A 57,331-nucleotide genomic window follows, 5' to 3' on the forward strand; every position below is an offset into this window, starting at 1 on the left:
CGAGGCCGGCCCACGATGCCGCACTCTCCCGAAGAGAAAAAGAAGGTTCTGGCCCGCGTGCGCCGCATCCGCGGCCAGTGCGATGCGCTGGACCGCGCGCTGGAAGCCGGCGCCGACTGCGGGCCGGTGCTGCAGCAGATCGCCGCCATCCGTGGCGCGGTCAACGGCCTGATGTCCGAAGTGATGGAAGCGCACCTGCGCGAGGAGTTCGGCCAGCCCGCCGCCTCCGATGAACAACGCGCCGAACGCGTGCGCGACATGAGCGCGTTGATCCGCTCGTACCTGAAATGAACGACGGCGCGACACAGCGCCGCGCATCCTGTTTTCCGCAAGCCCTTTTGGAGAGTGCCATCATGAAATCCCGTGCCGCCGTCGCCTTTGGTCCCGGCCAGCCGCTGCAGATCGTCGAGATCGACGTCGCCCCGCCGAAGGCGGGCGAAGTGCTGGTCAAGATCACCCACACCGGTGTCTGCCACACCGATGCGTTCACCCTGTCCGGCGATGATCCGGAAGGCCTGTTCCCGGTGGTGCTGGGCCATGAAGGCGCCGGCATCGTGGTGGAGGTGGGCGAGGGCGTGACCAGCGTCAAGCCGGGTGACCACGTCATTCCGCTGTACACCGCCGAATGTGGTGAATGCCTGTTCTGCAAGAGCGGCAAGACCAATCTGTGCGTGGCGGTGCGTGCCACCCAGGGCAAGGGCGTGATGCCCGATGGCACCAGCCGCTTCAGCTACAACGGCGAGCCGATCTACCACTACATGGGCTGCTCGACCTTCAGCGAATACACCGTCGTTGCCGAGGTGTCGCTGGCGAAGATCAACCCGGAAGCGAACCCGGAGCATGTCTGCCTGCTCGGCTGCGGCGTGACCACCGGCATCGGTGCGGTGCACAACACCGCCAAGGTGCAGGAAGGCGACAGCGTGGCCGTGTTCGGCCTGGGCGGCATCGGCCTTGCGGTCATCCAGGGTGCGCGCCAGGCCAAGGCCGGGCGCATCATCGCGGTGGACACCAACCCGTCCAAGTTCGAGCTGGCCCGCGAATTCGGCGCCACCGACTGCATCAACCCGAAGGACTTCGACAAGCCGATCCAGCAGGTGATCGTGGAGATGACCACCTGGGGCGTGGACCACAGCTTCGAGTGCATCGGCAACGTCAACGTGATGCGTGCGGCGCTGGAATGCGCCCACCGTGGCTGGGGCCAGAGCGTGGTGATCGGCGTGGCCGGTGCCGGTCAGGAAATCTCCACCCGCCCGTTCCAGCTGGTCACCGGCCGCAAGTGGATGGGCACCGCGTTTGGTGGCGTGAAGGGCCGCAGCCAGCTGCCGGGCATGGTCGAAGACGCGATGAAGGGCGATATCGAGCTGGCCCCGTTCGTCACCCACACCATGGACCTGGACAAAATCAACGAAGCCTTCGACCTGATGCATGAAGGCAAGTCGATCCGTTCGGTCGTCCACTACTGAGCCGCGCCGGGCGGCAGGCGCTTGCCTGCCGTCCCTCGGGAGGAAACCTCATGGAACGTATCGAACACCGCGCCTGTGCCGGCGGTTGGCAGGATGTCTACCGCCATCATTCGACCACGCTGGGCTGCGACATGCAGTTCGCCGTGTACCTGCCGCCGCAGGCCGAAACCCGGAAGCTGCCGGTGCTGTACTGGCTGAGCGGACTCACCTGCACCGAGCAGAACTTCATCACCAAGGCCGGCGCGCAGCGCTATGCGGCCGAGCACGGCGTGATCATCGTCGCCCCGGACACCAGCCCACGCGGCGATGACGTGGCCGATGCCGAGGGCTATGACCTGGGCAAGGGCGCGGGTTTCTATCTCAACGCCACACAGCAGCCGTGGGCCAAGCACTACCGCATGCACGACTACGTCGCTCACGAGCTGCCGGCGTTGATCGAGGCGGGTTTCCCGGCAACCGACGCACGGGGCATCAGTGGCCATTCGATGGGCGGCCATGGCGCGCTGGTGATTGCGCTGCGCAACCCGGGCCACTACCGCAGCGTGTCGGCGTTCTCGCCGATCGTGGCACCCAGCCACGTGCCGTGGGGGCAGAAGGCATTCGCCGCCTACCTCGGCGGCAACCCGGCCGACTGGGCGCAGTGGGATGCCTGCGAACTTGTGGCCCACGCCGGCGAGCGCTTGCCGCTGCTGGTTGACCAGGGCGAGGGGGATGAGTTCCTGCACAGCCAGCTGCAGCCGCAGCGCCTGCAGCAGGCCTGCGATGCTGCCGGTCATCCGCTGAGCCTGCGCCTGCAGCCCGGCTACGACCACAGCTATTACTTCATCGCCAGCTTCATCGGCGAGCACATCGCGCACCACGCCCGGGCGCTGCACGTCTGACCCTGACGGTAGTGCCGGCCGCTGGCCGGCATTGCCTTGAGAACAGTCGAGCAAGCTCGACGCTACGGCGGCCAGCCGCCACGCATGGCGTGGCGCTTACACGTCGTCTTCTTCTTCCGCCGCTTCACGGCCCTGCTGGCGGATCAAGGCTTGTTCGCGCGCATCGTTGATGGCGTGGCGCACGCTGTCCAGGTCGACGGTGGATTCATCGTGCACGAAGGTGCCGGTGAGCTCACTGTCCGGCAGCAGGCTGCCCGCCTCGAACAGCGCCCACATTTCCTCGCCATACCAGCTGTCCAGCAGTTCGGGCGCGAAACGGCCCAGGTAGGCGGTGAGGTTGTTGACATCCCGCAACAGCATGCTGCGCGCGGCGTTGTTGCCGCCCGCACTGACCACCTGAGGGAAATCGATCACCACCGGGCCATCGGGACCGACCAGCACGTTGTACGGCGAGAGATCGCCATGGATCAGGCCGCAGCACAGCATGCGCACCACCTGGCGGACCAGGGTCTGGTGGAACTGGCGGGCCTGCTCGGGCTCCAGCTCCACCTCGCCCAGGCGCGCGGCGGAGAAACCGTCGGCATCGGTGACCAGCTCCATCACCAGCACGCCGTGGTAGTAACCGTACGGCTCGGGCACGCGCACGCCGGCATCGCGCAGCTGGTACAGCGCGTCCACCTCGGTGTTCTTCCAGGCCGTTTCCTGCTGCTTGCGGCCGTATTTGCTGGCCTTGCCCACCGCACGCGCCTCGCGGCTGCCGCGCACCTTGCGACCTTCCTGGTACTGCACGCGCTGCTGGAAGCTGCGCTGGGCCATGTCCTTGTAGACCTTCGCGCAGCGCACCTCGTTGCCGCTGCGTACCACGTACACGGCCGCTTCCTTGCCGCTCTTGAGCGGGCGTAGAACTTCATCGATCACGCCGTCGTCGATCAGGGCGCGCAGTCCTTCCGGGGTTTTCACGGGATCTCTGGGGCGGCCGGCGCGGACGCGCTGGCCAGAATGGGGAGGAATCTGCGCATTTTACAGGTCGCGGCTGCCCAGCGGCTTCCCGGCTGGCCCGCGAGCGTCGCTGGGCAACCGTCCCACGAGACGGCTGCCACCGTCGCGGATTTTCCAAAGTGGATCACGCCACCGTGGCGGCGCGGCGCGCTATCGTGCAGCCATACGGCCTTGCCGATGGGGGGATGCATGCCGGTTGCGCTGGCGCTGCTGTTCGTGGTCTGCCACGGTCTGGCCGTGGCGTTCTGGCCGGGCCCGGCCGGCGGTAGCTCGTTCGTGTTTCTCACCGCCGCGCCGCTACTGGCCGCGGCCGCCTGCCTGTGGCGTGGCCAGCGGGACCACGCCGCGCTGGGCTGGCGCGCCACGGCACTGGCACTGCTGCTCTGGGCCGGCGGCATGGCCTTCAACATGATCGATGCGCTGGGCGCCGACCGCGCCAACATCACCCCGCGCGCCAGCCTGCTGTTGTATGTGCTGTACGGCGTGCCGCTGGTGTTCATCCTGGCCCGCGCCCGTCGCGAACGCCGGATGATCAGCCTGATCGACGGCGTGATGGCGGCCCTGCTGGGCGTGTTGTTCTTCGTGCATACCCAGTCCTTCGCCGACCGCATCGATATCGACGACCAGGCGATGGCGCACATGCAGCGCATGTTCGACATCCAGAACCTGTGCATCGCCGGTTTCGCGGTGGTGCGCTGGGTCGCCGGCGATGCGCCTGAACGGCGCAGCTTCTACCGCGCGCTGGCGCTGTTTGCGCTGTCCTATTTGCTGGTTGCGTTCTACATCAATCACTACACCGCCGAGCAGTCGTTCGGCGCCTACAACGATCTGCTGATCGACCTGCCGTTCCTGCTGATGGCGCTGATGGCCCTGCGCCAGGCACCTGCACCGGGCTTCGTGCTGCATCCCCGCCTGCTGCGATTGGTGCAGGCCGGTGGACCGATCATCCTGCCCTTGTTGCTGCTGGTGGTCGGTACCCTGGTGGTGGACCACGCGCGGGCGTTGGCGCTGACCGGGTTCGTGGTGGCAACGCTGGGCTTCAGCCTGCGCAGCACGTTGCTGCAGCTCGACCTGCTGGAGCGGCAGGCAGGCCTGGATCAGCTGGCACGACAGGATGGCCTGACCGGCGTAGCCAATCGCCGCCAGTTCGATACGCTGCTGCTGGCCGAATGGAACCGGGCGCGTCGCAGCGGCAGCGAACTGGCATTGCTGCTGGTGGACATCGACCATTTCAAGGCATTCAACGACGAGCACGGTCATCCTGCCGGCGACCGCTGCCTGCAGGCGGTGGCCGCGGTGCTGCAGGCCACCGCCGGGCGCGCGGCCGACAGCGTGGCGCGCTATGGCGGTGAGGAATTCGCGGTGATCGTGCCCGGCAGCCCACTGTCGGGTGTGCTGGCGCTGGCCGAGCGCCTGCGCGAGGCGGTGGAAGCGCTGCCGCTGCCGGAAGGCCGGGTCAGCATCAGCGTGGGCGTGGGTTACCTGCATCCGCCGGCGCTGGCCACCGCCGAACAGTTGCTGGCCGATGCCGATGCCGGCCTGTACGCGGCCAAGCGTGCGGGCCGCAACCAGGTGATCCTGCACGCACACGTGCTGGACGACGACGGGGGCGCGCACGACACGCTGGACTGTTGAGCATGGCTGCGCGACTGCCACGGCAGGAAAGTGCGTGGTTGATCGGCGCTGGCGCGACCGCCCGGTCGGATCCAGCAGGCGCAGGCGTTGCCGGCCAGCGGCCGGCACTACCCTGGCAGGCAGCCCGCGTCAGGCCGCCGCAGGCCAGTACCTCGCCAAGGTGGCGATACCTACGGATCACGTGTTTCCACCAGCACCGGGCAAGGCGCATGGTCGATCGTCCATTGCCCCACCGAGGGCTCGAACAGGCGCTGCAGGCGTGACAGATGGCGGTGGCCGATGACGATCAGGTCGCATTGCAGGCGACGCGCCTGCGCGCTGATCACTTCGCCAGGATCGCCGGAAGGCAGCTGTGCGATGGCGTCCACGCCGCGCTCGCGCAGCTCGGCCAAGGCGTCGGCCAGTACCGCTTCGGCATGCGCCTGCTGCCGGGCGGCGGCGGGATACTCACGGCGGTCGGCATCGGTGGCACCAGCGGCCAGTGCGAATTCGGGGTCAAGCACGCACAGCAGGTGCAGGCGGCTGCGGGGGCCGGCCATGGTGGCGGCCAGGTCCAGCACGCGGTCGTGCTGGGGGCCGCCATCAAGCGCGACCAGCAGGGTGTTGAACATGGAAAGCTCCTTTGCAGGGCGCTGATGGTCGCTGATGTCGTCGCGCGCACCCATGCCGTGCGCCGCAGTCAATGCGTGCGCACAACGCAATTCTGGATGATCTGGATTGCAGTAGAGTCATCCCATTTGCGGGAGACTGCCATGCCCTTGCCGGACCTGAACCTGTTGCTGGCACTGGATGTGCTGATCGACGAATGCAGCGTGGCGGCCGCTGCGCGACGGATGAATCTCAGTGCGCCGGCGATGAGCCGTACCCTGGGCCGGGTACGGGTAGCCCTGGGTGATCCGGTGCTGGTGCGCGCCGGCCGTGGGCTCGCCCCCACGCCACGCGCGCTGGAACTGCGTGAGCAGGTGCGCGATGTGATCGAGCAGGCACACCGCGTGTTCAATGCGGGCCGCGAGGTCGACATGGCCACGCTGGAACGAACGTTCAGCGTGCGCGCCAACGATGTGTTCATCGGCAGCTATGGCGGCCGCCTGCGTGATGTCTTCCGCCAGCAGGCACCGCGCTGCATGCTGCGCTTCGTGCCCGAAGGCGATACCGATGACGATGCGATGGTGCAGGGGCGGATCGACCTGTACATCAGCACGGCCGGCAAGCACAGCCCGGAAACCAAGGTGCAGCACCTGTTCACCACCTCGCTGCTGGGCGCGGCACGCGAGGATCATCCGTTGTTCGACGGCGACATCAGTGTCGAGCGCTTCGCCGCGTGCGACCACATCGCCGTGTCCCGGCGCGGGCTTGCGCATGGCCCGATCGACGAAGAGCTGGCAGCGCTTGGCCTGCAACGGCGGGTGGCGGTGGTCATCCCTACCTTCCATGGCGCGATCTTTGCTGCCGCCGATTCGGACCTGGTGCTGCCGCAGATGCCAAGCGTGATGCTGGACCGCATCACCCGCATGGGCCTGCCGCTGCGAATGTTCCCGCTGCCGGTGCCGGTGCGGACCGTAGCGCTGGTGCAGGCCTGGCACCCACGCATGGACAACGACCCGGCCCACCAGTGGCTGCGGCGGGCGATCAAGGGCATGTGCGATTCGGTCGAGGCGGCCCACCACTGATTGCCCGCGGGCGTGCGTTGTACGCACGCCTGCGATGCCGGGCACGCCATTTTTCGCAGGCAACGGCCTTTCTAGACTGCGCTCCCGAAAGTTTCACTGAGCGCAATCCAATGTCTCCATATATGCCGTGTACTGCACGGATCGGCAGCCGGCAGTGAGCACGCCGGCCGCCATGCCCGCGGCGCCGGCAGCGCCCCGGCCCGTCGCTGCCCCCGGCTTCGACCGGCGCATCCTGGTTGGGCTGTGCGGTGTGCTGCTGGCAGTGCTGGTGTCGGGTTTCAACGAGAACGTCACCAAGGTCGCGCTGGCCGACATCCGCGGTGCGATGGGTTTCAGCGTCGATGACGGCAGCTGGATCGTGGCGCTGTACAGCGCCATGTCGGTCAGCGCGATGGCATTCGCACCGTGGTGCGCAGCCACCTTCTCGCTGCGCCGCTTTGCGCTGGCTATGATCGGCGGCTTCATGGTGCTGGGCGTGCTGTGCCCGCTCGCCCCCAACCTGCAGACCTTTCTGCTGCTGCGCGCATTGCAGGGACTGTGTGGGGGCGCGCTGCCGCCGCTGCTGATGAGCGTGGCGCTGCGCTTCCTGCCGCCGGGCATCAAGCTGTACGGCCTGGCCGCCTACGCACTGACCGCCACCTTCGGGCCGAGCATGGGCACTCCGCTGGCCGCATTCTGGGTGGAGCAGGTGGGCTGGCACTGGGCGTTCTGGCAGATCGTGCCGTATTGCCTGGCGGCGATGGCGATGGTCGGCTGGGGCCTGCCACAGGATCCCCTGCGGCTGGAGCGCTTCGCACAGTTCGACGGCGTCGGCCTGATGCTCGGCCTGCCGGCGCTGGTGCTGCTGGTACTGGGTTTGGTGCAGGGCCCGCGCCTGAACTGGTTCGACTCGTCGTTGATCACGCTGATGCTGGGTGGCGGTGCGGGTCTGCTGGTGTTGTTCTTCATCAACGAGTGGTTCCATCCACTGCCGTTCTTCAAGCTGCAGCTGCTGGCCAACCGCAACCTCAGCTACTCGCTGATTACCCTCGGTGGCGTGCTGTTCGTGCTGCTGGCGGTGATCTCCATTCCTTCCGGCTTCCTCGCCAGCGTGCAGGGCTATCGCCCGCAACAGACCGCGCCGATGCTGCTGTGGGTGGCGGTGCCGCAGGTCATCGCGCTGCCGTTGGTCGCCGCACTGCTGAACATCCGTGTGATCGATTGCCGTTGGGTGCAGGCCACCGGCCTGGCCCTGCTGGCGCTGGCCTGCTGGCTGGGCGCGCATCTGGACGTCAGCTGGATACGCGACAACTTCCTGTGGGTACAGCTGCTGCAGGTGTTTGCGCAGCCGATGGCGGTGCTGCCGTTGCTGATGCTGGCCACCGGTGGCCTGGCGCCACAGGACGGCCCCTTCGCATCGGCGTGGTTCAACACGGTCAAGGGCTTTGCTGCGGTGCTGGCCAGCGGCGTGCTGGAAGCGGTCGCGCAGGGACGCCGCCATTTCCACTCCACCGTGCTGGTCGAGCGGCTTGGCGAACAGCCGTGGCTGGCCGAAGGGCCGCAGCTTGGCGCGCGCCTGCATGCGCAGGTGCAGGCGTTGACCTCGGCCGATCTCTACCTGCTGGTCGCGTTGGTCGCGCTGGCCTTCATTCCCCTCATTGCCTGGATGCCCACCCGCATCCATCCGCCACGTGCCGTGGCCTGATCCCTTCGCAGGAACTCCCCCATGACAATCAATCGAACGTATCTCAACGCGGGCCTCGGCCTGGGCGTACTGCTTCTGGCCGGTGCTGCCTGGCTGCTGCTGCGCGACGGCCGCCACCAGACCACCAACAACGCCTATGTGGTTGCTGATTACACCGTAGTCGCACCGAAGATCGCCGGCTTCGTCAGCGCGGTGAACGTGGAAGACAACCAGGCGGTGAAGGCCGGTGACGTGCTGGCCCGTATCGATGACCGCGACTACCAGGTCGCGTTGCAGGCCGCCCGCGCCGACCTGGCCAATGCGCGCGCGCAGCTGGCCAACGCGCAGGCGGCGCTGGCACAGCAGGGCTCGCTGATCGAACAGGCCAGGGCGAGTGTGGATGTCAGCCGCGCCGAACTGACCCTGGCCAGCGCCGACCAGCAGCGTTACCGCGAGCTGGCCCGCGACGGTGCCGGTACCGTGCAGAACGCACAGCAGGCGCAGTCGAAGCAGGCCGTTGCCAGTGCACATCTGCAACAGGGACAGGCCGCGTTGTCGACCGCACGCCAGCGCACCGACATCCTCGCTGCCGGGGTGCAGGCCGCACAGGCGGCCGTGCAGCGTGCCGAAGCCGCACAGGCGCGCGCCGAACTGGATCTTTCGCACACCGAGCTGCGTGCACCGATCGATGGCGTGGTGGGACGCCGCGCAGTGCGCGTCGGCGCCTACCTGACCCCGGGCACGCCGGTGGCCGCAGTCGTGCCGCTGCAGCGCGCCTTCGTTGTCGCCAACTTCCAGGAGACGCAGATGACCCGCATGCAGCCAGGGCAACAGGTTGAGCTGACGGTGGACGTGTTCCCCGGCACACCGTTGCGCGGCCATATCGACAGCATCGCCCCGGCCACTGGCGTGACGTTCGCCGCGGTGGCGCCGGAAAACGCGACCGGCAACTTCACCAAGGTGGTGCAGCGCATTCCGGTGAAGATCGTGCTGGAGCCGGAGCAGGCATTGCTGGGCCAACTGCGTGCCGGCATGTCGGTGGAAGCCAGCGTGGATCTGCAACGTCCGCAGCGGGTGCAGAGCGCGCAGCGCGAGCGGCACCGCACGGGCGGGGAAGGCGCATGATCCGCGTATTCCCGCGTGTACTGGCTGCAGCGGCACTGTGCACGGCGTTGACCGCCTGCACGCTGGGACCGGACTTCGTGCGCCCGCAGGCCGACCTGCCCACGCAGTGGCAGGGCGAAGCGGTGGCTTCAGCTGCGCTGGATGACGACGCCAGCTGGTGGTCCGGTTTCGATGATCCGCTGCTGGGGCAACTGGCGACGCAGGTACTGCAGGCCAATCTCGACCTGCAGCTGGCCGCCAACCGGGTGCAGCAGAGCCGCGCCGCGCGTGGCGTCACCGCGGCCGACCGGCTGCCCAGCGTCGGCGCCACTGCCAGTGGCGTACGCGCGCGCAACAGCGAGGTAGGCCTGAACGATCCGTCCGGTAATGGCGGTCGCGATGACTATGGGCTGTTCCAGGCCGGCATCGGCATGAGCTGGGAACTGGATCTGTGGGGACGCGTACGCCGTCAGGTGGAAGCGGCCGACGCACGCGTGCAGATGGCTGAGGAAGATGCACACGCGGTGCGCATCGCGCTGCTGGCCGAGACCGCGCGTGATTACCTGCAGTTGCGCGCGACGCGCCAGCTGCTGGCCATCACCGAGGAAAACCTCAGCATCGCCCACGACATCAAGCGGCTGACCGAAGCGCGCCAGCGCCAAGGCGTGGCCAGCACGTTGCAGGTCTCCAGTGCGGCGGCGCAGGTCGCTTCGCTGCAGGCCCGCATCGCGCCGCTGCGGCACCGCGAATCGCAGCTGCGCAATGCACTCGCATTCCTGCTGGCACAGCCGCCGCAGGCGCTGGATGCGCAGCTGCAGAGCGCGCGCCGCGATTGGGCCGCGTTGCCGACCGTAGCGGTGGGCGTGCCCAGTGAACTGGCCGAGCGTCGCCCGGATGTCCGCCGTGCCGAGGCTGCACTGCATGCTGCCACGGCGGGAATTGGCGTGGCCAAGGCCAGCTTCCTGCCGCGCATCACCTTGAATGGCGATGCCGGTTTCCAGGCCAGGCAGCTGGATGATCTGGATGGCTGGAACGCGCATCGCTTCAGTATCGGCCCGTCGATCAGCCTGCCGATCTTCCAGGGCGGACGCCTGAAGGCCAACCTGGCGCTGAGCAGGCTTCAGCAGCAACAGGCGGCGCTGCAGTTCCGCCGTACCGTGCTGCAGGCCTGGCATGAAGTGGACGATGCCATCGACGGCTATGCCGCCGAACAGCAGCGTGCCGCGCAGCTGCACGTGGCGGTGGATGAGAGCGAGACGGCGCTGGGTGCGGCGCGTCGGCAGTACCAGGCCGGCGTGGTCGACATGCTGGATGTGTTGAGCACCCAGCGCATCGCGCTGGACAACCAGGCCGCGCTGGCCAACAGCCAGGCGACCGCCGCGATTGCACGCGTAGAGCTGTATCGCGCACTGGGCGGCGGTTGGTAAGGCGCAGGATGGGTAGTGCCGGCCGCTGGCCTGCAGATGCCGTATGCATGAGTTGCCGGCCAGCGACCGGCACTATCCTGGCAGGCAGCCCGCGTCAGGCCGCCGGCTTTTCGCGTTTGCGGAACAGCAGATAAGGCCAGATACCGATCAACACCGCTGCGATGACCGTGCCGTAGACCAGCGCGAACACTGACTTGCCCGGCTCGGTCCAGACCATGCCCAGCAGAAGCAGGCCGAACACGATGGTCGGCCCGCCCAGCAGGATCATGGCGAAGGTCTTTATCCGTCCACTGGTGGGCGCATTGGCGAGCTTGCCGACCATGTCGGTACCACCGAAATGCACCTGCAGTGCATCGTTGGTGGAACGGGCGGGCTGCGGTTTTGCGGGTTCCGGCGGCGCTACCGGTTGCTGCAGGTCCATGTCCTGAGTCGCCGACGGCAGCAGGTCCGATAGGTTGGTCTGCTCGATGAGCGCTTTCAGCTTGGGGTCCATGTGCAATCCGTGCAGTCGCCTTTGGCGGCGGCACGATACCAGTACACCCAGATGCCGGGTAGTGCCGGCCGCTGGCCGGCAGCTCGGCAAGGTGAAGCCGGTAGTGGCCAACCTTGGTTGGCACGTTCCAAAAGGCTGCCAACCAAGGTTGGCATTTACCGGACCGGTCGGTATTACCCATCACGGCCGGTCGGCAATCTCGCCGAAGAACCAGTATTCCTGTTCCAGCCCCTCGTGATCATCGGCAGGAGGGATGCATACCTGCACGCCGCGCTCTTCGATGCCGTTGGGCAGGGCGAGCCCCCATTCGGCAGCAAGGCTGCGCGAGGTGATGGCGGTGACCTGTCCATCTGCCGTGGTGGCGACATGTCCCTGGAAATAGTCTTCGTCCAGGTAAAGGCATACCTCGCTGGAGAACATGCCAGGCTGGGCGATGCAGCAGGTTATCCGCACGCCTGCTTGCGAGGCCGGGCGCGACTGGATCAGGTTTGCGCAGGCATTGATCAGGGCCTCCTGCGCGCAGGCGCGCTGCAAAGCCGGCGTCGATGCAGGACCTTCGATCAGGCCTGCGCGAGTGGGAATTTTGTAATTCCAATAACGGGTGTTGGTCTGCAGCTCTTCCGGAGTCGGAGATTCATCGACGAATCTCCGGGCCCAGCGCTGCAGGTAGCGGAGTCGCCGTGGAGCATCGCGCAGCTTCTTCTGGCCGCGAGTGCCTGGCCGGGTGATTGGGTCTGTGTTTCTCATCGCGCCAGTGTGGCAGTCACATGAGCGATGTGCTGGGAAGTGCCAACCAAGGTTGGCGCCTACCAAAGCACGGTCATCATTACCGGGCTATTTGCGACAATTCGGAGGCGCAGAGCCGGTAAATGCCAACCTTGGTTGGCTGCCTTCAGGAAAGCGCCAACCAAGGTTGGCGCCTACCAGAGCCGGAACTCAACGCACGTCGCGCAGTTCCCAGTGGTGCCCGGCCAGCAGGCGCAGGCGCTGCTTGAACACGTCACTGTCGATGCGGGTGGTGGCCACCAGGTTGATGCGCAGGTCCTTCTGCTCACCGGTCACGGTGGCCTCCGGATCGGTCGCGCCCCACTGCGGCTCCACCGCATCCGGGTCCGGCTGCTTGTCGCGCCAGCGCTCGAACAGGCTGCCATTGCGCAGCGCGTTCTGCAGTTCTTCGGCGAAGCCGGCAGCGCCCTGCGAATGGAAAGACAGGTCGGGGTCGTTGCCGCGGGCCTTGGACGGTTCGGGCAGGCTGATGTGGTACTGCGCAGGCATGTTGATCTCCTTGAGGTGCGGCTAGGCTGGCATAGGCGCGGTGGAATCGATGTGCAGATTCCAGAGCGCGGTTGGCCTTCATTCAAATCGATGCGGCCCATCGGCAAAACCCACGGTGACCGCGCCCTTGCCGACGTTGACCATGCCGGTCAGGCTCATCACCGATTCGTACACGGTCACGCCATGGTCGGCGCAGACCTCCTTCATCTGCGCATAGCCGGGCAGGGCACGCAGCTCGTCCAGTTCGCCGCCGTAGCTGACGCACACGGTCGGCGTCATCAGGCCGGCGCGTACGCGCTGGCCGACCACGCCGAACAGCTTCAGCACGGCATTGTCGAAACCCTTGATCTTCGCCACCGGCCCGGTCTGCCCGCGATAGCCATGCAACACCGGCTTGATGTCCAGCGCACTGCCCAGTGCGGCGCTGAGCAGGCCGACGCTGCGGTCGCCCTTGTGCCGGGCGCGGGCACGCATGTAGTACAGGTCGCGGGTGACCATGTAGCCGTGCACGTTGCCGGCCAGTTCTTCCAGGCGCTCGCGGATCTGCTGCACGCTGGCATCACTGGCGCGCAGGCGCACCGCTTCCACCGCCGTCACCGCCTGGGCGGCGAAAAGGTTCTGGGTATCCAGCACGCGCAGCGCGAACGGCGAGTTGAAGCCGGCCGCCTGCCGCACCGGCTTGTAGTCGTTGAGGATGGCGAAGCTGGCCTGCAGTGCATTGTCGTGGATCGGGCTGCGGGTCTTGGTGATGGTCATGCAGAACACATGGTCGTAGTCGATCACCAAGCGTTGCAGGAACAGGTCTCGGATCTGGTTGACGCTGAAGGGGATGGTCTCCGCTTCGGCGCCGTGCTCGGCGACGTGCGCGTGCAGGAAGCTGAGCGTTGCCTGCTCGTCGCGGTGGTCGGCGAGCACCGCTTCGCCGATCCGCACGGTGATCGGCAGCAGCACGATGTTGTGCTCGGCAATGAAGTCCTGCGGCAGGTCGCAGGCCGAGTCGACGACGATTCCGATGCGCATCCGCGGCTCCCCCTCCAGGGCGGTTGTAGGTTCGGAAATGTGAAAACTATCTCAAAACGCGGGCGGGCGCGCGAGGGAAACGCGCCGCTCCCTGTTCAGCGACTGCGCTGCACCGCCACCGGCAGGGCCACCGCCTGCTGCCAGTCCGGCCGGTCCAGCAGGCTGGGGTCGTCCAGCACCGCCGCCATCAGCGGGTGGGTATCGTTGCCCCAGAACAGTTCGCCGTCGATGGCCAGGGTCGGCACGCCGAACACCCCGGCCTCGATCGCCGCCTCGGTGTTGCGTCGCAGCTGCTCCTTGATGGCCGGCTCGCCAATGGCCGCCTCTACGTCGCTGATACCCAGCCGGGCGGCGGGTTCGCGCAGGGCCTCGGCCGTGTCGCCGGCGTGGCCGTCGCGCCAGATCCAGTCGAACAGCACGTCCACTGCCGCAGTGCTGGCACCGGCGGCCAGGCACAGGCGCAGGGCCGCCAGCGGATGGAACGGGTGCCCGGGCGGGAAGCGCAGTGGCGTGCCCTCGGCCTGCGCAGTCCACAGCAGCTGGCGGTACATGAAGCGGCGCTTGGCCGGAATCTCCGCCGGGCCCAGGTTGCCCAGATGGTGCAGCACCGCACCCAAGGCGATGGGCACCGGTTGGATGCGCCCGAACTGCGGCAGCTGTTTCACCTTCTGCCAGTGCAGGTAGGAATAGGGCGAGACGAAGTCGAAATACCAGCGCAGGGTGGGCATCGATGGCTCCTGGTTACGGTCAGGGCTGCGCGTTGCGCTGCAGGTAGCGGTCGCGCAGTTCGGTCTGGCGCGAGCGCATCGGCATCGCGCGGCCGCCCAGCCAGACCTGTTCGGCATAGTGCGCCACATCCAGCGGATCGCCTTCCCACAGCACCAGGTCGGCACGCTTGCCCGGTTCGATGCTGCCGATCTGGTCGGCCACGCCCAGCACCTCGGCCGGCACCCGGGTCAACCCGGCCAGGCCGTCGGCCCAGGGCAGGCCATTGGCCACCGCGTTGCCGGCCAGCTGGCGCATCTTGCGTGCATTGTGCGAGGCGTCATCGCGCTGGGCGAAGGCCACCGGTACGCCCGCGCGCCGCAACCGCGCGGCGTTTTCCAGGGTGGCGCCGATCTGGTCGAAGGTCGTCGGCAGGTTGCCCAGCGCGTCCACGAATACCGGCACCCTGGCTGCTGCCAGTTCCGGCGCCAGTTGCCAGGCCTCGGCACCGCCCGCAATGGCGATCTTCACCTTCTCGCGGGCCGCCCAGCGCAGCAGCTGGCGGATGTCGGCCGCGCGGTCCACTTCCACCACGATGCGGCCCTGCCCGGACAGATAGCGGGCGAGCGTGCGGCGGCCGGCCGGGGTCAGCAGCGCATGCGGCGAGTCGGCGGCCACCTGGCCGCGTGCCTCGTCCACCATCTGCTGCAGCAGCATCCACTGCGCCGCGCGCGATTGACCGGTCAGTTCAGATGCTGCAGCACCCAGGCGCAGGAACAGCGCGCGCGGGCCGATCGGGTCGGCACTGCCATCGAAACGCACCACGCCGCCCTGGCCGGCGACGAAGCCACCGCCGGTGGCCGCGCCCAGCGCAGTGAAGCCGATGCCGTCCAGGCGCGCCACCGGAATCAGCACGGACGCCGGGTTATAGGCCAGTGTCACGTCGAACTCCGGGCGCAGCGGCTGCTCGCCGATCTTCAGTGCGCTGTCGACCGTGCTTGATTCACCGGATACTTCCTCGATGCCGATCTCGGTGATGCCACCGAACAGGGCAGGGGTCAGCATGCGGCCCTTGGCTTCGACCACCGGCACACCGGCCGGTGCGGACAGGCCCCGGCCCACCGTACGGATGATGCCGCCCTGCACCAGCACATCGGCGTCTTCCACGTTGCCACGTGCGCTGGCGGTAGCGACGGTCGCACCGCGCACCAGCAGGTCCTGCGCCGAGGCTGCGGTTGTCATCAACAACAGCGCAGCCAAGGTAGCGCCGGGCCATGCCCGGCGGCGCTTGTTCAACATGCCCATCAGCGCAACTCCTGTCCAAGCTGGAAATCCGACCGCGGCGTTGCCGATGGCGTGCTGCGGTCGTACACACGGCGGCCATCGACGAACACCTGCTCGGCCAGTGCATACGAACTGAAGGGATTGCCGTTCCAGATCACCACGTCGGCCATCTTTCCGGCCTCCAGCGTGCCGGTCTGCGCCTCGATGCCCAGCGCCTTGGCGGCGTTGGCGGTCATCCAGGTGATCGCGCGTTCCGGCGCGATCTCCGGCATGTGCGCGCGGCGCGCGGCGGCCATCACCTTGGCTGCCTCCTGGTTCAGGCGCTGGATGCCCTCGGGCGAGTCGGAGTGGACGATGGCGCAGCTGTTCTTCGGCCGGTCGACCAGCGCGATGTTCTCGGCGATGCCGTCGAAGGCTTCCATCTTGAAGCCCCACCAGTCGGCCCACAGTGCCCCGCACACGCCTTCGGCCGCCAGCCGGTCGGCCAGTTTGTAGGCCTCCACGCCGTGGTGGAAGGCGGCCACCTTGAAGCCGAATTCCTTGGACAGGTCGAGCATGGTGGCCATTTCATCGGCGCGATAGCAGTGGATGTGCACGCGGATATCGCCCTGGATCGCACCGGCGAGCGTATCCAGCTTGAGGTCGCGCTTGCCGCCGGCATCACCGGCGCTGTCGCCCTTGTCGCTGCCGAACCAGCCCTTGCGCTTGGCCGGCTTCGGCTTGTTCTTGGCGATGTAGTCGGCTGCGTCGATGAAGGCTGCGCGGTAACCGGCCACGTTGCCCATCCGCGTTGCAGGTGCCACGCCCTTGCCGCCACCGTAGACGCGCTTGGGGTTTTCGCCGCAGGCCATTTTCAGGCCCCACGGCGCGCCGGGGAACTTCATCGCCTGGTAGGTGGTGGCAGGCACGTTCTTCAGCGTTACGCCGCGGCCACCGACCAGGTTGGCCGAGCCGGGCAGCACCTGCATGCTGGTCACTCCGCCTGCCAGCGCCGCCTGGAAACCGGGGTCCTGCGGCCATACCGAGTGCTCGGCCCAGACGTTGGCGGTGACCGGCGCGGTCATCTCGTTGCCGTCGCTGTGCGCGCCGACACCGGGGCTGGGATAGACGCCCAGGTGCGAGTGCACGTCGATCAGGCCGGGCGTCACCCACTTGCCGTCGGCGTTGATGCGGGTGACGCTGGCATCGACCTGCAGCGCATCGCCGACGGCGACGATGCGGCCATCGCGCAGCAGCACATCGGCGTTGTCGAGGCGCTGGCCGGTGCCGGTCAGCACCGTTGCGTTCTGGATCAGCAGCGGCCCATCGGGGTGCGCCTGGTAGGTGCTCGGGTAGGGATCGGCCACGAAGCGCGAAGCGCCCACGGCCGGCGCCGTGCTCAGCGATACCAGCGCCAGACCCAACCCGGCGCGCAACAACGTCGATGTCATGCAGATCCCCTTGGCAGCGTGTTCAACCCACCGACGCTAGCCGGGACGGCGGCGGTTTGCCAAGTGACGTTGGGCAGGGGCGCAGTAGGGACTTTTCCGACATCAAGTATGTGAAAAATGTATTAAGTTCTCGTGACGCCCGCCGATAGCGTCATGCGGGTGAGCGCGCGCTGACTCGCCGCGCAGGTGTTCCCACACAGCTCCATGAGGGAGCAGCACCTGAAACAATCCATGGAATCAAGGACGTAATCCCCGATGACTGCTGCAACGTCGTATCGCTCCACCTCTCTCCGTCGTTCCTTCCTGCCTTCCCCGCTCGCATCGGCCATCGTAGGCTCGCTGCTGATGGCAGCCACCCTGCCGGCACTGGCGCAGGGCAACCTCGACGACCTGTCCCGCTACCAGTACCAGCGCAGCCTGCAGGCTGCATTCGCTGCGCCTTCGCAGTCGGCCTTCGCCGCGCCGGTTGCAGCGGTTGCAATGGTTGCACCGCCGGCCACCACCCCGGAAACGCCGGTGATGGGCAAGGCCGGCGATCGTGCCAGCTGGCGCACCAGCGAATTCAACCGTGACTGGGGCCTGCAGGCCGTCAATGCCGACGCCGCATACGCGCGTGGCTTGACCGGTGCCGGCATCCGCCTGGGCGTGTTCGACAGCGGCTCGGGCCTGGACCATGACGAGTTCGCCGGCAAGGATCACCGCAGCCTGCGCATCGCCGATCTGTTGCTCGACGGCAGCCGCTGCACCAACACCACGCTGATCGACGGGCCCGATGCCTGCTTCGCCAGCGACGGCGATGACGTGTCGATCGATTACGTTGTCTACGACGACAGCGTTCCGCAGGCGATCCGCGACATCATCGAGTCTGATCCGCGCTACCAGCAGGCGGGGATCGCCTTCCAGACCCATGGCACCCACGTGGCCGGCACCATCGCGGCCAACCGCGACGGCAACGGTACCCATGGCGTGGCCTTCGGCGCGGACCTGACCGCGGCCAAGCTGTTCTTCAACAGCGCCCAGATGTGGACGGACGTGGGCGGCGGCGACTACCGCGTCGTCACCGTGGGCGGCGTGGGCCCGGACGGCAGTGCGTTCGAGAGCATGTACGCGCAGATGAACGCCCAGGACGTGCGTGCGGTCAACCACAGCTGGGGGCTGACCAACGAGCCCACCGATCTGGCCACCCAGGACCAGCTGTATGCCGCCAACGCCGAGTATCTGGACATCTTCGCCGAGGGCTCGCGCAGCAAGGGCATGATCCAGGTGTGGGCCGCGGGCAACAACAACGCCAACGCAGCCACGCCGGAAGCCGCGCCGATCGCCGGAATCTACGCCACGCTGCCGCGCCTGTTTGCCGATATCGAGCAGAACTGGCTGAGCGTGGTCAACGTGCGCCAGGACAGTGCCGCCGGGTACATGCTCGACGTCAGTTCCAACCGTTGCGGCTACAGCGCCAACTGGTGCCTGGCCGCCCCGGGCACCGACATCCTGTCCACGGTCTACGGTGCCGATTCGGCGCTGGATGCACAGCTGCTCCAGGATTCACAGGGCAACGTCCTGCTCGACGTGCTCGAGCGCGTGCCGACCTACAGCTACGATCTGATGACCGGCACCTCCATGGCCGCACCCCACGTTACCGGTGCCCTGGGCCTGCTGTTCGAACGCTTCCCGTACCTGGACAACGCGCAGGTGCGCGACGTGCTGCTGACCACCGCCACCGACCTCGGTGCGGCCGGCGTGGACGACGTCTACGGTTGGGGCCTGATGAACCTGGCCAAGGCCATCGAGGGCTACGGTTCGCTGCGCGTGGATACCAACGTAGTGATGAACCAGAAGGCCGGCGGCCTGAAGGTCTGGGAAGGTGACGCCTGGGATGACTGGACCAACGATATCGGTGGCCCGGGTAAGCTGACCAAGAGTGGTGCCGGCTGGCTGCGCCTGAGCGGCGACAACAGCTTCAACGGTGCTGTGGTGCGCGAAGGCGTGCTGGAACTGGATGGCGTCAATACGCTGACCAGCGCAGTGGACGTGGCCGGTGGCACCTTCCTGTTGAACGGCACGCTGAAGAACACTGCATTGAACACCCATGGCGGCATCAGCCGGGTCAACGTCAGTGGCGTGCTAGACGGTTCCAACCTGGCCATCAATGGCGGCGTGCTGTCCTTCAACGGCGTGCAGACCGGCGGCACCACCTTCGTCGGCCAGAAGGGCACGCTGAAGGGTGTTGGCCAGCTGGGGGACACCACCGTGGCCGGCACCATCGCACCGGGCAATTCCATCGGCACGCTGACCATCAACGGCGACTACGTGCAGACAGAGACCGGCGTATACCAGGCCGAGGTGGCACCGGGCAGCCGCAGCGACCAGCTGCATGTCACCGGCACCGCCACGCTCGGCGGCACCCTGGTGGCGCTGCCGGCGCCGGGCATCTACTACCTGGGTGAGCAGTTCAACTTCATCCGTGCCGATGGCGGCGTGAACGGACAGTTCGCCATCACCGACTTCAGCACGTTCTCTCCGTTCATGCAGTTCAACCTGGCCTACGGCGCCACCGGCGCACGCATTGAAGTGACCCGCGGCAACTCGCTGGCCAGCTCGGCCAACACCGCAAACCAGCATGCCGTGGCTACCGTGGTCGATACGCTGGCGATCAACCAGGGGCTGCCCAAGCCGTTGACCACGCTGTTCCCGCAGCAGGTGGGCGCAGCGCTGGACAGCCTCAGCGGTGAACTGCATGCAGCCACGTCGATCGCGCTGGTCGAAGGCAGCCGCCATGTCCGCGATGCGGCGCTGTCGCGTCGTGCGGGTGCGACCTCTCCGGGCGGTGACGAAGCGGCCGCGACCGGTGTGTGGGTGCAGGCAATCGGTGGCAGTGGCACGCTGGATGGCAATGCCAACACTGCCCGCACCGAGGCCAACAGCAACGGCCTGCTGATGGGCGTGGACCGCCAGTTCGGTGGTTGGCAGGTGGGCCTGCTGGCCGGCACCGGCCGCACCGACGTCAAGCAGCAGGACGGCCGTCGGGCGAAGTCGAAGATCGACAACACCCACTTCGGTGCATACGCCAGCCACAACTGGGGCGGTTTTGGTCTGCGTGGCGGCCTGGCGTGGAGCGAGCACGACATCGACAGCACCCGCGAACTGGCATTCGCCGGCTACAGCGATACGCTCAGCGCGCGCTACGACGGGCGTACCCGCCAGGCCTTCATCGAAGCGGGTTACCGTTTCGGCGGCCGCGAGGCAGGCCTGGAGCCGTACCTGCAGGTGGCACGTGTTGAAGTGGACATGAAGTCGATCAACGAGCGCGGTGGCGCGGCGGCCCTGCAGGGTGACGTGGACGATAGCCGCACCACCCTGGCTACGGCCGGTGTGCGCTTTGACAAGGGTCTGAAGGCTTCGTTCCAGCAGGACAGCTGGCTGCACGTGCGCGGCGGGGTGGGGTATCGCCACGCTTCGGGCGACCGCAACCCGATGGCCAAGCTGGGCTTTGCCAGCGGCGGCGATACCTTCGCGGTCAGCGGTGCGCCGATCGCCGACAGCGCGGTGGTGGCCGAACTGGGCCTGTCGGCCTGGCTGACGGCCAACCAGCAGCTGGAACTGGGCTACACCGGCCAGTTCGGCGATGAAAGCCGTGACCATGGCGCCAATCTGCGTTGGTCCGTGCGTTTCTAAGCCTGCCGGTTGCCAAGGCAAACCCCGGGAGGGCGGCCGCAGGGCCGCCCTTCTTCGTTGCCGCAGCCGCATGTATGGCGGGGGCGGGCGGGGGCCTACAATATCGGCCCCACGCCGTACCGGAGCGCCCATGAAGAGCAAGCAGGACATCGTCGACAACTGGCTTCCGCGCTATACCGGCGTGCCTCTGGACCAGTTCGGCCAGCACATCCTGCTGACCAACTTCGGGGGCTACCTGCATACGTTCTCCGCGCTGACCGGGGCGCCGGTGATCGGCCTGGACCGGCCGATGGCCAGCGCCACCATCGACGGCATCACCATGATCAACTTCGGCATGGGCAGCCCCAATGCCGCGATCATCATGGATCTGCTGTCGGCGGTGATGCCCAAGGCCGTGCTGTTCCTGGGCAAGTGCGGCGGGCTGAAACGCAAGAACGAGCTGGGCGACCTGGTGCTGCCGATCGCGGCCATCCGCGGCGAGGGGACCTCGGGCGACTACCTGCCGCCGGAAGTGCCGGCCTTGCCGGCCTTCGCCCTGCAGCGTGCGGTTTCGACCATGATCCGCGACCTCGGCCATGATTACTGGACCGGCACCGTCTACACCACCAACCGCCGGGTCTGGGAGCACGACGAGGCCTTCAAGGAGCGGCTGCGGGCGATGCGCTGCATGGCCATCGACATGGAAACCGCGACGATCTTCGCTGCCGGCTTCGCCAATCACATTCCCAGCGGGGCCCTGCTGCTGGTTTCAGACCAGCCGATGATCCCGGACGGGGTGAAAACCGAGGCGTCCGACGCCAAGGTCAGCTCGCAGTTCGTGGAAAACCATATCCAGATCGGCATCGAGGCGCTTAAGCTTATCCGGCGCAACGGCAAGTCGGTCCGCCACCTGCGCTTCGACGAATGATGATGATGGCCTGGCGCGGCGCGCCGGCCCTGGGGAGTAGGTGATGGACGTTGCCGCGCAAGTGGTGGATTTCTGGAAGGACGCGGGCCCTGAAAAGTGGTTCACCCGCGATGATGCGTTCGACGCGCGGTTCCGTACGCTGTTCGCGGACGAACACCACGCTGCCGCATCGCGCGCGCGCGAGCACTGGCTGGGCAGCGCCGAGGGCGCGCTGGCGCTGATGCTGCTGCTGGACCAGTTCCCGCGCAACTGCTTCCGCGGCACAGCCCATTCCTATGCCACCGATGGCCTGGCACGGCACTACGCCACGCGCGCGATCGAGGAGGGGCTGGACCTGCAGCTGGTCCCCAAGCTGCGCGCCTTCATCTACCTGCCGTTCGAGCACTCCGAAGATCCGCTGGACCAGGACCGCTCGGTCGCGATGTTCGACGTGCTGGGTGACAAGGAATACCTGCAGTACGCCGAACTGCACCGCGACATCATCCGCCGCTTCGGCCGGTTCCCGCACCGCAATGCGGTGCTTGGCCGCATTCCGTCGCCGGAAGAACTGGATTACCTGGCCGAAGGCGGGTTTGCCGGGTAACCGGAACGTCAGCCCCCGCGCTTGGGGCACGGAAGGAGTAGATCCACGCCATGCGTGGATGGGCTCAACAGAAAACGCCGGCTTTCGCCGGCGTTTTTCCTGTGCATCAAGCGCAGCCGATCAGTACTTCGGCACGCCGTTGTCCACTTCGTCCGACCAGGCATCGATGCCGCCGGTGACGTTGAACACCTTGCTGAAGCCCAGCGCACGGAACTGCTCTGCTGCCTGCGCGCTGCGGCCACCGTGGTGGCACAGGAAGGCCAGGGCGGTGTCCTTGGGCAGGGCTTCCAGCTCGGCGCGGCCATTGCCATCGAAGCTCTTGAACGGCACGCCGACAGCGGCGATGGCGCGTTCTTCGGCCGGGCGCACGTCCACCAGCATCACGTTGCCGGCACGCACCAGATCGTCGGCATCACGCACGCTGATTTCCTGCACCGGCTTGGGCGCGTTCGGGTTGTCGATCGCCAGGCCCTTGCCACGGATGTCGTCGACCCAGTCGATGGTGATGCCATCGGCGCGGCGGGCGCTGGCCAGGTCGAACTGCACGCGCAGGCCGTTGGACTCGGCGGCGATCGCGCCTTCATCGTACGGGGCCAGCTGGAAGTTCGGCTGGAAGCGGGCATCGATGCCCAACTGCAGCGACGCACCCGGCGAATCGGCCAGCGCGCCCTTCAGCATTTCCACCGCAGCGGGGGTGACGGTGATGCGCGGCGGGGTGCGGTCCGGTGCAGCCAGGCCCAGCACGCTGCTCAGCTCACCGCTGGCGGCCATCTGCAGCACGATGTCGCTGCCGCCGACCAGTTCGCCGTCGATGTACAGCTGCGGGATGGTCGGCCAGTCGCCATAGGCCTTGATGCCTTCACGGATCTCCGCGTCAGCCAGCACGTTGACGTGGGCGAACTCCACGCCCAGGTCCTGCAGGGCACCCACGGCCTTGGCCGAGAAGCCGCACTGCGGCATCGACGGCTGGCCCTTCATGAACAGCACGACGCGGTTGTCGTTGAGGATGGTTTCGATGCGCGAACGCAGGGCGGGATCGAGGGACATGGCAGTCATGGGTCCGAAAAATTCGAATCATCAATTCTACCCCCCATGGCATCATGGGGCATGACCAACGCAGGAACATTGCATCGCATCCCGACCCGGCCCTGGCGCTGGGTGCCCTGGCTGGTGCTGTCGCAGCTGGCCGTGATCCTGGTCTGGGTGCTGGCGGGCTGGCACTGGGGCCTGGCCCTGATGGTGGCAAGCCACGCGTTGTTCATGGTGCCGGTGTTCCTGCCCAACAGCCGCTTCTACGCGCCGGTGCTGAGCCGGTTGCCCGAGGCTGGCAACAGCGTCTGGCTGACCATCGACGACGGCCCCAGTGAACAGACCCCGGCGGTGCTGGATCTGCTGGATCGGCACCAGGCGAAGGCGACCTTTTTCCTGGTCGGCGAGCGCGTATTGGCGCATCCGGCCTTGGTGGAGGAGATCCTGCGTCGCGGACACGACCTCGGCAACCACAGCCACAGCCATCCGCAGGCGCGCTTCTGGCGGCTGGGCCCGGGCACGATGGCGGCGGAAATCGAGGGCTGCCAGCAGGCACTGCAGGCGGTGAGTGGGCGACCGGTGCGCTGGTACCGCTCGGTGGTGGGCATGACCAACCCGTTCGTGGCGCCGGTACTGCGCAAGCTGGGCCTGGTGCGCGTGGGCTGGAGCGCCCGCGGTTATGACGGCGTCGGCTGCACCCCGGATGGCGTGCTGGCGCGTCTGCTCCCGGACCTGCGCCCGGGCGCGATCGTGCTGCTGCATGAAGGTGCCGCACATGGCCACAACCTGGCCATCATCGAACGGGTGCTGCAGGTGCTGGACGAGCGCGGCCTGAAGGCCGAACTGCCGGCCAGGTGACCGGTAGCGCCGGGCCATGCCCGGCGAGCGCGCAGCGCGGAAAGAGCGAAGCGACCCGCGTTTGCCCTTCGCTTTTCTCTTGTCTTCCGTGGTGGACGCGCCCGTAAACCGTCCGTGCCCGGGTGGGATGGGCTGCGCGGGGTATCCGCGCCATGGATGGCGCGGCTAAGCCCCCAAGGAGGGGTTCACGGCGTCCCCGCGCAGCCCATCCCGCCCGGGCAGCCCCCGTAGACCGCCGCCCACCACGAGGGGCTCAGCCGTTGGCCGCAGTTCCCGGCCGCTCGGCCACCAGCAACCAGCTGTTGAACGGCGTGCGCCCATGCAGCGGACGCAACGGAGCCACCTGCATGCCGGCAGCTGCCAGCGTGGCCTGCAGCCGCTGCGGATCCGGGTAGTGGCGAGGTCGCGTGCCCATCCAGCCGACCAGCCAGGCCAGGCGGTCAGCCACCCGCGTGGTGCGGTCGCGGCGGTCGCCGGTCGCCAGCGGCGTGCGCAGCAGCAGGCGGCCACCGGGCGCGACCCGCGCGCTCACCGCGCGCAGCAGCTCCAGTTGCGGCGCTTCGTCCAGGTACTGCAGCACATCCAGCAGCAGCACATGTCCACCATGCACCGGCAACGGCGCCTGCACATCCAGACAGTCGAACCGTACGTGGGCCAGGCCACTGCCGGCGCGCTGCGCACGGGCGATCTTGTCGCTGTCCACGTCGACCCCGAGATACCGCTGCTGGCGGCCGCGCTGGCGCAGCACATGCGCGAACAGGCCCAGCCCGCAGCCCAGGTCGAGCACCGGCTGGCCGTCGTCGGGAAGGTGCTGCAGTACGCCGTCATACAGCGGGTCGCTGCCCAGCTTGCCGCGCGTGTAGTAGTAATCGCGGCGGCTGCCCCAGGCCTGCATCGGCCGGAAGGACTCGGCGATCAGGCGCGCCTGCCCGGCATCCAGCGGCGAGCAGGGCAGGGGCGTGCCGTTCCGTGGCGTGCCGTCCATCGTCTCAGTCCGTCCTGCCCAGCAGGTGTGCGGCCACCGGCAGCGCACGCGCGCTCCACAGCGCGTACATCCGTGCGGACGGGTGCAGGCCATCCTCGGCGATCATCGCCGGGTCAGCGCCGGTGTCGCGGCTGATATCGGTGATGTCGACGAAGGCCACGCCCTGCTGGGTGCTGATCACCTCGGCGGCAGCGTTGAACTCGTCGGTTTCCAGTTCGATCTGGCCCAGGTCGCGACCGCTGCCTGCACCGTACGGCGTGGTGCCCCAGTCCGGGAAGGACAGCACCAGGACCCGGTCCGCACGGCCGCCGGCAAAACCAATCGCGCGCTGCAGCAGGGCCTGGAACTGCACCTGGTACTCGTCCAGCGGACGCCCGCGATACTGGTTGTTGACGCCGATCAGCAGGCTGACGAAGTCGAATGGCCCTTGCGGCGCCACTTCGTCGATGCCGGCGTCGAGCTCGTCGGTGGTCCAGCCGGTGGTGGCGATGGTCTGCGGGTCGCCCAGCGCGATGCCCTGCGCGCGCAGGGCGGCGGCGAGCTGATGCGGCCAGCGGCCGTCGACCGCGACCGCTTCACCGATGGTGTAGGAATCGCCCAGGGCCAGATACGACAAGCCCATCGATCAAGCCACCGACCGGCGGGGCTTCAGCGGCACCACCTTGGTGGCGTCTTCGGCACGGCGGGCGAGGGCGCGGTCGATACGGGCGAACACGTCGCGCATCACCGACGCCTCCGGCAGCAGGGTCACGCGGAAGTGATGGCGGTAAGGCACGTTGAAGCTCGAGCCCGGCACCACCAGCACGCCGTCGTTGTTCATCAGGTCGAGCGCGAAATTATGATCGTCGAAGCCCTTGGCAGCGGCACCGACCACGGCCGGGAACGCGTACAGCGCGCCGGCGGGGGCAACCAGCGACAGGTGTTCGCTGGCCTCGCAGGCTTCGATCACCGCACGACGGGTTTCATACAGGCGGCCACCCGGCGCGCACAGCTCCGAAATGGTGTCCGGACCGTTCACTGCGGCGTCGATGGCGTACTGGCCCGGCACGTTGGCGCACAGGCGCAGTGCGCCCAGCAGGTCCAGCGCGGCGCGGAAGTCGCCCAGCCGCGCGTCGTCGCCGCTGAGGTGTGCCCAGCCCACCCGCCAGCCGCAGGCGCGGTGCACCTTGCTCAGGCCGCCGAAGGTCAGGCAGGGATGGTCACCGGCCAGCGGTGCGACCGGCTGGAACACCGCGTCGTCGTACAGGATCTGGTCGTAGATCTCATCGACCAGCAGCAGCAGGTTGTGGCGGCGCGCGATCTCCACCACCTGCTCCAGCAGCTCGCGCGGGTAGCTGGCACCGCTGGGGTTGTTCGGGTTGATCAGCACGATGGCGCGGGTGCGCGAGGACACCAGCGTCTCGATCTCGCTCGGGTCCGGCTGGAAGCCGTTCTCGGCGGCGCAGCGGTAATACACCGGGCGGCCGTCGTTGAGGATGGTCGAGGCCGACCACAGCGGGTAGTCCGGCGAGGGCACCAGCACTTCGTCGCCCGGGTTGAGCAGCGCACGCAGCGACAGGTCGATCAGCTCGCTGACACCGTTGCCGACGAACACGCGGTCCGGATGGGCATCCGGTGCGCCACGGCGAGCGTAGGCAGCGGCGATGGCCTCGCGGGCGACTGGCAGGCCCTGCTGGTGGGTATACGGATCGGTGCGGCCCATGTCATCGGCGATCGCGCGCTGCAGGTGTTCCGGTGCACGGAAGCCGAAAGCGCCGGGATTGCCGATGTTGAGCTTGATCAGCTTGTGGCCCTGCGCTTCCAGCTCCCGGGCTCGCCGTGCCAGTTCTCCGCGGATTTCGTAGCGCACTTCGGAAAGGCGCTCGCGGATGACCAGGGGTTTGGGCGAGGGAGTGGACATGGGCGGTGGGCCGCAAAAGGCATGGGGCTTCCATGGTAGCGGAATTGCTGCAGCGCATGGCAAGGGCCGCAGGGCCCGCCAGCATTGGGCTGGGCGGCACCACACAGGTAGAATGGCGGCGATGACCCAGACCCCCGATTTCACCGCTCTGCAGACCATTGGCTGGCCCTGGCCGGGCCCGCCGCAGCAGGCCGACTGGCAGGCTGTGATGGCCGCACACCCGCAGGCCCACCCGGCGCGGGTGATCGAGCAGCATCGCACCCACTATGTGGTGGCTGATGGCCCGGAGGCATCGATCAAGGCCGAATCGCTGCCGGAGTGGCAGCGCCCACGCTTCCCCAGCCACGAACGGCCGGCGGTGGGCGACTGGGTGCTGCTGGATGGCATCCGCATCGTTGCCCTGTTGCCGCGACGTACCGCCATCAAGCGTGGCGCTGCCGGTGAGCATTACCACCAGCAGGTGATCGCCGCCAACATCGATACCGTCTTCATCGTCTGTGGCCTGGATGCGGACTTCAATCCGCGCCGTATTGAACGCTATCTGCTGCTGGTGGGCGGTGGCGGTGCCGAACCGGTGGTGGTGCTGACCAAGGCCGACCAGACCGAGTACAGCGAAGATGCGCTGGCGGTGCTGGAAGAACTGGAGATGCAGGGCATCGCCCTGCATGCGATCAATGGCCTGGATGCGGACAGTGTTGCAGTGCTGGAGCCGTGGCTGGGCCCCGGCCGCACGGTAGTGCTGGTGGGTTCTTCCGGTGCGGGCAAGTCGACGCTGACCAACACGCTGTTGGGCGAGCAGCGGATGAAGACCAATACAGTGCGCGCCAACGATTCGCGCGGCCGCCATACCACCACCCACCGCGCACTGATGCCACTGCCGATGGGTGCCTGCCTGATCGATACGCCGGGCATGCGCGAACTGAAGCCGACCGGCGAAGAAACGCTGGCCGAAGGCGGTTTCGCCGACATCGAAGCGCTGGCCGCGCAGTGCCGCTTCCGCGACTGCATGCACCAGCAGGAACCCGGCTGTGCCGTGCGTGCGGCGATCGATGCAGGCGAGATCGAAGAGAGCCGGCTGCTGAACTACTTCAAGTTGAAGGAAGAAGTGGCCGCCGCCGCCGCCAAGCTGGCCGTGCGCCAGGCCGAGACCGCGCAGGAACGCGGTGGCAGGAAGGGCAAGAGCCAGCAGTTCCGCCCGGCGGGCAAACCGCGCCGGCGCTAAGGCTGGAGAATGGTGGCTGCCAACCTTGGTTGGCACTGTCACGGCAGGGGCAGCCCAGTAGATCCACGCCATGCGTGGATGCTTCCCGCGCATGCATATCTGTGCCAACCAAGGTTGGCACCTACCAACGCGCGGGCAGGGCGTTATAGTCCGCCCATGGAACCGACCGCGACGCTGGACCGTGACGTGGCCCACCATGCAGCGCTCGATGCGCGCCTGGTCGAGGCCGTAGGAGGCATCCGCCTGCTGGGCCTGACCAGCTGGCCGGCGACACTGCAGGCACCCTTCCTGGACAGCGTGGCCCGTGGCCAGCCGACGCTGCCGGTGGTCGACTACCCGAAGCTGGACTTCAGCGACGAGCGTCGCGCGCTGGCCGCGCTCGCTGCCGAGTGTGACGAAAGCCATCCGCTGGGCCATTACGTGCGGCAATCCGCGCAGAGCTGGGATCTGGCAGCGCAGCTGCTGGAAGGCCTCGGCACCGCGGCCGTGGATGCTTGTTCGATGCAGTTGTTCGGTTCGCCCGAGCAGCCGTTGCCGGGCAACGGACCGAGCACGCGCGATGCGGCGCGCCACTTCATCCAGATTGCTGCCGAACTGGATCACGAACTGCTGGCACCGGAAGAGCAGGTGCCGGTTTCGGCCATCGCCCTGCAGCTGCAGCTGCAGAATGATCTCGATGCGTTCTTTGAATCACGCATCATCCAGGTGCAGCTGGATCCGGAACTGGTCTCGAAGGCGGCTGCCGGACCGACCCGCATCCGCCTGCGCACCAGCGCGCGTTTCAGCGCTTACGATCGCGCGCAGTTGTTCCACCACGAAGCGCTGGTGCATTCGTTGACGGCGTTGAACGGTCGGGCGCAGCCGGTGCTGCCGAGCCTGGCGCTGTCCTCGCCACGGGTGACGGCCACCCAGGAAGGACTGGCGACGTTTGCCGAGCAGATCACCGGCAGCATCGACATCGAGCGCCTGAAGCGCATCAGCCTGCGTACCGAGGCGATCGCGATGGCGCGCGAAGGTGCGGACTTCATCGAGGTGTTCCGCTACTTCTGCGATGCCGGGCAGAACCCGGAAGAGAGCTTCGCGTCGGCGCAGCGGGTATTCCGCGGTGTGCCGCCGAGTGGCGGCCTGGCCTTCACCAAGGACACGGTGTACCTGCGCGGGCTGGTGTCGGTGCATACCTTCTTCCGCCACATGCTGGCCGAGGATCGCCTGCAGGTCTGCCGCTGGTTGTTCGCCGGCAAGATGAGCCTGACCGATGCGATCGCGTTCGCCCCGTTGTTCGAATCGGGCGTGCTGAAGCCACCGCGCTGGCTGCCGCACTGGATGAGCCGGGCCAACGGCCTGGCTGGCATGCTGGCGTTCTCGCTGTTCGCCAACCGCATCCGGATGGACCAGCTGGCGCCGGAATGAAATGCGTTGGCGGCTTGTGGCGTCTTGATTGATATCGGGGAGAGCGGGGGGCTTGCGCTGGCCAGGACACGCCGCAAGTACGTCCCTGTAGGCTCGGCCACGGCATCCATGCCGTGGACGGTCCTGGCCAGCGCAAGCCCCCCGCTCCAGACAATTTCCCGCTAGACGGCCAGCAATCCACCAGAGGGATTGCGTTTGAAAAGCTTGAAAAGCAAAGAGCCGGGCAATGCCCGGCTCTTTGCTTTTGCTCTTGCTTTCCATTGCCTCCGCGCCGGCGCAGGAAATCGTCGAGCGCGGTGGGACGGGCCGAGGCAGGACCGTGAGGCGCATGGATGCGCCGACCGAGCCTACAGGGACGTACTTGCGGCGTGTCCTGCCTCGGCCCGTCCCACCTCGCCCCGCTGCGGTACTGATGCGCCGCAGCGCCCGCTTCTGACTTAGAACTCCGCCGCCACCGTCATGAAGATCTGCCGCGGCGCACTCGCATGGATTGCATACCGCGTGCCCTTCGGATCGGTCGGTGCGAACGAACTCAGCTGGCCCGCATAGCGCTTGTTGGTCAGGTTGGTCGCGTTCAACGACACCCGCACGTTGCGCAGGCCCATGCCCGGGCCGAAGTCGTAGCCGGCGCCGGCATCGAAGGTGGTCACGCCCGGCACCGACTGGTCGTTGGTGTAGGTGTAGTACCGCTTGCCGGTGTACTTGGCGCGCAGGCTGGCGAAGAAGCCATCGCGGTTCCAGCTGATCTCGGTGGACGCCATGCGCTGCGGCGTATCCACGGTGATCTTGCCGGCCACCGGTACGATCGCACCGCCGGAGGTGTAGTCATCCTCGTAGGTGGTCTTGTTCCAGGACAGCGCGTTGTACCACTGCAGGCCATCGACCGGCCTGAGGATGAAGGTCAGCTCTGCGCCATGGCTCTTCACCGAACCGACGTTGATGAAGCGCGTCACGCACTCCGGACGCGTGCCTACCTCGATGCTCGAGCACGGGTTCAACGACAGCAGACGGTTGTCGAACTTCACGTTGTAGGCCGCGATCGACGCCTGGTATTTCTCGCCGAAGGTACGGAAACCAGCTTCCAGGCTCTTGGACTTCTCCGGCTCCAGGCCGGCGCTGGCCGCGAACGATTCCGGCGACACCTGCAGCGGGCCACCGCTGCCGCCGCCGACGAAGGCGGCGATGTTCTCGGCGTACGAGGCGAACACTTCATTGTTGGCGTTGAGCTTGAAGCCCACGCCCAGCTGCGGCAGCACCGATTCCTTGGCGGTCAGCGTACCCGAGGCGATGCTGGTTTCCACGCCCGGCTGGGCCTTGGCAGTCATGCGCGTGTTGGGGCTCTTGATGCCCACGTCCACGGTCAGGCGCTGGTCGAGGAAGCGCATGCGGTCCTGCACATAGAACTGGCGGGTACGGATGTCGAAGTCCTGGTTGAACAGGCGGCGGTCCGGGTTCTGCAGGTACAGGTCGTCCAGGAACGGGCCGCTGATGTAGTAGAAGTTGCGCGAGACGTTATGGTCGTTCTGTTCGTACCACACACCGGCTTCCAGTTCGTGGATGCCCAGCGTCCACGACAGCGCAGCGGTCACGCCATCGCGATTGATGGTGTAGTTGGTGCTGCGGATCGAGATCGGCAGCATTCTGTCGGTGCCCGGGTAGGACGGCTGGCCCGGTGCCCACCAGTGGCCCTGGCCACGGTTTTCGTGGTGGTAGCCCAGCAGTTTCAGGCGGCCCTGTTCACCCAGGCGGATGTCTGCGTCGATCGAGTACAGGTTGTCATCGCGCAGCGCACGGCTCTGGTAGTAGGCATCGTCGATGCTGTTGACGCCGCCGCTGAATGCACAGCGTGCCTTGTTGTAGGTGCCCGGTGCGCAGTATGCAGCCGCGACGGCGCGATCCCAGTCCGGTGCATAGATGTTCCAGTCATAACCCAGGCCGCGCGCCAGCATGTCCTTGGACAGGTAGGCATAGTTGGCCTGGCTGGCGCGCGAGGTGGCGACGAAGGCACCGAAGCGGTTGTCGCCCACGTTCCATACCGCCTTGGCATTGAACTGGCGGGTGGTCTGGTTCTGGTACGGCGCGGCCCACATGTCCTGGTCCTGGTGCACGCCGGACACGTAGGCCGAGAAGCCGTTGATGTCGCCGGTGTCCACCCGCAGGTAGCCGCGGCGCTGGTTGTCATCGCCGACGGTGATGCTGGCGCGGCCGCCGAATTCGGTGGACGGGTCCATCGAGAAGTACTGGATGGTGCCGCCAAGGTTGCTGGTCGAGGCCACGCCCAGCGAGCCGATGCCCTGCGAAAGCTCGGCGCCGGCCAGGTTCTCGGCGATCAGTGCACGGGCGATGCTCAGGCCGTTGTAGTTGCCGTAGCTGTTGTCGCCCAGCGGGATGCCGTCCAGCGTGTAGCCCAGGCGGCTCTTGTCGAAGCCACGCAGGCTGATGGTCTGCGATTCCTCATTGGCACCGAATGCATCGTTGGACTGCACCGACACGCCGGGCAGGCGGTCGAGGATCTTCTGGCCGCTGGTACCCGGCGGCAGCACCTGCTTGTCGACGGTGGTGATGCGCTGCACCTGGCGGGTCTCGCCCTGGCCGATGACCGAGACGGTATCCAGCGTCTGCGCGCTCAGCGCGGTATCGGCGGTGGCTTCAGCGGCGTGGGCGCTGGCGGCGGAAAGCGCGATCGCCACGGCGATCGTCAGGTATCGGGTCTGCATGATGGTCCGTTGCATGGGGGATGGTCACCGGCCCGGGGGCGTGGTGCACGGCCACTATGCGAACGGAACATGAAACCTTGTTTACGGAAAACCAACGAACGGCGTCGTGGGGGAAGCCGCGCAGGGCGTGAATCTGCCGGGGGAGGGAAGCAGACCCACGCCCTGCGTGGAGAGGACTAGCCCATGTACAGGCCACCGTTGACCGGATAGTCGGCACCGGTCACGTAGGAGGCTTCATCCGAAGCCAGCCAGGCACACAGGCCGGCCACTTCTTCCGGGCGACCCAGGCGCCGCACCGGTACCGACGCGGCCAGTCGATCCAGCACGTCCGGTGGGAAGCTGCTGATCGCCTGGCTGGCGATGTAGCCCGGCGACAGCGTGTTGACGGTAACCCCGCGCGAGGCGACTTCAGCGGCCAGCGCACGGCTGAAACCGTGCATCGCGGCTTTTGCCGTGGCGTAGTTCACCTGGCCGATCTGGCCCTTGTGGGCGCTGACCGAACCGATGTTGATGATGCGGCCCCAGCCACGCGTGGCCATGCCATCGACCACCTGCTTGGTCAGGTTGAACAGCGAATTGAGATTGGAGGCGATCACTGCATTCCAGTCCTCCACCGTCATCTGCCGGAACAGCAGGTCGCGGCTGCCGCCGGAGTTGTTGACCAGCACGTCCACCTCGCCGACCTCGGCACGCACCTTGGCGAAGGCCGCTGTGGTCGACGCCCAATCGGTGGCGTTGCCTTCGGAGGCGATGAAATCAAAGCCCTGTTCGCGCTGCTCGCGCAGCCAGTTGGCCTTGCGCGGCGAGTTGGGCGCGCAGCCGGCGACCACGGTATGGCCGGAACGGGCCAGGCTCTGGCAGATGGCAGTGCCGACACTGCCCATCCCGCTGGTGACGTAGGCGATGCGAAGAGTCATTGCAGAACGCTCCTTGGTAAGGGAATCAGGCCGTGAAGGGATAGAGCCCGAACAACAGGCCGCCGATCATCAGCAGCAGCGAAATGGCGATCGCCCACTTCAGGGTGAATTTCTGGTGGTCGGCGAATTCAACCTTGGCCAGCCCCACCAGCAGATAGGTGGAAGGCACCAGCGGGCTGAGCAGGTGCACCGGCTGCCCGGCCAGCGACGCGCGGGCCATTTCCACCGGGGTGATGCCGTAGTTGCCGGCCGCCTCGGACAGGATCGGCAGCACGCCGAAGTAGAACGCGTCGTTGGACATGAAGAAGGTGAACGGCATCGAGGCCACGGCGGTGATCACCGCCAGGTACGGGCCCCAGCTGTCTGGGATGATCGCCAGGAAGCTGTGCGACATCGCCTCGACCATGCCGGTGTTGTTGAGGATGCCGGTGAAGATGCCTGCGGCGAAGATCAGCGCCACCACCGACAGCACGCTGCCGGCATGGCTGACCACGCGGCGGCGCTGTTCGGCCAGGTTCGGGTAGTTGATCACCAGCGCGATGGCGAAGCCGATCATGAACAGCACCGGCATCGGCAGCACACCGATGATGAGCGCGCTCATCAGCGCCAGGGTCAGCACCAGGTTCACCCACAGCAGCTTGGGGCGCTTGGTGTCTTCGGCGTCTTCCACGGTCGGCAGCGTGTTGCCGTCGTCGGACACGCTGTTGTCCATCCAGCTGCCGCCCTTGGGCAGGGTCACCACGCCCAGGCGACGACGCTCCTTCAGGCCCAGGTACCAGGCCAGCAGCAGCACGCCGGCGCAGGCGATCACCATCGAGGGAATCAGTGGCACGAACACATCGGCAGGATCCACGTGCAGTGCGGTGGCCGCGCGTGCGGTCGGGCCGCCCCACGGGGTCAGGTTCATCACGCCACCGGCGAGAATGGTCACGCAGGTCATGTTCAGCGCGTTCATGCCCAGCCGCTGGTACAGCGGCAGCATCGCCGAGACGGTGATCATGTAGGTGGTCGAGCCATCGCCGTCGAGCGAGATCAGCATCGCCAGTACGGCGGTGCCAAGCACGATCTTCATCGGGTCGCCCTTGACGAAGCGCAGGATGATCCGCACCAGCGGATCGAACAGGCCCGCATCGATCATCACGCCGAAGTAGAGGATGGCGAACATCAACATCACGCCGGTCGGCGCGATCTTCTTGATGCCTTCCAGCATCATCTCGTCGATGCCGGCGGCGAAGCCACCGATCAGGGCGAAGATGATGGGAATGGTGATCAGGGCAACGAGCGGCGACAGTCGTTTGCTCATGATCAAGTACATGAACGTAATGACCATGCCAAAGCCGAGGATGCTCAGCATCATCTGCGGACTCCTAGAGGAAACAGGACGTGGGACGTGGAAGGGGCCCGAGCGTGCGTGCCCGGGGAAAACGCGTTAGAAGTCGAACTGCAGGCGCCCGGTGACCGCGCGCGTGCGATCCACCGTGGTACCGGCCAAGCGGTCGCGGTTGCGGCTTTCGATCAGGTTGAGCATGAAGCGCAGGTTGTCGCGCAGGTACCAGTTGCCGCCCAGCGTCCAGCCTTCGGTGCTGCCCCGGCGCAGGTCCGGCGCACCATCGAGGTGCTGCGCGCCCCACATCTGGTCGTAGCGCAGGGCCACTTCGAAGGCACCGGCCTTGTGGCGGATGTTCTTGACCCGGGCGAAGCGACCGGTCTTGCGGTCGTAGGCGCGGCTTTCGCCGGTAACGAACCAGCTGAGCATGCCGTAGGCGGCCATCACGTCACCGCGCTGGGCGCCATCATCGAAGGTGGCGCCGCTGAACTCGCCCTGCCATGACAGCGGGCCGCGCACCTGCGCATATTCCAGCGACCACTTGTTGACGTCGGTATCGCGGCCGGCGGAGAAGTCGACCAGGGTCAGGCGGCTTTCGTCGGACAGATGGCCGGCCGGACGCGGACGGATCTTCAGGCCCGGGGTGCCGTTGCCGCCCGGGTTGTCGTAGGCCTCGCGGGCCAGCGACAGGCCCAGGTGCAGCACGTCGCCCTCGCTGGGTGACGGCGCCCAGGTAACGCGTCCACCCGCAGCGCGGCCCTTGACCTGCCAGGCGTCGATGCTCTCCAGGCTGTACACGCTGGCCGCCCAGGTGAAATCGCCCGGATTGGCCTGCCACGAGGCGCCCAGCCGGTACAGCGGCGCCAGCGTGGTGCCAGCGTTGCCGCGCTCCAGGAAGCTGCCGTAGTTGGAACCGGTGCGGTCGTCCAGCGAGAAATACTGCTTGAACTGGCCCACGGTGAGGCGGCCGGCATCGCCGAAGCTGCGGCTCAGGTAGACGTCCTTGGCCTCGACACGGTCGCCGGAGAAATCGGCTTCCAGCTTGTAGTCGACCACGAAGAACTTGCCGGAAACGTCAACCCAGGCGCGGCGGATCTCGGTGTCGTCCTTGTTCGGCGTACCCCGGTTGTCGTTGTCGAAGGTGGCGAAGTCCAGGTGCAGGCGGCCGCCCACCGTGGCGGTCACTGGACGCTCGTCTTCGGCGAAGGCCGGCGCGGCCAGCGCAGCCAGGGCCATCATGGCGGCAGGACGCCGCCAGGCAATGCTCAATTCCACAAACCCTCCCAGGTGCGCGCCAGGCGCGCGGCAATCGTGGGCACCGGACGGTGCGCGGCCGCAGTCTGTGTCGCGCAAGCTGTCATCGTCCTGTCAGCGGTTTGTGCGGTGCAGCGTAAATGGTCTCCGCTGCGCTCGCCGGGCATGGCCCGGCGCTACCCGGCGACGATGCACCCGGGGGCGCCGATCCATGACCGGCGGAACAGGTCAGCATCGGTAGCGCCCGGCCATGCCTGGCGAGTGCAGCGGCGCCATGCGGTAGCATTCGTTTCCCCTCCCACTGTTGTGCCCATGCGCCTGCTGCTGGTCGAAGACAACCCGGACCTGGCCGATGCGATCATCCGTCGCATGCGCCGCAGTGGTCACGCGGTGGACTGGCAGGCCGACGGCCTGGCCGCCGCCAGCGTGCTGCGTTACCAGAGTTTCGATCTGGTGGTGCTGGATATCGGCCTGCCAAAACTGGATGGGCTGCGGGTGCTGGCCGGCATGCGCGAGCGTGGTGACAGCACACCGGTGCTGATGCTGACCGCACGCGATGGCATCGAAGATCGCGTGCAGGCACTCGATGTCGGTGCTGACGACTACCTCGGCAAGCCATTCGACTTCCGTGAATTCGAAGCGCGCTGCCGCGTGCTGCTGCGACGTGCACGCGGGCAAGCCAGCGAAGTGGTGCAGATCGGCGGCTTCCAGTTCGACAACGCTGCGCACCGGGTGACCCTGGATGGCGAGCCGATCGAGCTGCCCAATCGCGAGTATCGCTTGCTGGAGATCCTGGTCGGGCGCTTGGGCCAGGTGGTGGGCAAGGATGAGATCGGCAATGGCCTGTTCGGCTTCGATGACGAAGCCGGGCCGAATGCCATCGAGCTGTACATCGGTCGCCTGCGCAGAAAGCTGGCGGGCGCGCCGCTGCGCATCACCACGGTGCGTGGTGTCGGCTATCTGCTTGAAGCCAGCGACGGCCCGGCCGATGCCGATGGCTGACGCACGCAGCGCAAGTGCCGCCCCCGGGTCGCTGCGGCGCACCCTGCTGCTGTACCTGGGCGCGTTGCTGGCGGTGTTCGCGGTGGCGCTGCTGTTCGCTGCACGCGACTACGGCCAACGCGCCGCCAACCGCTCCTACGACCATCTGCTGGTGTCTTCGGCCCTGTCGATCGCCGATTCGGTGGCATTGGTCGATGGACAGTGGCAGGTGGACCTTCCGTATGCCGCGCTGGATCTTCTGGCGATGGCGCCGGAAGACCGCGTGTTCTACCGGATCGCCGACAGCCGCGGCAACCTGATCACCGGCTACGGTGACCTGCCTGCGTCGCCGCGGCGGCCGGGCACGCAACCGCAGTTGTTCGATGCGCCCTACAGCGGCGAGATCGTGCGTTTCGTGGTGGTCGGCCGCAGCTTTGCCGCGGCGTCCGCGCAGGGCGAGGTGCAGGTGCAGGTGGGGCAGACCCGGCGTGCGCGCGAAGCGGTGGCGCAGGAGCTGGTCACCCGCGCGCTGTTGGCCATCGGCGTGCTGTCGGGATTGCTGCTGGCACTGGTGGCGTTCGGCGTGCACCGCGCGTTCCGGCCGCTGGTGCGGGTCGAGCGCGAGCTGTCACGCCGTGAGCCGTCCGACCTGAAACCGCTCGATGCGCGCGTGCCACGCGAGATGGACCAGATGGTGGCCGCGCTGAACCGCTTCATGGAGCGCCTGTCCAGCAGCAATGAAACCCTGCGCGCGTTCATGGCCGAGGCCGCGCACCAGATGCGCACGCCGTTGGCCGCGCTGCGTGCGCAGGCACAGCTGGCGCTGGACGACGACGATCCGGAAGACATGCGGCGCAGCCTGCAGGCGATCGAGCGCAACGCCACCCACATGAGCCGGCTGCTCAACCAGCTGCTCAGCGATGCCAGCGTGATCCATCGGTCACATCTGCAGCGCTTCGCCACCGTGGACCTGGCCGAGACCGTGCACCAGGCCCTGCATGAAGCGCTGCCGCAGGCAGGGCCCGCCCCGCGCGTGCAGCTGGCGATGACGGCCGAGCCGGTGCAGGTGCATGGCGACGCGCTGCTGCTGCGCGAAGCCATCAAGAATCTGGTCGACAACGCGCTGAAGTACGGCGGCGATGGCCCCTTGCAGATCGCGCTGACCGCTGAAGGCGGGCAGGCCGTGCTGACCATCGCCGACCACGGCACCGGCATCGCCGCCGCCGATGCCGAACGCGTGTTCGAGCGTTTCGCGCGCGGCGAAGGCGCACCCTCCGGCGGTGCAGGCCTTGGCCTGGCCATCGTCAAGCGGGTGGTCGACAGCCATGGCGGCCAGATCGATCTCAGCAATCGACCGCAGGGTGGCCTGGTCGCCACCATCCGCCTGCCCCGGAGCAGCACATGATCCGCCTGTTCGCCGCAGCCTTTGCCCTGTTGCTGGCCGTGCCGGCCCTCGCTGCGCCGGGCGATGTACGCCGCTTCCCCGCCCAGGGCGCCGCCACCGCGCAGCTGCGCATCCACGGCACCACCGATATCGAGGTCTTCGCCGAGGTCATCGCTGACTACCAGCGGCTGCATCCGGGCAGCGAGGTGGTGTACGAAGACATCATCACCCAGGACCTGTACGCGCGTTACCTGCGCGACCGCAGCGGGCCTGCGTCGCCGGACCTGCTGATCTCCAGCGGCATGGACCTGCAGACCAAGCTGGTCAACGACGGCCACGCGTTGCCACACCGCTCGCTGCAGACCCAGGCGCTGCCAGCGTGGGCGCAATGGCGTGGCGAGGCATTCGGCATCAGCTACGAACCGGTGGTGATGGTCTACAACACCCGCAGGCTGCCGGCCGCGAAAGCGCCGCATACGCGTCGACAGTTGCTGGACCTGCTGCGCGCGGAGGGGGCGCCGTTGCGCGGCAAGGTTGGCACCTACGATATCGAACGCAGCAGCGTGGGCTACCTGCTGGCGACCCAGGACGCCCAGCGCGGCAGCATCGCCGGCGCGTTGCTCGGTGCGCTGGGCGACAATGCGGTGGTGCGCGAGGAGCGTACCGGGGTGCTGCTGGACCAGGTGGCCAGCGGCCAGTTGTCGCTGGTCTACAACGTGCTGGGCTCGTATGCGCAGGCGCGTATCGATGCGGGCGCACCGCTGGCCATCGTCGAGCCGGAAGACTACACGCTGGTGGTACTGCGTACGGCGGTAATTCCGCGTACCGGCGCGCACCCGCAGGAAGCGCGGCGTTTCCTCGACTACCTGCTGTCGCCGCGCGGCCAGCAGGTGCTCGCGCGGGAAGCGCGGCTGATGCCGATCGTGCGCAGCGATGCAGGTGGCGGGGATGCCCCTGGCCGCAGCCGTCGCCCGATCCAGCTCGGCCCCGGCCTGCTGGTCTACCTGGATGCGCTCAAGCGCCGCCAGTTCCTGGATGCATGGCGCAGCAGCGTGGAGCCGGCGGGGCGGTAGCGCCCGTACTGGTGCTCCGGTAGCGCCGGGCCATGCCCGGCGGAGGCAGTTCGCTGCCCGTACAATGGCCGCATGAGCGAATACACCATCCTGATCGCCGATGACCATCCGCTGCTGCGTTCGGCGGTGGTGCAGTCGTTGCGGCAGAGTCTGCCGCTGGCGCAGGTACGCGAGGTGGCCAGCGCCGAAGCACTGGCCACCTCGCTGGACGCACAGCCCGATGTGGATCTGGTGCTGCTGGACCTGACCATGCCGGGCGCACATGGATTCTCCGCGCTGCTGCACGTGCGCGGTTCGCACCCGGACATTCCGGTGGTGATCCTGTCCTCCAACGACCACCCGCGGGTGATTCGTCGCGCGCAGCAGTTCGGCGCGGCCGGTTTCATTCCCAAGTCCGCGCCTGCCGAAACCATCGGTGAAGCGGTGGCAGCGGTGCTCGATGGTGGCCTGTGGTTCCCGGCGATGGCCGCTGAGCGTTCCGAGGCCGACGCGTTGCTGGCCAGCCGCCTGGCGCAGCTGACGCCACAGCAGTTCCGGGTGCTGCTGTGCCTGGCCGACGGGCTGCTCAACAAGCAGATCGCCTATGAACTGGGCTTGGCCGAAAACACGGTGAAGGTGCACGTGACCGCCATCCTCAAGAAGCTCGAATGCCACAGCCGCACGCAGGCGGCAGTGCTGGTGAAGGCGCTGGAGCCGGAAGGCGATGCGCGGGCAGGGATGGATGGTTGAACAAGGCAGAGCGTTCAGGCGGAAATCCTTCGTCTACTGCTGCCGTCAGAGAAGGACCTCTTCAACGAAGATCGAAAGCTGATGGTCCGTCGGCGTATCGTCGCTGCGCACATGTACCGCATAGCGGACAGGCAGTTGGTCTAGCGGTGCCCTGAGTGTGTCGACATACTCGACTTGACCTTCTCTTGAAAGAGCTTTCATTTCGGGCTTGGACAACTCGCGGGTGGACTGCCTTGCGCCATCCGACGAGTAGGAAGAGACGAGCACCGAGGCCGGGAAGGAAGGACAGCGAGTGGTGCAGAAAATGTGGACTCGCATTGCGCGGAAGTAGACGAGACTCCGCTTCCATTCATTCTCCTCAATGGTCTCAGACAAACTGATTGGTTCTTGGACAGTAAGGGATTCCTTGCGAACTGCTCGGAGTCGAAAGTTGATTCCAGCGTATCGCTCATATTGAAGCAATGTGCGCTGTGAGCCCAGTCCAAAGATTCCTAAGTCTTCTATATCGGATCCCGCAAGAAGGCCGACCAGAGCGAGTGTCTTTCGTAGCGCCGCGCTGGAGCGATCTTCGAGTGTCATGGAGGTGGCGGAGTTGGCTGCTGGCGGCTCTGACTGGTCGTCCCAGACCTTTGGGGCATGGTTGTCGTACAGATGCCACAGTAGGGGTACATATGGATGGTAGAACTCATATCCCTTTGTGAACGCTCGTATGGATGTTGCGATCTCTTCCGTGCAGAAGAAATGATCAGGGTCGCTCATTACTTCCTGTGTGAAGCTCCCGTCGGAGAAGATGAATCCGCCGGCTACGAATTTCGCCTTGAATGCGATCTCACCATGAGCTGGAGAGGGGAGGCGGACAGATCGAAATTTGACTACACCGCTTGGCGAGAAGGAGTCGACGATGATTGCAGCTGTGTACTCCTGCCTTCCCGAAGGATAGGTGTCAGGCTCGAAGCTGGGGGGATATCCTGTTAGAAGCGGTTTTGGTGAGCGTACCCTTAGAAGCTCGAGTAGGCTCTTCATCTTGACGTCCCATTCGCCTGAAAAGCGGTGGTGCGAGTCGATCTGAAGATTGTAGTGCTCACCCCGGTAGCGCCGCTGGGCCAGGTTTCTTGCCCATCCGCATCCCTCGGAGTGAACATAGTCCATGTCGATCAACTCGATGCTTGCACCATGCATCCGTAAGAAGTGGACTGTCGAGCCTTCTTCGCTTGCTGTATGGGTCAATTCAAATCCGTTCGCTTCAAAGGTCTGGAGGTCCTGCTCGTCTCCGTGTTGCCAGCAGACGACAATGCGCAACAGAAATGGTGAAGTCGCGTTTCCTATCATATCCTTCAGCGTGGGTAACAACTGAACGTCTCGATAGCTTGGTATCTGTACAAAGATGGTTCTTTCCAGATTCATCAGGGATGCGGGCCTTTTGCGACCTGATGCATTGGGATGCTTCAGTCTGGTTGAAGGATTAATTGCCGCTGATCGAATTCATCGCTGGATCGGTGGAGAATATGAATCTGTTCTCATATCCTGCGCCGAGATTCTCAGATGCTTCGGCGTAGCTGTAGGTCGGGGAGGACGTGTCTGATGCAAGCCTACGCCCCCAGGCTTCATGGTCGGCATTGCTTCTGGCTCGAGCGATGCCGATGCAGATGCTAAGGCCGCATGACAGACGCTCCAGTACGGCGTCCTCACTCATTGCGCGTGTTATTGAGGATCGGTAGTGCTTTGCGAGATCCTGTGCCTCGGTGCTGGAAGCAGCGTCCTGGGTCATGCGGTCGATCGCGTCTGACGTGTTTCTGCCGGAGCGCAGGAGGTCTCCGGCAATCTGGCTTGAGATTCCGCCGTCGAAGATGAGTGCGGATTCTGACTGAAGATGTTCGAGTGATGAGACTGCGCGATGGATGGTCGCCGCCGAGTTGTCTGTTTTTGATCGCGTAGCCAAGGGCTGTGTGCTGAGATCGCTCGATCTCGCTTGATTGATTTGTGCGTCTGCCTCGGTCTTATCAAAAATGGTGCTGGCACCTGACGCTCTGTCATCGGTACATCCTCCGCAGCACATGCATAGCAGTGTTGCAGTGATCAGGCGTGAGATTTGTATGATCGAACTGGGTATGTGATTGGAACTCACGGTGGATCCTCGGTCGCGGGCTGTGGCTGTCAATCAATGGGACAATCAAACGGCCCATTGCAGTCCGGCGGTCGGGTTGTCTGGAACACTGTTCTTACGCGTCCGCCACAGCAATCGGTGACTTTCCAAGCTCCGGAAGTGTCAACATTGACGACACAGCTGTTTGTGCAGCGGTACCTCACGCCATTGAAGGTTGTTTCACTTTCTGCACTTGCATCGCCGGTTGCCAGTGCCAAGCCAGCTGCAAGAACAACGCTACCAAGAGAACACTTGTCCATTATTTACCTACGTTGTGGTCGGCCGATCTGCCGGGGAACTAGATATTCCGTACTTCAGCAGCGTAGGTCTGTCAGGGGACTGCTTGTCTTTGCTCGGAATTTGTCCACGCCTTATGGGTCTATGCTGCGCATCTCGCTCTTTCGCACTCTGCGGATATAGCGCGAAGAGGCGAGGAGATTCGGTGCGGAGTCAGCAGGGAGCAACGCCACTCGGACAGTGGCACGGCGATGTCCTTCGTGGAGGAGTCGTCTATCGCCGATGCCGCAACAGCAGCTGCGTCATCAACGCCCGCAGCGCCGGCGGCCGCACGGGCTTGAGCAGGAAGCCCCAACCGTTCTCGGCAGCATGCACTTTCAGCGCATCATCGCGCTCAGCGGTCACCAGGATCACCGGTGGCCGCGCCTTCCACAGCGTGCACAGCGCTTCATACAGGTCCGGTCCGTGCCATTGCCCCATGCGTACGTCCAGCAGCAACAGCTGCGGCACGTTCAGCGCACTGGCGATTTCCAGTGCCCCCTGGGGGCCATCGGCAAGTTCCACATGGCAGCCCCAGCGTTCCAGCAGGGCACGGGTCGCCGCACAGACATGCGGGTCATCATCGATGCTCCAGACCCGACATTCGCGCAGCGGGCTGTCATCGGACGGTTCGGTCGCGACGACCGGCGCCGTCGGCGGCGCAATCACCTCGTCGGCGCGTCCGAGTGCCACGCTCACCGCGAATACGCTGCCCTTGCCCAGCGTGGAACGCAGGCTGATGCGGTGTCCGAGCAGTCGACCGATGCGTTCGACGATGGCCAGGCCCAGGCCGGCGCCCCGTTCCTGCTCCACGCCGTCGTTCAGGCGCCGGAATTCCTCGAAGATCTCGCCCTGTAGGCTTTCCGGAATACCTGGGCCCTGGTCATGCACCTCGATGCGCAGCTGGTCGCCTGCACGCCGGCAGCCGATCAGTACGCGGCCACGTGGCGTATAGCGCAGCGCATTGGACAGGAAGTTCTGCAGGATGCGCCGCAGCAGTGCTTCGTCGCTGACGATCACCGCACGGGTGTCCACCCAGTCCAGCTGCAGGCCGCGGCTCTGTGCGGCGATGCCGAACTCGCGCGCCAGGGTTTCCAGCAAAGGAGAAAGCGCGAATGCGCGCACCCGTACCTGCAACGACCCCGACTCCAGCCGTGAAATATCCAGCAGGCTGTTGAGGATCGCGTCCTGCGCGGCCAGTGCGGCGTCGATATGGTCGCTGGTCTGTTGCTGTTCGGGGTCGGTGAGCTTGCCGCGCAGCACCGACACGAACATGCGCGCGGCGTTCAGCGGCTGCAGCAGGTCGTGCACGGCCGAGGCGACGAAGCGGGTCTTGTAACGGTTGGCCTGCTCGGCTTCGCGGCGGGCTTCGTCCAGATCCTGGGTGCGTTCGGCCACGCGGTGTTCCAGCGCATCGGCCAGCGAACGCAGCTCGCGTGCAGCGTTCTTGTAGCTGGTGATGTCGGCATAGCTGGTGACGAAGCCACCGTCGGGCAGCGGGTTGCCGCGGATCTCCAGCACCGTGCCGTCGTCCTTCTCGCTCTCGCGCATGTGCGGGCGGCCACTGCGCAGGTGGGTCAGACGGCGTTCGATGGCCTCGTCGATCGGGCCGGGCCCCAACAGGCCGCGACGTGCGTTGAAGCGGAACAGTTCCTCGATCGGGCGGCCCACCCGCACCAGCCCCGCCGGGAAGCGGAACAATTCCAGATAGCGCGAATTCCACGCGACCAGACGCTGTTCCTTGTCGATCACCACCACGCCCTGCGGCAGATGTTCGAGGCTGCGGCTCAAGCCAACGTCGGCATCGGTCGCGGCTTCCAGCAGGCCGTCCTGGGCGGTCCGCAGTTCCTGTGCATGCTGCTTGAGCAGGGTTTCCAGTTCACGCCGGCTGCGCTGGCGGTGCTTGGACAGGCGACGCCGTTGCTGCACGAACAGCACCAGGAAACCCAGCGCCAGCCAAGCGGCGGCGCCGGCCACTGCCGCGCCGCGGCCGGCGCTGGTGGCCGCGCTGGCGTCGTGCAGCAGGTGCAGGCTCCAGTCTTCGTCGGGCAGCGCCAGGGTCTGCCACAGCATCGCCTGTGGCAGTGCCGGGTCGAGCAGGCGCACCATGCGGCCACCATCGGCCAGCACGTCCTCGGTGCGCACGCGCAGCGGCTGCAGCGAGCGGTCGGCATACTGCCGCGCCGCGCGCATCTCGCGGCGTTCCTCCGTGCCGAGCGGGCGCAGCAGGCGGTAGCGCCAGGCATCGCGGTTGGCCAGGAACACCACGTCGTGGTTGTCGCTGGTCAGCACCACGTCCGGGCTGTTCAACCATTCCTGTTCCAGTGCCGACAGCTCGATCTTGATCACGATCACGCCGATGCGCTGGCTGTCGGCATCCAGGATGGCCTCGGACATGAAGTAGCCGGGCACGCCGGTGGTCATGCCGATGCCGTAGAAGCGACCACGACCATGGGCCAGCGCCTGCTGGTAGTACGGACGGTAGCTGTAATCCTCGCCGACGTTGCTGGTCGGCTGGTCCCAGTTGCTGGCGGCCACGGCCACGCCATCGCGGCCGACCAGGGTCAGTGTCGAGGTGCGGGTAACCTGGTTGGCGCGCTGCAGTTTGAGGTTCAGGCGCTGCCGCTCGGCGGGGGAAGGCGGCACCTGCAGTGCATGCAGCAGGTCCGGGTCCAGCGCCATCACCTGCGGCAGGGTGCCGAACCGGTCGATGCGCTGTTGCAGGCCCTGGCCATAGAGCTGCAGCTGGCGCTGCACCTGCGCGCTTTCGGTGCCCAGCGCGCGACGCCAGGCATAGTGGCCTGCGGCGGCCGCGCACAGCACGGTGCCGGCCACCATCACCAGAACGGTCAGCAACTGCAGGCGGTGTCGGCTGAGCCAGTACATGGCGGCAGTCTACGCAGGGCCGGCGGGCGTGGCATGCACGCCCGCCGGGATCTGACGCGTGGAAGGGATCAGAAGTGCATCTGCGCGCGAAGTTCGAAGATCTCCGGGGTGCTGCGCACACCGCGACGGCTGGCGTCGACCTTCACGTAGTTGGCCTGGAACTTGAAGTGGCTGGTCAGGTACCAGTTCGCGCCCAGGGTCAGGTCGTGCTGGCGGCCACCGAGGATGCTGCCGTCGTCCAGGTCCAGGCGGCTGTAGCGGGCCACCAGTTCCACCGCACCGTAGTCGTGCGCCGGCTTGATGTTGGCAACGGCGCCGGCGTTGTACGGGCGTGATTCGCCGGTCAGCACCCAGCTGGCCATCGCGTACTGGCCGTGGCCGGTGTAGTCGGGCTTGCCATCATTGCGGGTGACGGTGGCCTGCAGCGCTTCGGCCTGCAGCGAGAACGGACCGCGGATCCAGATGCCTTCCAGGCCGGTGCGGCGGATCTGGTCGGCGGTGACCAGCGCCCCCGAATCGACCAGACGGATATCGGTCAGGCCGGCTTCCGGACGGGCCCGCAGGCGCGCGCTGGCTTCGTGGTGCACGTCGCGGCCATCGTGGTAACCGCGCGGATTTTCCTGCGAATAGGCCAGGCCGAGGTGGATCACATCGCCCGGTGCCTTCACCGGCGTCCACACCGCACGCACCGCCTGGGTGGTGCCGGGGTTGTCGCCCTGCAGGTCCTTGCCGCCATAGGCGCCGGCCTGCAGCAGGTACTGCGGACGCTCCAGCACCCATTCCACGCCGGTGCGGCGGCCTGCGTAGAACGCCTGCACGGGCAGCGCGGTTTCCAGGAAGCTGCCGGCGCGCGAGGAGGTGTTGGCATCCAGGCCGACCGGGGTCTTCATGTAGCCGAAGCGGAAGCGGCCGACATCGCGGCCGAAGAACGCCTTGCTCTCGAAGCGCACGAACACGTCCAGCCAGGTATCGGCCTGGAAGTCGTAGTAGACCATTGCGTCGTACACGCCCTTCTTTTTCAGGGTCGCGCCGAACTCCTTGCGACGCACCGCATCGTCATCCTCGATGCCGCTGGCGGACGAGAAGTCGTTGTAGTCGTAGGCGATGTTGGCGGTAGCGGCCAGCTCGGTGCCGTCGCCGAAGGCGTACTTGGTCGGCCAGTTGTCGAAATCCGCAGCGGATGCGAAGGCGGGGAGGGCGGCCAGGGAAAGGGCCAGCAAGGTGGGAATCGGGCGCATGGGTGGTGCGGCTCTCTCGGATTGCGTGTGGACAGGACAACAACGGCCGCGATGGCCGGAACTTTCGCAATGACGCGCCCGGCCGTTCAGGTCGGGCCACCGGCGTCCCCGCGATCAGGGGTGCGGCGCCAGTGTAGGCAGCGCAGCCACCTGAACCGGGGGGCTAGTACCAATAGGTTATCTGCGCCGGCGTGCCCGGCGCGTACAAAGGCGTCCATTGGTCGCACCCCTGCGCCTGCAGTCACGGGGCGTGCGGTCAGTTTCCACGGTAACGGTTCCCGTGCATTTCCGGGGCCGTACGTGCCTGAAAACGCCCCTTCCGGAGTCCGCCATGCACATCCCGACCGCTGCGCCGGTGCCCAGCAAGCCGTTGCCGCTCTACCGCCAACTGTATTTCCAGGTGATCGTGGCGATCGTCCTGGGTGCTGTCCTCGGCCACTACGAGCCGCTGATCGGCGAGAAGATGAAGCCGCTCGGCGATGCCTTCATCAACCTGGTGAAGATGATCATCGCCCCGGTGATCTTCCTGACCATCGTCACCGGCATCGCCGGCATGACCCACCTGCGCACGGTGGGCCGGGTGTTCGCCAAGGCGATGGCGTATTTCCTGTTCTTCTCCACGCTGGCGCTGATCGTCGGCATGATCGTGGCGCACGTGGTGCAGCCCGGCGCCGGCATGAACATCAACCCGGCCGAGCTGGACCAGACCGCGGTGCACAGCTATGTCGAGAAGTCGCACGACCTGACCCTGGTCGGCTTCCTGATGGACATCATCCCGAAGACGCTGATCAGCGCCTTCGTTGACGGCAACATCCTGCAGGTGCTGTTCGTGGCGGTGCTGTTCGGCATCGCGCTGGCCTCGGTGGGCGAGAAGGGCAAGCCGATCCAGAACTTCCTGGAAGCGCTGGTCGCGCCGGTGTTCAAGCTGGTGCACATCCTGATGAAGGCCGCGCCGATCGGTGCCTTCGGTGCCATCGCCTTCACCATCGGCAAGTACGGCGTCGGCTCGCTGGTCAACCTGGCCTGGCTGGTCGGCTCGTTCTACCTCACCGCGTTCCTGTTCGTTGCGGTGATCCTGGGCGTGGTCTGCCGCCTGTGTGGCTTCTCGGTGTTCAAGCTGGCCCGTTACCTGAAGGCCGAGCTGCTGCTGGTGCTGGGCACCTCGTCGTCGGAGTCGGCGCTGCCGTCGCTGATGGAGAAGATGGAACGTGCCGGCTGCAGCAAGTCGGTGGTCGGCCTGGTGGTCCCCACCGGTTACTCGTTCAACCTGGACGGCACCAACATCTACATGACCCTGGCCGCGCTGTTCATCGCCCAGGCCACCAACACCGAGCTGACCCTGGGCCACCAGATCGCGCTGCTGCTGGTGGCGATGCTCAGCTCCAAGGGCGCTGCCGGCGTCACCGGTGCCGGCTTCATCACCCTGGCCGCCACCCTGGCGGTGGTGCCGGAAGTGCCGGTGGCCGGCATGGCGCTGATCCTGGGCGTGGACCGCTTCATGAGCGAGTGCCGCTCGCTGACCAACTTCATCGGCAACGCGGTGGCCACGGTGGTGGTCTCGCGCTGGGAAGGTGCGCTGGACCGCGACCGCCTGAAGCTGGCGCTGGATGGTCGCGAAAGCGAACTGCCGCCGCCGGTCGATGCCGTGCCGCTGGCGATGACCGAGGCGCTGCCCGCCAAGGGCTGATCCGGGTGTGTGGTACTGCGGGGCCGGTCACAGCAGTGGCACGGCCCCGCAGCGTTTCAAGGCGTCCCACGGCTGTCATCGCCAGCGCCGAAGCTGTGCTCTGGTAACGTCGCATACGCTATGGAATTGTGCGGTCGCAGCATCACTGCGACAGCATAGCGACAGGTCCGACCGCTCCAACGGGGGTATGATCCCCTGTCCCTTCTGCCCATTCATGTAACCCACATCGATGTCCAACGAAGATTTCAAACAGGCCGCCCTCGATTACCACCGGATGTCTCCGCCCGGCAAGATCAAGGTTTCCGCTACCAAGCCCATGCTGACCCAGCGCGACCTGTCGCTGGCGTATTCGCCGGGCGTGGCGTACGCCTGTGAAGCGATCAAGGCCGATCCGCAGCAGGCCAGCGAGCTGACCGCCCGCGGCAACCTGGTGGCGGTGATCTCCAACGGCACCGCGGTGCTGGGCCTGGGCAACATCGGCGCGCTGGCCGGCAAGCCGGTGATGGAAGGCAAGGGCGTGCTGTTCCAGAAGTTCGCCGGCATCGATGTGTTCGACATCGAAGTGGACGAGAACGACCCGGACAAGCTGGTCGACATCATCGCCTCGTTGGAGCCGACCTTCGGCGGCATCAACCTGGAAGACATCAAGGCACCGGAGTGCTTCATCGTCGAGCGCAAGCTGCGCGAGCGCATGAAGATCCCGGTGTTCCATGACGACCAGCACGGCACGGCGATCATCGTCGGTGCTGCGGTGCTGAACGCCATGGCGATCACCGGCAAGAAGATCGAAGAAGTGAAGCTGGCGACCACGGGCATGGGCGCGGCCGGCATTTCCTGCGTGAACATGCTGGTGCAGCTGGGCCTGAAGCCGGAGAACATCCTGGCCTTCGACCGCGAAGGCGTGATCCACACCGGCCGTACCGACCTGGACCCGGAAAAGCTGCGCTATGCGCGCGACACCGACAAGCGCACCCTGGCCGAGATCGTCGATGGCGCGGACATTTTCCTGGGCCTGTCGGCGCCGGGCATCCTGACCGCCGAGATGGTCAAGACGATGGCGCCGGACCCGGTGATCTTCGCCCTGGCCAACCCGACCCCGGAAATCATGCCGGAACTGGTGCGCGCCGCGCGTCCGGACGCGATCATCGGTACCGGCCGTTCGGACTACCCGAACCAGGTCAACAACGTGCTGTGCTTCCCGTACCTGTTCCGCGGTGCGCTGGACGTCGGTGCGACCGCGATCAACGAGGAAATGAAGATCGCCTGCGTGCGCGCGATCGCCGCGCTGGCCCGCCGCGCCGCCACCGACATGGGCTCTGCCTATGGCGGTGAGACCCCCAGCTTCGGCCGCGAATACCTGATCCCACGTCCGTTCGACCGTCGCCTGCTGGTGGAGCTGTCGGCCGCCGTGGCCCAGGCCGCGATGGATTCGGGCGTGGCCGCCCGTCCGATCGCCGACATGGAAGCCTACCGGCAGAAGCTGTCGCAGTTCGTCTACCGCACCAGCCTGATGATGAAGCCGGTCTACGATCGCGCGCGCAGCGACAAGCAGCGCGTGGTGTATGCCGAGGGCGAAGAAGAAGTGGTGCTGCAGGCGGTGCAGAACGTGGTCGACGACGGCCTGGCACATCCGATCCTGATCGGCCGCCCGGAAGTGATCGAATCGCGCATCGAGCGCCTCGGCCTGCGCCTGAAGATCGGCGAGAACATTGAAGTCACCAACATCAATGACGACCCGCGCTTCAACGAATACTGGCAGTACTACCACGGCCTGACCGGCCGTCGTGGCGTCACCGTGGCCGCCGCCAAGAACCTGATGCGTTCGCGCCCGACCCTGATCGCTGCGGTGATGGTGGCCCGTGGCGAAGCCGATGCGATGCTGACCGGCATCGTCGGCCGCTTCCACAAGAAGCTGGGTTACGTGCGCAGCGTGCTGCCGCTGGAATCGAAGGTCACCTCGACCTCGGCGATGACCGGCGTGATCAACCAGCAGGGCGTGTTCTTCTTCGTCGATACCCACGTGCAGGAAGACCCGACCGCAGAGCAGCTGTGCGAAGCGACCCTGCAGGCCGCTTACCGCATGAAGTTGTTCGGCGTCGAACCGAAGGTGGCACTGCTGTCGCACTCCAACTTCGGCAGCCACGATTCGAAGGATGCGCTGAAGATGCGCCAGGTGCGCGAGCTGCTGCTCAAGCGCAACCCGCGTCTGAACGTGGACGGCGAAATGCAGGGCGACACCGCATGGGATGAAGCCCTGCGCCAGAAGCTGCTGCCGGGCTCGACCCTGCAGGGCCGTGCCAACCTGTTCGTGCTGCCGAACCTGGAAGCGGCCAACATCGCCTACAACCTGGTGCGCGTGTTCACCGATGGCGTGGCGATCGGTCCGATCCTGATGGGCGTCAACAAGCCGGTGCACATCCTGACCACCAGCGCGACCTCGCGCCGGATCCTGAACATGACCGCGATCGCCGCGGTTGATGCGCAGATCCGCAAGCAGATCGAAGCGGAAAAGAAGGCATAAGCCTTCGTTCCGCTGCGATCTGCAGAAACGCGCCCCACGGGGCGCGTTTCTGTTTCCGCAACGCGGAAACCGGATCGGGTAGCGCCGGGCCATGCCCGGCGAGCGCGAAGCGCGGTGCTTCCCGTATTCCGCCGGGCATGGCCCGGCGCTACCGGAGAAGCAGCGCCGAAACGGTAGTGCCGGCCGCTGGCCGGCAACCGCGCAGCGCGGCGCTTCTTGCATTCCGCCGGGCATGTTCCGCCGGGCATGGCCCGGCGCTACCGGAGAACTGCAGCCGCCCGGTAATCGCCCTGCAACCTCGCTGCGGCCCAATACGCCCACGCGGCCTGGCCGTGGGAAGGGACCGGACCGGCCTTCCCACCCTGGGCCCGACCAACTTTCCATGGGCGGAGCAGTGTCATGCGCAGTCGAGTGAGCAAGCGGTATTTCCAGCAGTTGTTCGCGCTGTACGCCGGCTTCGTGCAGTCACGTTGAAAGCCGGGGCATCGCCCCGGCAACGTCGAGCTTACCGCCGCTTCGCGCGTCGCGCGGGCGGCGGCGCAGGGGCCGGGGAGCGCGGCTTGGCATACTCCGCCCACAGCGCCGGCAGGGTCTTGCCGGTGTGTTTCTGCCACAGCGCCGGCGCATAGCGCCCGTCGCGCAGATCCTTGTCCAGTGCCAGCACCAGTCCCGGGTGCGCCGCTTCGGCCCACTTCAGGAAGGCACCGGTCACCCGGTAGCCGCTTTCCACCGTCTGGCCCTGGCTCAGCTTGTCCGGCAACGCCCAGCCGGCAGCGGCGTTGTTCATGCCGTAGCGATCGCGGGCGTAGTCGGCGATGCCCTCCACCAGCCAGCCCGGCACGCGCTTGTCGCCATAGCTGGGGTAGCCCTGCACGATGTGCATCGCTTCGTGGGTGACCAGATCGATGTCATCCGGGTGCTGGACCAGCCAGCCCGGATTGATCGTGATCGTGCTGGCCTTGTCCTTGTCGCCGACGAAGGCGACGCCGTTGTACGCCGGATCGATCACGATGCGCACCTCGTTCGGCGCGGCCGGGCGGAAGTCCGCACGCTCGCGCAGGTAAGCAAAGTAGAACGTATCGATGATGCGCTTGCGCACCGGCGCGGCCAGCGCGCCGGTGGCATCCTGGTAGTACAGGGTCACCCCGTCACGGCTGACCTGCCCATCGAAGGCCTGGGTCTGCGGTTGTGCGTGGCTGAGGCTGGGAAATACAAGGGCGGCAAGAGCGAGGGGGAGCAAACGTAGGCGCATGGACGTCATTGTAGGGGGGAGGGCGCCAACAGTTCGATCTCGGCCAGCTGCAGGCGCCCCGGCGCAGCCAGGCGCAGACGGTACTCGGCGTAGCGTGAGGGCGAGGCGATACGGAACGGGCGGGTCTGCCGCGCCGAGGTGAAATCTTCGCCGCGTCGCTGGTCCAGCGTTACCCAGCGCCCGTCGCCGGCACGCGCTTCCAGCGTCCACTCACCGCCACGGATCGTGCCGTCACCGCTGGTCAGCGTGTACATCGTCGGTACGCCATCGCCCACGTGGCTCAGTGCGATGGTCACGCCGCCGCCCAGCGGCACGGCCGTGTTGGCATCGTCGTCGATCAGCGCGGGCAGGGCACGGCCATCAGCCAGTGCCGCCTGCGCGCCGTTGCCGAGCAGATCGTGCAGCAACTGCGGGCGCTGGCCACGGGCGGTCAGCGAGCGCGGTACATCATCCACGCCGCTGCCCCAGCGTGACGGCTGCGGGCCCATCACGAAGTCCAGGGTTGCCCCCTTGGCGATCACTTCGTGCGGCACCCAGGTTTTGCTCCACGGCTTGCCGTTGATCTTCAGAGACTGCACGTACACGTTCTCCGGCGAATTCTGCGGTGCATTGACGGTCAACACCGCGCCGCCCTGCAGCTCGACGCGCGCATGCTGGAACGCCGGCGAACCAATCACGTACTCCGGCGCACCCATGCGCAGCGGATACAGGCCCAGCGAGGCCAGCACGTACCACGCCGAGGTCTCGCCGTTGTCCTCGTCGCCCGGATAGCCCTGGCCGATCTCGCTGCCGACATACAGCCGCGACAGGATCTCGCGCACATGCTGCTGGGTCTTCCACGGCTGCCCGGCATACAGGTACATCCACGGGATGTGGTGTGCCGGCTGGTTGCTGTGCGCGTACATGCCCATGCGCACGTCGCGCGCTTCGGTCATCTCATGGATGGTGCCGCCGTAGGAGCCGGCGAATGCGGCGTCGGCGGTTTCCGGGGTGGCGAAGAAGGTATCGAGCTTGGCGGCCAGCTTGTCGCGGCCACCGTACAGCGCGGCCAGGCCTTCGCCATCGTGCGCGGCGGTGAAGGCGAACGTCCAGCCATTGGATTCGGTGTAGTCGTGGCCCCACACGCGCGGGTCGTAGTCCCTGGCCTGCAGGCGCCAGCTGCCATCGGGCCTGCGGCCCTGGAAGAAGCCGGCGGCCGGATCGAACAACGTCGCGTAGCTGCCGGCGCGGTGGCGGAAGTAGTCGGCCTCGGTGGCGTAGCGTTCGCGTGCGGACGGTGTGGTCGCGCGCTTGGCCAGGGCATCGGCCATGTTGGCGATGCCGAAATCATTGAGCGCACCTTCCATCGTCCACGACATGCCTTCATGCACGTCGGCGCTGGCATAGCCGCGGAACGTCGAACGATCCATGCCCTTGCGGCCGACGTGGCGGTCCGGTGGCACCACGGTGGCGTTCTTCAGCGCTGCGGCGTAGGCCTCTTCCGGATCGAAGCCACCGATGCCCTTCAGCCACGCATCGGCGAAGGCGACGTCCGAGCTGGTGCCGACCATCAGGTCCGCGTAGCCCGGCGAGGACCAGCGCGCGACCCAGCCACCGGCGCGGTACTGCTCGATGAAACCCTGTACCAGCTGCCCGGCATCATCCGGGGTGAACAGCGCATACGCCGGCCAGGTGGTGCGGAACGTGTCCCAGAAGCCGTTGTTGACGAAGACCTTGCCGTCGCGCACCGGTGCGAAGCTGCGCGTCGCGCTGCCGTCGGTGTTGTCATCGGCGGCGCTGGCCTGGCTGGCATAGCGCCACTCGGGCGCGGCGGCGGTGCCCACATTCTCGTGGCCGGAATTGGGGTACAGGTACAGCCGGTACAGGCTGGAGTACAGCGTGGTCTTCTGGTCGTCACTGGCATTGCCGATGTCGAAACGGGCCAGGCGCGCATCCCACGCATCCTGTGCGCGTCCGGCCACGCTTTCCAGCGTATCGGCAGCGGCCATTTCCAGTGCCAGGTTGTGCCGCGCCTGCTCGACCGAGATCAACGAGGTGGCGATGCGCATCGTCACCCGGCGCTCGCTGCCTGGGTCGAACTTGATGTAACCGGTCGGGCGGCCGGTGCCGATCTGGCCGCTGCTGCGCCACGGCCTGTCGAAGCTGGCCACCACGTACATGCGGGTGGCGCCGTTGGACAGGCCGCTGCGGGTATCGGTGTAGCCGGTCAACGTCTGCGTGGCGGCATCGAGGGTGAGTCCGCCGCGGGCATCGACGTTGTCGAACAGCAGGTTGGCGTCGCCGCCTTCGGGGAACTCGAAGCGGAACAGCGCGGCATGGTCGGTGGGGGCGATGGACGCGGCGATGCCGTTGTCGAAGCGCACGTCGTAGCGATACGGGCGCGCGTTTTCCTGCGTGCGGTCGAAGGACAACGCCCGCTTGCTGCGATCAGCCTCAGGCACACCGCGCGTGGCGGAGGGCATCACCTGGAAGGTCTGGCGGTCGCCCATCCACGGGCTGGGCTGGTGGCTCAGCGCCAACGCCTGCAGCTGCGGCCGGTTCTTCGCATCGTTCTGCTCGTTCCAGCGGTACAGCCAGTTCAGTGCGCCGGCATCGGTCACCGGCGTCCAGAAGTTGAAACCGTGCGGTACCGCAGTGGCCGGGAAGTTGTTGCCGCGCGAGAAGGTGCCGTTGGCCTGGGTTCCGCGCGTGGTCAGTACCCAGTCGGAGACGCGCTGCGGCGCCTGCCGTGGCTGCACGTCCAGGCGCACGTCGTCGATCCAGCCCGACACCGGCGCGCCATTGGCGCTGGCCACCTCGAGCTCGATGGCCAGCACGCGGCGGCCCTTCAGCGCCGGCATGTCGCCCAGCCTGACCGCCTTGCGCGCCCACTGCTGCGGGTACAACGTCTTCGAATCGCCCTGCGCCCGTGCGCCCAGCGCTACGCCGTGCTGGTCGCGCGCGCCGCTGGCGGAGACGCGGCTGCCATCGTCCAGCAGCAGGTCCAGCGAGACATAGGTGGAGGCCACGGTGTCCTTGCCGACGATCTCCGGCAATACCAGCCAGGACAGCGTGGTGTCGGTGTCGATGGGCAGATCGGTCTTGAACAGTTCGCGGCGTGCCTGGCCGCCACTGGTGCTGTAGTGCAACGCATGCAGGCCGCTGTAGCCGACGTTGCGCTTGGCCGCGTACGGCGCGCCGGGGCCACTGCCGACGTCGATGGACAAGGTGCCATCGGACCTGGCCGGTGCCGGTTCGCCCGGCTCGAAGGAGGTCTGCAGCCCTTGCGCCAGCACCGGCGTCGCAGTGGTCGCACAGGCCAGGGCCAGGGCGAGCGGAAGCAGGGCGCGGCGCGGATCGGACAGGGTCATGCAGGGTCTCCCGGTAGGGCAGGCGGCAGGCAGAACCCGCATCGGCGAACACCACGGACAGCATCGCCCCGTCCGCCGCAGGGCAGTCGGGAGGCGATGCAGGTCCGGTGGGGGGCGGGCCATGCGATCGGGTCAGGAATGGATCGCTGCCGATGCTGCAACAGCCGGCAGCGCCCTGACAAGTGCCATTTAGTTCGATCCAAATGCGGGAAATTCGAACGACGACCGATTCCGCGCGGAACTGACTGGCCTGCCTGGGATTTCCCGCCGATGGAGGCAGGGCGACGGCAGCGCGGGAGGGGCAGGGCGGTCGCACGTGGCTGCACCGGCGAAGGCTGCAAGCGGGCCGCCGCGCGCAGCGGCCAAGCAGCGCACGGTGTTTGCCGGGCCCAGATGCTAGAATCGCAGGCCTCGCAATCCGTTCATCGACATCCGCCATGAGCCATACCGCCACCGCGCCCGCCAACGCCGAAAAGCGCTACACCGTGCACCGCAGCGATCTGCCGCTGAGCTGCCCGACCCCGGAAATGGCGCTGTGGAACTCGCATCCGCGGGTGTACCTGCCGATCGAAGACGAACCCAACGGGCAAGCGCAGTGTGCTTACTGCGGCGCCGTGTTCGTGCTGGCCGACTAAACGGCTGCCCCCTCGATGCGCCGATTGACCGTGGTGCAGTTGCTGCCGGCGCTGCACTCCGGCGGTGTCGAGCGCTCGACCCTTGAAATCGCCGCGGCCCTGGTCGCTGCCGGCCATCGCGCGCTGGTGGTATCCGCTGGTGGTCGCCTGGTGCAGCCGCTGCTCGACAGCGGTGCCGAGCACCTGACCCTGGATATCGGCCGCAAGTCGCTGCTGACGCTGCGCCATCTGCCTACCCTGCGTCGCCTGTTCACCGAAGTGGGCGCCGACATCGTCCACGCCCGTTCGCGCCTGCCGGCGTGGCTGGGGCTGTACGCGATCCGTGCGATGCAGCCGGCGCAACGCCCGCATTGGGTTACTACCGTGCATGGGCTGAATTCGCCCAGCCGCTACAGCGCGGTGATGACCAGCGGCGAACGCGTGATCTGTGTGTCCAACAGCGTGCGCGACTACGTACACACGCATTACCCGACGGTGCCGCACGACAGGCTGCAGGTGATCCCGCGCGGGGTGGATGTCAGCCAGTTCCCGCGCGTGGCACGCGCTGATCGGCGTCCCCGGCTGGCGCTGGCGGCCGACTACCCGTGGCTGGCCCAGGTCGACGGACCGCTGTTGCTGCTGCCCGGTCGCGGCACCCGCCTGAAAGGCCACGCCCACGCGTTGCAGCTGCTTGCCGATGTCCGTGCAGCAGGCGTGCCGGCACAGTTGTGGATGCTGGGCACCGACGAGCCTGGCCGGGAAGCCTATGTGGCAGAGCTGCGCAGGCAGGCGGCCGCACTGGGCGTGACCGGGGCGGTGCACATCAGTACGCCGACTGCGCGCATCGCCCAGGCGTACGCCGCCAGCGATCTGGTGCTGCAGCTGTCGGACAAACCGGAAGCTTTTGGTCGCACCGTGGTCGAAGCGTTGTCGGTCGGCCGCCCGGTGCTGGGTTGGAACCATGGTGGGGTCGGCGAACTGCTGCAGCAGCTGCAACCCAGTGGCGCCGTGCCGCTGGGCAATGCGCAGCTGCTGGGTGAACGTGCGCTGGCCCTGCTGGCACAGCCGCCGTCGCTGCCGGGCCGTATCCCGTTTACCCTGCAGGCCATGCAGCGCGATACCCTCCGTCTTTATGCCGACCTCGCTGGCTGACGCCACGCCGCCCCTGCGCGATGAGCGCGCCGGCCGCTGGGCACCCTGGTGGGTGCTGGCCTACGTCGCGTTGTGGCCGCTGCCGGGTATCGCCGAAACAGTCCTGGGCCTGGGGGCGTTGTACGCCGCCGCACGCATGGTCATCCGCCGGGTGCAGCATCGCCCCCATCTGCTGAGCCCGGCAGCGTGGGCGCTGACATCGATTCTTTTCCTTG

At 66.7% G+C, this 57,331-nt stretch carries 46 protein-coding genes (1 of these 46 cut by a window edge); 23 read left to right on the top strand and 23 right to left on the bottom strand.

Features of this window, described 5'->3' with window-relative positions:
• Window positions 1-15: 15 nt before the first annotated feature.
• The 3 genes from frmR (at window position 16) to fghA (ending at window position 2,344) form a co-directional block, all read left to right on the top strand.
• A complete protein-coding gene (frmR, locus tag J2X70_RS16885; RefSeq protein ID WP_005411009.1) occupies window positions 16-291 on the top strand; it encodes a formaldehyde-responsive transcriptional repressor FrmR in 276 nt (91 codons plus the stop codon).
• Between the two features lie 62 nt (window positions 292-353).
• On the top strand, window positions 354-1,463 hold the full coding sequence (locus tag J2X70_RS16890) for an S-(hydroxymethyl)glutathione dehydrogenase/class III alcohol dehydrogenase (protein ID WP_105164634.1): 1,110 nt from the start codon (window positions 354-356) through the stop codon (window positions 1,461-1,463).
• A gap of 50 nt (window positions 1,464-1,513) precedes the next feature.
• Entirely contained in the window at window positions 1,514-2,344 is an 831-nt protein-coding gene (gene fghA / locus J2X70_RS16895; protein ID WP_309911326.1) for an S-formylglutathione hydrolase, read from the top strand.
• A 96-nt stretch (window positions 2,345-2,440) separates the two neighbouring features.
• Here the strand turns inward: fghA and J2X70_RS16900 are convergent, their stop codons facing one another.
• On the bottom strand, window positions 2,441-3,304 hold the full coding sequence (locus J2X70_RS16900) for a PA4780 family RIO1-like protein kinase (protein WP_025874091.1): 864 nt from the start codon (window positions 3,302-3,304) through the stop codon (window positions 2,441-2,443).
• A 228-nt stretch (window positions 3,305-3,532) separates the two neighbouring features.
• On the opposite strand from J2X70_RS16900, the gene J2X70_RS16905 reads away from it, so the two are divergent.
• Window positions 3,533-4,978, top strand: coding sequence for a GGDEF domain-containing protein (locus J2X70_RS16905; protein WP_279208711.1), 1,446 nt, complete (start codon window positions 3,533-3,535; stop codon window positions 4,976-4,978).
• A gap of 170 nt (window positions 4,979-5,148) precedes the next feature.
• Here the strand turns inward: J2X70_RS16905 and J2X70_RS16910 are convergent, their stop codons facing one another.
• Window positions 5,149-5,589, bottom strand: a complete 441-nt coding sequence (locus J2X70_RS16910) for a universal stress protein (protein WP_059065132.1) — start codon at window positions 5,587-5,589, stop codon at window positions 5,149-5,151.
• Between the two features lie 141 nt (window positions 5,590-5,730).
• Between J2X70_RS16910 and J2X70_RS16915 the strand changes: the two genes are divergently transcribed.
• The 4 genes from J2X70_RS16915 (at window position 5,731) to J2X70_RS16930 (ending at window position 10,842) form a co-directional block, all read left to right on the top strand.
• A complete protein-coding gene (locus tag J2X70_RS16915) occupies window positions 5,731-6,648 on the top strand; it encodes a LysR family transcriptional regulator (protein ID WP_025874094.1) in 918 nt (305 codons plus the stop codon).
• Window positions 6,649-6,802: 154 nt separating this feature from the next.
• Complete coding sequence (locus J2X70_RS16920) at window positions 6,803-8,332, top strand: MFS transporter (RefSeq protein WP_223483215.1); 1,530 nt, start codon at window positions 6,803-6,805, stop codon at window positions 8,330-8,332.
• A gap of 21 nt (window positions 8,333-8,353) precedes the next feature.
• Window positions 8,354-9,436: an HlyD family secretion protein gene (locus J2X70_RS16925; RefSeq protein WP_223483216.1), complete on the top strand. Its 1,083-nt coding sequence runs from the start codon at window positions 8,354-8,356 to the stop codon at window positions 9,434-9,436.
• Window positions 9,433-10,842 (top strand): efflux transporter outer membrane subunit, encoded by a 1,410-nt coding sequence (locus J2X70_RS16930; RefSeq protein ID WP_309911334.1) that lies wholly within the window; start codon window positions 9,433-9,435, stop codon window positions 10,840-10,842. The genes J2X70_RS16925 and J2X70_RS16930 overlap by 4 nt, the downstream gene beginning before the upstream one ends.
• A 94-nt stretch (window positions 10,843-10,936) precedes the next feature.
• On the opposite strand, the gene J2X70_RS16935 is transcribed toward J2X70_RS16930, so the two are convergent.
• From J2X70_RS16935 to J2X70_RS16965, 7 genes are all read right to left on the bottom strand, one after another.
• Window positions 10,937-11,335 (bottom strand): hypothetical protein, encoded by a 399-nt coding sequence (locus J2X70_RS16935; RefSeq protein WP_080149858.1) that lies wholly within the window; start codon window positions 11,333-11,335, stop codon window positions 10,937-10,939.
• Between the two features lie 180 nt (window positions 11,336-11,515).
• Window positions 11,516-12,082, bottom strand: coding sequence for a DUF3916 domain-containing protein (locus J2X70_RS16940; protein WP_309911336.1), 567 nt, complete (start codon window positions 12,080-12,082; stop codon window positions 11,516-11,518).
• A 189-nt stretch (window positions 12,083-12,271) separates the two neighbouring features.
• Window positions 12,272-12,610: a hypothetical protein gene (locus tag J2X70_RS16945; protein WP_025874099.1), complete on the bottom strand. Its 339-nt coding sequence runs from the start codon at window positions 12,608-12,610 to the stop codon at window positions 12,272-12,274.
• Between the two features lie 78 nt (window positions 12,611-12,688).
• A complete protein-coding gene (locus J2X70_RS16950) occupies window positions 12,689-13,630 on the bottom strand; it encodes a DegV family protein (protein ID WP_025874100.1) in 942 nt (313 codons plus the stop codon).
• Between the two features lie 95 nt (window positions 13,631-13,725).
• Window positions 13,726-14,358, bottom strand: coding sequence for a DsbA family protein (locus J2X70_RS16955; RefSeq protein WP_309911338.1), 633 nt, complete (start codon window positions 14,356-14,358; stop codon window positions 13,726-13,728).
• 19 nt (window positions 14,359-14,377) lie between these two features.
• Entirely contained in the window at window positions 14,378-15,640 is a 1,263-nt protein-coding gene (locus J2X70_RS16960; protein ID WP_309911339.1) for an amidohydrolase family protein, read from the bottom strand.
• Window positions 15,640-17,049, bottom strand: coding sequence for an amidohydrolase (locus J2X70_RS16965; protein WP_025874103.1), 1,410 nt, complete (start codon window positions 17,047-17,049; stop codon window positions 15,640-15,642). The genes J2X70_RS16960 and J2X70_RS16965 overlap by 1 nt, the downstream gene beginning before the upstream one ends.
• Window positions 17,050-17,304: 255 nt before the next feature.
• On the opposite strand from J2X70_RS16965, the gene J2X70_RS16970 reads away from it, so the two are divergent.
• From J2X70_RS16970 to J2X70_RS16980, 3 genes are all read left to right on the top strand, one after another.
• Entirely contained in the window at window positions 17,305-20,721 is a 3,417-nt protein-coding gene (locus J2X70_RS16970; protein ID WP_309911342.1) for an autotransporter domain-containing protein, read from the top strand.
• Between the two features lie 130 nt (window positions 20,722-20,851).
• Entirely contained in the window at window positions 20,852-21,628 is a 777-nt protein-coding gene (locus J2X70_RS16975; RefSeq protein WP_025874105.1) for an AMP nucleosidase, read from the top strand.
• Between the two features lie 43 nt (window positions 21,629-21,671).
• Window positions 21,672-22,211, top strand: a complete 540-nt coding sequence (locus J2X70_RS16980; RefSeq protein ID WP_059065070.1) for a DUF924 family protein — start codon at window positions 21,672-21,674, stop codon at window positions 22,209-22,211.
• Between the two features lie 120 nt (window positions 22,212-22,331).
• On the opposite strand, the gene grxD is transcribed toward J2X70_RS16980, so the two are convergent.
• The gene (gene grxD, locus J2X70_RS16985) at window positions 22,332-23,258 is read right to left on the bottom strand and encodes a Grx4 family monothiol glutaredoxin (RefSeq protein WP_025874107.1); all 927 of its coding nucleotides are present in this window, start codon (window positions 23,256-23,258) and stop codon (window positions 22,332-22,334) included.
• A 60-nt stretch (window positions 23,259-23,318) separates the two neighbouring features.
• Here grxD and J2X70_RS16990 point away from each other — a divergent pair, with 60 nt between their 5' ends.
• The gene (locus J2X70_RS16990; RefSeq protein WP_033831985.1) at window positions 23,319-24,098 is read left to right on the top strand and encodes a polysaccharide deacetylase family protein; all 780 of its coding nucleotides are present in this window, start codon (window positions 23,319-23,321) and stop codon (window positions 24,096-24,098) included.
• A gap of 253 nt (window positions 24,099-24,351) precedes the next feature.
• Here the strand turns inward: J2X70_RS16990 and J2X70_RS16995 are convergent, their stop codons facing one another.
• The 3 genes from J2X70_RS16995 to J2X70_RS17005 are packed head-to-tail and all read right to left on the bottom strand — an operon-like array spanning window position 24,352 to window position 26,983.
• Complete coding sequence (locus tag J2X70_RS16995; RefSeq protein ID WP_309911343.1) at window positions 24,352-25,083, bottom strand: class I SAM-dependent methyltransferase; 732 nt, start codon at window positions 25,081-25,083, stop codon at window positions 24,352-24,354.
• 4 nt (window positions 25,084-25,087) lie between these two features.
• Entirely contained in the window at window positions 25,088-25,705 is a 618-nt protein-coding gene (locus tag J2X70_RS17000; protein WP_309911344.1) for an SGNH/GDSL hydrolase family protein, read from the bottom strand.
• A gap of 3 nt (window positions 25,706-25,708) precedes the next feature.
• Window positions 25,709-26,983, bottom strand: a complete 1,275-nt coding sequence (locus tag J2X70_RS17005) for a pyridoxal phosphate-dependent aminotransferase (protein WP_025874111.1) — start codon at window positions 26,981-26,983, stop codon at window positions 25,709-25,711.
• A 121-nt stretch (window positions 26,984-27,104) separates the two neighbouring features.
• Here J2X70_RS17005 and rsgA point away from each other — a divergent pair, with 121 nt between their 5' ends.
• Window positions 27,105-28,205, top strand: coding sequence for a ribosome small subunit-dependent GTPase A (gene rsgA / locus J2X70_RS17010; protein WP_227416527.1), 1,101 nt, complete (start codon window positions 27,105-27,107; stop codon window positions 28,203-28,205).
• A 156-nt stretch (window positions 28,206-28,361) separates the two neighbouring features.
• Window positions 28,362-29,615 (top strand): flavohemoglobin expression-modulating QEGLA motif protein, encoded by a 1,254-nt coding sequence (locus tag J2X70_RS17015; protein ID WP_059065065.1) that lies wholly within the window; start codon window positions 28,362-28,364, stop codon window positions 29,613-29,615.
• Between the two features lie 437 nt (window positions 29,616-30,052).
• On the opposite strand, the gene J2X70_RS17020 is transcribed toward J2X70_RS17015, so the two are convergent.
• The 4 genes from J2X70_RS17020 to J2X70_RS17035 all read right to left on the bottom strand — a co-directional run bounded on the left by J2X70_RS17020 (window position 30,053) and on the right by J2X70_RS17035 (window position 35,815).
• A complete protein-coding gene (locus tag J2X70_RS17020; protein WP_309911346.1) occupies window positions 30,053-32,332 on the bottom strand; it encodes a TonB-dependent receptor in 2,280 nt (759 codons plus the stop codon).
• A 176-nt stretch (window positions 32,333-32,508) separates the two neighbouring features.
• The gene (phbB, locus tag J2X70_RS17025; RefSeq protein WP_025874115.1) at window positions 32,509-33,249 is read right to left on the bottom strand and encodes an acetoacetyl-CoA reductase; all 741 of its coding nucleotides are present in this window, start codon (window positions 33,247-33,249) and stop codon (window positions 32,509-32,511) included.
• Window positions 33,250-33,274: 25 nt separating this feature from the next.
• The gene (locus tag J2X70_RS17030; protein ID WP_025874116.1) at window positions 33,275-34,603 is read right to left on the bottom strand and encodes a CitMHS family transporter; all 1,329 of its coding nucleotides are present in this window, start codon (window positions 34,601-34,603) and stop codon (window positions 33,275-33,277) included.
• A gap of 75 nt (window positions 34,604-34,678) precedes the next feature.
• On the bottom strand, window positions 34,679-35,815 hold the full coding sequence (locus J2X70_RS17035; protein ID WP_100436887.1) for a porin: 1,137 nt from the start codon (window positions 35,813-35,815) through the stop codon (window positions 34,679-34,681).
• 327 nt (window positions 35,816-36,142) lie between these two features.
• Here J2X70_RS17035 and J2X70_RS17040 point away from each other — a divergent pair, with 327 nt between their 5' ends.
• From J2X70_RS17040 to J2X70_RS17055, 4 genes are all read left to right on the top strand, one after another.
• Window positions 36,143-36,832, top strand: coding sequence for a response regulator transcription factor (locus J2X70_RS17040; protein WP_025874118.1), 690 nt, complete (start codon window positions 36,143-36,145; stop codon window positions 36,830-36,832).
• A complete protein-coding gene (locus tag J2X70_RS17045; protein WP_032975453.1) occupies window positions 36,825-38,216 on the top strand; it encodes a sensor histidine kinase in 1,392 nt (463 codons plus the stop codon). The genes J2X70_RS17040 and J2X70_RS17045 overlap by 8 nt, the downstream gene beginning before the upstream one ends.
• On the top strand, window positions 38,213-39,268 hold the full coding sequence (locus J2X70_RS17050; RefSeq protein WP_309911349.1) for an ABC transporter substrate-binding protein: 1,056 nt from the start codon (window positions 38,213-38,215) through the stop codon (window positions 39,266-39,268). Before J2X70_RS17045 ends, J2X70_RS17050 begins: the two co-directional genes overlap by 4 nt.
• A gap of 72 nt (window positions 39,269-39,340) precedes the next feature.
• Entirely contained in the window at window positions 39,341-39,997 is a 657-nt protein-coding gene (locus J2X70_RS17055) for a response regulator transcription factor (protein ID WP_025874121.1), read from the top strand.
• A 45-nt stretch (window positions 39,998-40,042) separates the two neighbouring features.
• Here the strand turns inward: J2X70_RS17055 and J2X70_RS17060 are convergent, their stop codons facing one another.
• From J2X70_RS17060 to J2X70_RS17075, 4 genes are all read right to left on the bottom strand, one after another.
• The gene (locus J2X70_RS17060) at window positions 40,043-41,401 is read right to left on the bottom strand and encodes a GlcNAc-transferase family protein (RefSeq protein ID WP_080278284.1); all 1,359 of its coding nucleotides are present in this window, start codon (window positions 41,399-41,401) and stop codon (window positions 40,043-40,045) included.
• 58 nt (window positions 41,402-41,459) lie between these two features.
• Window positions 41,460-42,122 (bottom strand): hypothetical protein, encoded by a 663-nt coding sequence (locus J2X70_RS17065; protein WP_144435801.1) that lies wholly within the window; start codon window positions 42,120-42,122, stop codon window positions 41,460-41,462.
• 528 nt (window positions 42,123-42,650) lie between these two features.
• Window positions 42,651-45,302 carry a PAS-domain containing protein gene (locus J2X70_RS17070; RefSeq protein ID WP_309911353.1) on the bottom strand — a complete coding sequence of 884 codons (2,652 nt, stop codon included), beginning with the start codon at window positions 45,300-45,302 and terminating at the stop codon, window positions 42,651-42,653.
• Window positions 45,303-45,370: 68 nt separating this feature from the next.
• Entirely contained in the window at window positions 45,371-46,540 is a 1,170-nt protein-coding gene (locus J2X70_RS17075) for a porin (protein ID WP_059065060.1), read from the bottom strand.
• Window positions 46,541-46,871: 331 nt separating this feature from the next.
• Between J2X70_RS17075 and J2X70_RS17080 the strand changes: the two genes are divergently transcribed.
• Together J2X70_RS17080 and J2X70_RS17085 are read left to right on the top strand one after the other, a co-directional pair.
• Window positions 46,872-48,227: a dicarboxylate/amino acid:cation symporter gene (locus J2X70_RS17080; protein ID WP_025874125.1), complete on the top strand. Its 1,356-nt coding sequence runs from the start codon at window positions 46,872-46,874 to the stop codon at window positions 48,225-48,227.
• A gap of 229 nt (window positions 48,228-48,456) precedes the next feature.
• Entirely contained in the window at window positions 48,457-50,748 is a 2,292-nt protein-coding gene (locus J2X70_RS17085) for an NADP-dependent malic enzyme (protein WP_025874126.1), read from the top strand.
• Window positions 50,749-51,253: 505 nt separating this feature from the next.
• On the opposite strand, the gene J2X70_RS17090 is transcribed toward J2X70_RS17085, so the two are convergent.
• Window positions 51,254-52,009, bottom strand: a complete 756-nt coding sequence (locus J2X70_RS17090) for a basic secretory protein-like protein (protein WP_032951610.1) — start codon at window positions 52,007-52,009, stop codon at window positions 51,254-51,256.
• A complete protein-coding gene (locus tag J2X70_RS17095) occupies window positions 52,006-55,350 on the bottom strand; it encodes a GH92 family glycosyl hydrolase (protein WP_309911356.1) in 3,345 nt (1,114 codons plus the stop codon). Before J2X70_RS17095 ends, J2X70_RS17090 begins: the two co-directional genes overlap by 4 nt.
• Before the next feature lie 437 nt (window positions 55,351-55,787).
• Here J2X70_RS17095 and J2X70_RS17100 point away from each other — a divergent pair, with 437 nt between their 5' ends.
• The 3 genes in view from J2X70_RS17100 to J2X70_RS17110 are tightly spaced (at most 15 nt apart) and all read left to right on the top strand, a layout consistent with a single transcriptional unit that may run on beyond the window.
• Window positions 55,788-55,985, top strand: a complete 198-nt coding sequence (locus J2X70_RS17100; protein ID WP_025874129.1) for a zinc-finger domain-containing protein — start codon at window positions 55,788-55,790, stop codon at window positions 55,983-55,985.
• A gap of 15 nt (window positions 55,986-56,000) precedes the next feature.
• Window positions 56,001-57,116: a glycosyltransferase gene (locus J2X70_RS17105; RefSeq protein WP_025874130.1), complete on the top strand. Its 1,116-nt coding sequence runs from the start codon at window positions 56,001-56,003 to the stop codon at window positions 57,114-57,116.
• On the top strand, window positions 57,097-57,331 hold the 5' portion of the coding sequence (locus tag J2X70_RS17110; RefSeq protein WP_279208696.1) for an O-antigen ligase. The gene runs 1,097 nt beyond the window's last position; 235 of the gene's 1,332 nt are visible here — the first part of the coding sequence; it begins with the start codon at window positions 57,097-57,099; its stop codon lies beyond the right edge, outside the window. The genes J2X70_RS17105 and J2X70_RS17110 overlap by 20 nt, the downstream gene beginning before the upstream one ends.

This window comes from Stenotrophomonas sp. 1337, assembly GCF_031455455.1.
Classification (GTDB): Bacteria; Pseudomonadota; Gammaproteobacteria; order Xanthomonadales; family Xanthomonadaceae; genus Stenotrophomonas; species Stenotrophomonas indicatrix.

What these genes read in the sequence shown, in the direction of transcription:
- J2X70_RS16955 (WP_309911338.1), bottom strand. Translation starts at nt 14,358, where the DNA reads ATGCCCACCCTGCGCTGGTATTTCGACTTCGTCTCGCCCTATTCCTAC.
- J2X70_RS17105 (WP_025874130.1), top strand. Translation starts at nt 56,001, where the DNA reads ATGCGCCGATTGACCGTGGTGCAGTTGCTGCCGGCGCTGCACTCCGGC.
- J2X70_RS17000 (WP_309911344.1), bottom strand. Translation starts at nt 25,705, where the DNA reads ATGGGCTTGTCGTATCTGGCCCTGGGCGATTCCTACACCATCGGTGAA.
- J2X70_RS16905 (WP_279208711.1), top strand. Translation starts at nt 3,533, where the DNA reads ATGCCGGTTGCGCTGGCGCTGCTGTTCGTGGTCTGCCACGGTCTGGCC.
- J2X70_RS17015 (WP_059065065.1), top strand. Translation starts at nt 28,362, where the DNA reads ATGGAACCGACCGCGACGCTGGACCGTGACGTGGCCCACCATGCAGCG.
- J2X70_RS17095 (WP_309911356.1), bottom strand. Translation starts at nt 55,350, where the DNA reads ATGACCCTGTCCGATCCGCGCCGCGCCCTGCTTCCGCTCGCCCTGGCC.
- J2X70_RS17060 (WP_080278284.1), bottom strand. Translation starts at nt 41,401, where the DNA reads ATGAATCTGGAAAGAACCATCTTTGTACAGATACCAAGCTATCGAGAC.
- grxD (WP_025874107.1), bottom strand. Translation starts at nt 23,258, where the DNA reads ATGTCCCTCGATCCCGCCCTGCGTTCGCGCATCGAAACCATCCTCAAC.
- J2X70_RS16910 (WP_059065132.1), bottom strand. Translation starts at nt 5,589, where the DNA reads ATGTTCAACACCCTGCTGGTCGCGCTTGATGGCGGCCCCCAGCACGAC.
- J2X70_RS16975 (WP_025874105.1), top strand. Translation starts at nt 20,852, where the DNA reads ATGAAGAGCAAGCAGGACATCGTCGACAACTGGCTTCCGCGCTATACC.
- J2X70_RS17050 (WP_309911349.1), top strand. Translation starts at nt 38,213, where the DNA reads ATGATCCGCCTGTTCGCCGCAGCCTTTGCCCTGTTGCTGGCCGTGCCG.
- phbB (WP_025874115.1), bottom strand. Translation starts at nt 33,249, where the DNA reads ATGACTCTTCGCATCGCCTACGTCACCAGCGGGATGGGCAGTGTCGGC.
- J2X70_RS16965 (WP_025874103.1), bottom strand. Translation starts at nt 17,049, where the DNA reads ATGACATCGACGTTGTTGCGCGCCGGGTTGGGTCTGGCGCTGGTATCG.
- J2X70_RS17075 (WP_059065060.1), bottom strand. Translation starts at nt 46,540, where the DNA reads ATGCGCCCGATTCCCACCTTGCTGGCCCTTTCCCTGGCCGCCCTCCCC.
- J2X70_RS16945 (WP_025874099.1), bottom strand. Translation starts at nt 12,610, where the DNA reads ATGCCTGCGCAGTACCACATCAGCCTGCCCGAACCGTCCAAGGCCCGC.
- J2X70_RS16980 (WP_059065070.1), top strand. Translation starts at nt 21,672, where the DNA reads ATGGACGTTGCCGCGCAAGTGGTGGATTTCTGGAAGGACGCGGGCCCT.
- J2X70_RS17090 (WP_032951610.1), bottom strand. Translation starts at nt 52,009, where the DNA reads ATGACGTCCATGCGCCTACGTTTGCTCCCCCTCGCTCTTGCCGCCCTT.
- J2X70_RS16990 (WP_033831985.1), top strand. Translation starts at nt 23,319, where the DNA reads ATGACCAACGCAGGAACATTGCATCGCATCCCGACCCGGCCCTGGCGC.
- J2X70_RS17080 (WP_025874125.1), top strand. Translation starts at nt 46,872, where the DNA reads ATGCACATCCCGACCGCTGCGCCGGTGCCCAGCAAGCCGTTGCCGCTC.
- J2X70_RS17045 (WP_032975453.1), top strand. Translation starts at nt 36,825, where the DNA reads ATGGCTGACGCACGCAGCGCAAGTGCCGCCCCCGGGTCGCTGCGGCGC.
- J2X70_RS16950 (WP_025874100.1), bottom strand. Translation starts at nt 13,630, where the DNA reads ATGCGCATCGGAATCGTCGTCGACTCGGCCTGCGACCTGCCGCAGGAC.
- J2X70_RS16915 (WP_025874094.1), top strand. Translation starts at nt 5,731, where the DNA reads ATGCCCTTGCCGGACCTGAACCTGTTGCTGGCACTGGATGTGCTGATC.
- J2X70_RS16970 (WP_309911342.1), top strand. Translation starts at nt 17,305, where the DNA reads ATGACTGCTGCAACGTCGTATCGCTCCACCTCTCTCCGTCGTTCCTTC.
- J2X70_RS17030 (WP_025874116.1), bottom strand. Translation starts at nt 34,603, where the DNA reads ATGCTGAGCATCCTCGGCTTTGGCATGGTCATTACGTTCATGTACTTG.
- fghA (WP_309911326.1), top strand. Translation starts at nt 1,514, where the DNA reads ATGGAACGTATCGAACACCGCGCCTGTGCCGGCGGTTGGCAGGATGTC.
- J2X70_RS16960 (WP_309911339.1), bottom strand. Translation starts at nt 15,640, where the DNA reads ATGGGCATGTTGAACAAGCGCCGCCGGGCATGGCCCGGCGCTACCTTG.
- J2X70_RS16940 (WP_309911336.1), bottom strand. Translation starts at nt 12,082, where the DNA reads ATGAGAAACACAGACCCAATCACCCGGCCAGGCACTCGCGGCCAGAAG.
- rsgA (WP_227416527.1), top strand. Translation starts at nt 27,105, where the DNA reads ATGACCCAGACCCCCGATTTCACCGCTCTGCAGACCATTGGCTGGCCC.
- J2X70_RS17085 (WP_025874126.1), top strand. Translation starts at nt 48,457, where the DNA reads ATGTCCAACGAAGATTTCAAACAGGCCGCCCTCGATTACCACCGGATG.
- J2X70_RS17055 (WP_025874121.1), top strand. Translation starts at nt 39,341, where the DNA reads ATGAGCGAATACACCATCCTGATCGCCGATGACCATCCGCTGCTGCGT.
- J2X70_RS16930 (WP_309911334.1), top strand. Translation starts at nt 9,433, where the DNA reads ATGATCCGCGTATTCCCGCGTGTACTGGCTGCAGCGGCACTGTGCACG.
- J2X70_RS17005 (WP_025874111.1), bottom strand. Translation starts at nt 26,983, where the DNA reads ATGTCCACTCCCTCGCCCAAACCCCTGGTCATCCGCGAGCGCCTTTCC.
- J2X70_RS17020 (WP_309911346.1), bottom strand. Translation starts at nt 32,332, where the DNA reads ATGCAGACCCGATACCTGACGATCGCCGTGGCGATCGCGCTTTCCGCC.
- J2X70_RS17040 (WP_025874118.1), top strand. Translation starts at nt 36,143, where the DNA reads ATGCGCCTGCTGCTGGTCGAAGACAACCCGGACCTGGCCGATGCGATC.
- J2X70_RS17070 (WP_309911353.1), bottom strand. Translation starts at nt 45,302, where the DNA reads ATGTACTGGCTCAGCCGACACCGCCTGCAGTTGCTGACCGTTCTGGTG.
- J2X70_RS17035 (WP_100436887.1), bottom strand. Translation starts at nt 35,815, where the DNA reads ATGATGGCCCTGGCTGCGCTGGCCGCGCCGGCCTTCGCCGAAGACGAG.
- J2X70_RS16935 (WP_080149858.1), bottom strand. Translation starts at nt 11,335, where the DNA reads ATGGACCCCAAGCTGAAAGCGCTCATCGAGCAGACCAACCTATCGGAC.
- J2X70_RS16925 (WP_223483216.1), top strand. Translation starts at nt 8,354, where the DNA reads ATGACAATCAATCGAACGTATCTCAACGCGGGCCTCGGCCTGGGCGTA.
- J2X70_RS16890 (WP_105164634.1), top strand. Translation starts at nt 354, where the DNA reads ATGAAATCCCGTGCCGCCGTCGCCTTTGGTCCCGGCCAGCCGCTGCAG.
- frmR (WP_005411009.1), top strand. Translation starts at nt 16, where the DNA reads ATGCCGCACTCTCCCGAAGAGAAAAAGAAGGTTCTGGCCCGCGTGCGC.
- J2X70_RS16995 (WP_309911343.1), bottom strand. Translation starts at nt 25,083, where the DNA reads ATGGACGGCACGCCACGGAACGGCACGCCCCTGCCCTGCTCGCCGCTG.
- J2X70_RS17100 (WP_025874129.1), top strand. Translation starts at nt 55,788, where the DNA reads ATGAGCCATACCGCCACCGCGCCCGCCAACGCCGAAAAGCGCTACACC.